Genomic DNA, 57,671 nt, shown 5'->3' with positions numbered 1-57,671 from the left:
GTCCTCGATGACGTGACGAAGCATCGTCCGTGCGGAAGTCTGGTCATCGACGATGACGATGTTCAAGGCGTTCTCTGCCTGCTTTCTCGACCATGCTGAAAGGTCAGCGGGCGAGGATACCCCGCCGCTGTGCACGCTGGCACCCTGCATCGGCTCGACTCCCGTCACAAGCCCCCCGATTCATGATCGTCGTCACAATGTGAAGCGGATTCTCCACATCGCGGCCTCCCCTGACGCCATCAAGCCATAGCCAGTGTCAAGGTTGTGCAACAACGATACGCCGAGTGCGGGGCGCGTCAATGGCGCCGTCTCAAACCGAGACGACGCGCACAAACGGACGCCAAAAACGACGGTTACTGCTCCGGACGCATGTACGGGAACAGCAGCACGTCGCGGATCGAGCTGCTGCCGGTCAGCAGCATCACCAGCCGATCGACGCCGATGCCAAGGCCGCCGGTCGGCGCCATTCCGTACTCCAGCGCACGGATGTAGTCGGCGTCGTAGTGCATGGCCTCGTCGTCGCCGCCTTCCTTCGCCGCCACCTGCGCCTGGAAGCGCTGGGCCTGGTCCTCCGGGTCGTTCAGTTCGGAGAAGCCGTTGGCCAGTTCCTTGCCGTTGACGAACAGTTCGAAGCGGTCGGTATAGCCGGGATCGTTGTCGTTGGCGCGGGCCAGCGGCGAGACCTCCACCGGGTGATCGGTGATGAAGGTCGGCTGGATCAGGGTGTGCTCGACGGTGGCTTCGAAGATCTCCAGCAGCAGCTTGCCCCAACCGTAGGACGGCTTGACGCGGATCTTCAGGCGCTCGCAATGACGCAGCAGCGCGTCACGGTCGGTGCAGTCGGCCGCGGAGATTTCCGGGTTGTGGTGACGCACCGCCTCGTCCATGCGCCAGCGGCGGAACGCCGGACCCAGGTCGATGTTGGCGCCGTCCCACTCCACCACGGTGGTGCCGTTCACCGACAGCGCCACGTCACGGATCACGCCCTCGGTAAGGTCCATGATCTCGTTGTACGTGGCATAGGCCTCGTACAGTTCCATCATGGTGAATTCCGGGTTGTGGCGGGTGCTGACGCCTTCGTTGCGGAAGTTGCGGTTGATTTCGTAGACGCGTTCCAGGCCACCGACGGTCAGGCGCTTGAGGTACAGCTCCGGCGCCACGCGCAGGTACAGGTCAAGGTCCAGCGCGTTGTGGTGGGTGGTGAAGGGCTTGGCCGCGGCGCCGCCGGGGATGTAATGCATCATCGGCGTTTCAACTTCGAGGAAGTCGCGGTTGTCCAGCCACGCACGCATCGCCCGGATGATCTTCGAGCGCTTGATGAAGACCGCACGCGACTCCGGGGTCACGATCAGGTCGACGTAACGCTGGCGGTAGCGCTGCTCGACGTCGGCCAGGCCATGCCACTTGTCCGGCAGCGGGCGCAACGACTTGGTCAGCAGGCGGATCGACTCGGCCTTGACCGACAGCTCGCCGGTCTTCGTGCGGGTGAGGCCACCTTCGACAGCGATGATGTCGCCCACGTCCCAGCCCTTGAAGGCGGTGTAGGCATCACCCAGCACGCTGCCCTGCAGGAACAGCTGGATGCGGCCCGATTCGTCCTGGATCTGGGCGAAGCTGGCCTTGCCCATGACCCGCTTGGCCATCAGGCGACCGGCCATCTTCACCTGGCGGCCGTTGCCTTCCAGGGTTTCGGCGGTCCACTGCTCCGCATCGGCGAACTCGTCCTGCAGCTGGCCGGCAAAGTCCTCGCGACGGAAGTCGTTCGGATACGCGATCCCCTGCCCGCGCAGCGCTTTGAGTTTCTCACGGCGCTCGGCGATCAACTTGTTTTCGTCGACGGGGGGGGTATCGGTAGCTTCGCTCATGGATCTGCGGGAATCGTGTAGTGAGGGGAGTGTTGCGCCCGGCGCAGCCGGTCGCCCAGCATACCAAAAGCGCCCTGCCCCGGCCTCGGGCCGCCCCTGCTCCGGTAGCCGCCAACCTTGGTTGGCGCCCACCGTGTCGACCAAGGTCGACACCTACCGGGCTCCCAGGAATGCCTGCCGCAGTCGGTCAACCTCGATCCACCGCCCTGGTAGCCGCCGACCTTGGTTGGCGCTCTACCGCGCCGGGCATGGGGAGGCATCCACGCATGGTCTGGATCTACTGTGTCGACCAAGGTCGACACCTACCGGGCTCGGGGGTCGACACCTACCGGGCTCGGGGGGGCGACACCTACCCGTTTCCCGGGAATGCCTGCCGCAGCTCATCCACCAGCACCCGCTGGTTCTCCGAATAGTCCACCGGCACCGACACCAGATGCACGCCGCCCGCGGTGAAGGCCGCTTCCAGGGTCGGAATGAACTGCTCGATCGCCGTCACCTCGTGCCCCTGGCAGCCATAGGCCTCGGCGTACTTGACGAAATCCGGATTGCCGAAGGTCATGCCGTAGTCGGCAAAACCATCCACCGCCTGCTTCCAGCGGATCATGCCGTAGGCGCCGTCGTTGAGGATCAGCACCACCAGATTCAGGCCCAACCGCCTTGCGGTCTCCAGCTCCTGGCTGTTCATCATGAAACCGCCATCGCCACACACCGCCAGCACGCGGCGCTGCGGGTACAGGATCGAGGCCATGATCGCCGACGGCAGCCCCGCGCCCATCGTTGCCAATGCGTTGTCCAGCAGCAGCGTATTGGCCACCTGGGTACGGTAGTTGCGCGCGAACCAGATCTTGTACATGCCGTTGTCCAGCGCCACGATGCCATCCGGCGGCATCACCTGGCGCACGTCATGCACCAGCCGCTGCGGCGTGAAACCAGCCTCTTCGGCGCGGTCGGCGATGTGCTCCAGGATCGTCGCGCGCAGCGGCAGCAGTGCAGCGGCGTTGTCCACCTTGCCCTCGATACGGTCGGCCAGCAGGGTCAGCGAGCGGCCGATATCGCCGATCACCTCCACCTGCGGGAAGTACACCTGCTCCACCGCAGCCTGCGAGTAGCCGATGTGGATGACCGTGCGGCCACCCGGGCGCATCACGAAGGGCGGCTTCTCCGTCACCTCGTGGCCAATGGTCACGATCACATCGGCCTGATCGATGGCCATGTGCACGTAGTCGCGCTCGCTCAGTGCCGCCGTGCCCATGTACAGGCCCGAGCCACCGGCCACCGCGCCCTTGCCCATCTGCGTGGTGACGAACGGGATGCCGGCCCGCAGCACGAAGGCCGACAGCGCCTCGCTGGACTGCGGTCGCGACGCCGCCGACGCGATCACCAGCAGCGGCCGCTTGGCCTGGCGGATGATCTGCGCCGCACGGTCCAGCGCCTCGGGACTGGCGATCGGCCGATCCACCGGGTGTGGCGGGATCAGTGCAACGTCCTCGACCTCCATCGCCGCGATGTCCTCGGGCAGTTCCAGCAGCACCGGCCCGGGGCGCTCCTCCAACGCCGTGCGGAAGGCCTCGCGGACGATGGTGGGGATGGTGCGCGCCGAAACGATCTGCCGTGCCGACTTGGTCAGCGGCTTCATCGTGCTGACGATGTCGACGATCTGGAAGCGCGCCTGCTTGCTGGCCACGATGCCCTTCTGCCCGGTGATCATGATGACCGGCCACGCGCCGAGCAGCGCATAGGCGGCACCGGTGGTGAAGTTCAGCGCGCCCGGGCCGAGCGTGGCCAGGCACACGCCGGGCTTGCCGGTCAGGCGGCCGTAGGTGGCGGCCATGAACACGGCAGCCTGTTCATGGCGGGTGATGACCAGCTCGATGCTGGAGTGGCGAAGCGACTCGACGACATCGAGGTTCTCTTCACCGGGAATGCCAAAAATGCGCTCGACGCCCTCGTTCTCGAGTGCGGCGACGAGCAGATCGGAACCCTTGGACATGGAATGACGTCCTTCTCGCAATGCGTGATGATGGAACGTTGCAGGGATGCTGACAGGAAGGTTGGATGGCCCGCGTCAACGGCGGTCGAACCACACCGTCTGCGCGTTGACGAATTCGCGGATGCCGAAGTGCGACAGCTCGCGGCCGAAGCCGCTCTTCTTCACGCCGCCGATCGGCACGCGCGGATCGGAGGCCGAGAAGCCGTTGACGAACACGCCACCGGTCTGCAGCCGGCGCGCCAGCTGCATCGCACGGGCGTGGTCGCCCGTCCACAGATTGCCGCTCAGGCCGAACTCGCTCTGGTTGGCCAGTTCCACCGCATGGTCGGCATCGCGCGCGCGGCTGATCGACGCCACCGGCCCGAAGGTCTCGGTGTCGAAGGCCTGCATGCCCGGCTCGACGCCGGCCAGCACGGTGGGGGCATAGAAGCTGCCGGGGCGATCGAGCTGCTTGCCGCCCACCAGCAACTGCGCACCGGCCTCGACCGAGGCGCGTACCTGTGCATCAAGCTGTTCCAGCAGGTCCTGCCGGGCCATCGGTCCGATCCGGTTGCCGGCCTCGCGGCCATCGCCGACGGTCAGCGCCTGTACGCGCTCGCAGAACAACGCCACGAAACGCTCGTACACGGCGTCTTCGACGATGATGCGCTTGCCGGCAATGCACACCTGCCCGGTGTTCTGGAAGCGCGAGGCAACAGCCGCATCGACCGCGGCATCGAGATCGGCGTCGGCCAGCACGATGAACGGATCCGAGCCACCCAACTCAAGCACCACCTTCTTCAGCGCTTGCCCGGCCTGCGCGGCGATGCTGCGCCCCGCGGCGACGCTCCCGGTGAGAGTCACGGCCGCGATGCGGTCATCGGCGATGGCGGCACTGGTGCCCTCGCGGCTGATGTTGGCGGCGATGAAGGTGCCGTCCGGCAGGCCCGCATCGCGCCACGCAGCGGCGAGCAGCCCGGCGGTGCCGACGATGTTCTCGGCCGGCTTCAGCAGAAAGCCGTTGCCGCCCATGAGGATCGGCACGGCCGCGCGCATCACCTGCCAGTACGGGAAATTCCACGGCATGATGCCCAGCACAACGCCCAGCGGCAGGTAGGAGACATAGGCCTTGTTGTCGGCCACCGGGGTGGGTTCATCGCGCAGGAACGCCGCACCGTTGTCGGCGTACCAATCGCACAGCACCGCGCACTTCTCGATCTCGGCCAGCGACTCGGCCTGGACCTTGCCCATTTCGGCAGTGGCCATCGCGGCCAGCGGTCCACGGTCGCGGCGCAGCACGGCAGCCATCGCACGCAGCACGCTGGCGCGTTGTTCCAGTGACTGCGCGCTCCAGGCTGCAAAACCGGCCTGGCCGCGGTCAAGGATGGCGTCCAGCTCGGCGTCGGTGGCGAAGGGGTGGCTGGCAATCTGCTGGCCGGTGGCCGGATCGCGGGAAATGGCAGCGGGGGCTGCGGGGGAAGCGGACATGCAGGTCTCCTGTTGTCTCGACAACGGGCGGCTGCCCGTTTCCTGACAACGAATGTGGACCCGATCGATGGCAGCAACAAGGCGTCTGCGTATCCTGTGACCTGTACTTACCTGCCTGAATGGGGTTGGGAGTTCCCGGCAGGGCTGCGCCCGGGTACGCGCCATCGCATGCGCGCTGCCGCTCCCACGCTTCGCTACGCGAACCGCGGGCCCCACTTACCAGCCCCCATACCCCCGCCGCTTCGCGGCCGCCCCCTGACTCAGGGGGCTCTTCTCCAGACCCAACCCGGCGCCTCCAGTAGATCCACGCCATGCGTGGATGAATTTCCATCGAGATCGACTATCTCGAATTGAAACCGAAAAGCATCCACGCATGGCGTGGATCAACGTGTCGACCAAGGTCGACACCTACCAACAGCCGCGGAGATCTGTCAGAGGTGGGGCGGTGTCGGAGTGCGGGGTGTCCGCGGCATGGATGCCGCGGCCAAGCCTACACGGACGTACTTGCGGCGTCCCCGCAATCCGACACCGCCCCGCCATCCCACGGAATGCCCGCTGTTGCTGTTGCTGTTGATGTTGATGTTGCCGGCCAGCGGCCGGCACTACAGCAGGTGCAGGGCTGCAAGCCCTGCCAAACAACCCCTTACCTTCGCGGCAGGTAGGTCACCAGTGACAGGTCATGCCGGCTCTCCGGCACCAGCGCCACGTACTGCAGGTCCAGCAGCCCGCGCGTGGGATGGTTCAGTTTCTTCGCACCCTCGTCGAAACGTCGCACGTCATGCTCCGGCCACCACTGGCGGAACTGCTCGCTGTGCGCGCCGATGTCCTCGGCCAGCGCCAGGAACGGCGCCTTGTCCGGCGCCTGCGCCATCGCCGCGCGGAAGCTGGCCAGCAGCCCGCGGGTCATTTCTTCCCAGTTGAGAATCAACGTTCTGTACGGCGGATACAGGAACATCAGCCGCAGCGTATTGCGCTCATGCGGCGCCAACTGACCGTAGTCGACAAACAGATCGGCGATGGCCGGGTTCCAGGCCAGTATGTCGAAACGGGTATTGCGCACGTAGGCCGGGATCGGCTGCATCGCCTCCACCAGCTGTCGCAGGCCATCGGTCACCGTCTCGTCGGGCGATTCCAGCGGCACGCCATAGCCGGACAGCGCGAACGCGTAGGCGCGCTCGTCGTCGCTCAACCGCAGTACCTGCGCCAGGCGCTCGAGCACCTCGGGCGAGGCGCGCACTTCGCGGCCCTGCTCGATCCAGGTGTACCAGCTGACGCTGACCCCGATCGCCAGCGCGACTTCCTCGCGCTTCAGGCCCGGCGTGCGTCGGCGACCGGCGGGCAGCCCCAGCGTTGCGGGGTCGACCCGGGCACGGCAGGCCTTGAGAAAGCCTCCCAGTTCCTTGCGTTCGGCTTCACTGCGCATCATCGCCCTGCCCTGCAGGTGTCAACGGCGTTGCGGGACGCCGAAGACGTCCCGCAACGCAGGGCCCGGGCAGCGGACGGTACCGCTGTCGCCCGGGCACGCATCAGGCATCGATGCGCTTGGAGCCGACCGCCAGACCGGCCTTCAGGCTGGCCTCGACGAACTCGTCCAGGTCACCGTCCAGCACCTTCTGCGTATCCGAACGCTCGATGCCGGTGCGCAGGTCCTTGATACGGCTCTGGTCGAGCACGTAGTTGCGGATCTGGCTGCCCCAGCCGATATCGGACTTGGTGGCTTCCACCGCGTCCTTCTCGGCATTGCGCTTCTGGATTTCCAGTTCGTACAGCTTGGCGGCCAGCATCTTCATCGCGTTGTCGCGGTTCTGGTGCTGGCTGCGGCCGGTCTGGCAGGCCACCACGATGTTGGTCGGGATATGGGTGATGCGCACCGCCGACTCGGTCTTGTTGACGTGCTGGCCACCGGCACCGGACGACCGGTACACGTCGGTGCGCAGGTCGGCCGGGTTGATGGTGATGTCGATGTTGTCGTCGATCTCCGGCGACACGAACACCGAAGTGAAGCTGGTGTGGCGGCGGTTGTCCGAGTCGAACGGCGACTTGCGCACCAGGCGGTGCACGCCGGTCTCGGTCTTCAGCCAGCCATAGGCGTAGTCGCCCTCAACGCGCAGGGTGGCCGACTTGATGCCGGCAACGTCGCCACCGGATACTTCCATCAGTTCGGTCTTCCAGCCACGCGATTCGCACCAGCGCAGGTACATGCGCAGCAGGATCTCGGCCCAGTCCTGGGCTTCGGTGCCACCAGCGCCAGCCTGGATGTCGACGAACGCTGCAGCATTGTCCATCTCGCCGGAGAACATGCGCTGGAACTCCAGCTTCTCCACGTGCGCCTGGTGCTTGTCCAGGTCGGCCACCACGGCCAGCGCGGTGTCCTCGTCCTGCTCGGACTCGGCCAGCTCCAGCAGCTCGGTGGCGTCGCTCAGGCCCTCCAGCACCGTGGCGATGCCGCCGACGGTCTTTTCCAGGCTCGAGCGCTCGCGCCCCAGGTTCTGGGCGTACTCGGCGTTGTTCCAGACGTCGGGGCTTTCCAGCTCCCGCGTTACTTCCTCAAGACGCTCTTTCTTGGCGTCGTAGTCAAAGATACCCCCGGAGCGACAACACGCGATCGGTCAGATCGGTGATGCGCTGGCGGACAGGATTCAGTTCGATCATGTCGGCGGTTGTGCATTCAAAAGATGACTGGCAATGATACCGCAGGCGTCCACCCGGCGGCGAGACACGCCCGTACCGGTCTGGACACGCAGCCACGCGATACCGGTAGACTTCCCCACCGCCGCGGCAACAGGGGGACGCGCGGCCCATTCCCATTCAAGGAGCACCAATTCAATGACGATCATGCGATCCACCCTGTGCCTGGCCGCCTGCCTGCTGGCCGCCAATGCGTCTGCCCTCGACCTGAAGGGCCTGACCAGCACCGGCCTGAAGGCCGGCAAGGCGCTGACCCTGTCCGACGCGGAAGTCTCGGCCGCTGCCGACCAGGCTTGCGCCTACATGGACAAGGAAAACCAGGTGGTGGCAGGCAACGATCCGTACGCCCAGCGCCTGGCCAAGATCACCCAGGGCCTGGCCAACGAGGACGGACTGAACCTGAATTTCAAGGTCTACCGCACCGACGACGTCAACGCCTGGGCGATGGCCAACGGCTGCGTCCGCGTCTACACCGGCCTGATGGACATGGCCAGCGATGACGAAGTGCGTGGCGTGATCGGCCACGAAATCGGCCACGTGAAGCTGGGTCACAGCAAGACCAAGATGCGCACCTCCCTGCTCGCCTCTGCCGGCCGCGAAGGCCTTGCCGCCTCCGGCAACGGCAACCTGACCCAGCTCAGCCAGGGCCAGCTCGGCGAACTGGCCGAAGGCTTCATCAATGCCCAGTTCTCGCAGAAGGAAGAGAGCGCGGCCGATGAGTACGGCTACCAGTTCATGAAGCGCCACAGCTACGACCCGGCCGCCCTGGCCAGCATGTTCCGCAAGCTGTCCAGCGACGGCGGCCTGATGTCCTCGCACCCGGGCTCGGAAGCCCGCGCAGCGCGCATTGACGCGATGATCAAGAAGGACAAGAAGTAAGCTGGCGGCGGGCGGACCGTATGGTCCGTCCGCTCACCCGCCCGCCAGCGCCTGGCGCAGCAGCGGCAGTTGTCGTCGACTGCAGGGTACCTTGGCCCCATCGGCCATGTGCAGCAAGGCCTCGCCCCCATCCAGCGGCTCGATCGAGCGCAGCTGGTCCCTGTTGACCAGCCAGCTGCGGTGGCTGCGCAGGAACAGGGCCGGGTCCAGCCGCGCCTCCAGCACCGCCATGGTGATCCGCAGCGGGTAGTCATGCCCGCGCACGCGCAGGTTCACATAGTTGCCGGCGGCCTGGGCATATTCCACGTCGCCGGTGGCGACCAGGAACTCCTTGCCCAGCTTGCGCACCAGGAAATGCTGCGGACGCTCGACCGGCTCGACCGGAGGGCCGTCGTCGGGCGCGGCCAGCAGGGTCGCTTCGCCCTGGCGGCGCCGGCCGAACCAGGCCAGCGCATGGACTGCCGAGACCAGCAGCGCATAGGTCTGGATGTCCTTGAAGAATTCGTAGAACCATTGCGCCGGCCAGCCACCAAAGGTGTAGCTGCTGCCAAGCACGGCATGTGCGGCCTTCCGCAGCAGGACCATCGCGCTCACGTGCAACAGCCACCACGCGACCGCGCCCAACAGGTACGGTGCCAAGCGCTGTCGCCAGGTATCGGTGTGCAGCGGCCAGCGTGAAGCCGCGCGGATCAGCACCACCAGCAGCAGCAGCGACACCAGCGCGCTGCTGAACTCGTCAATCGTGGCCGCCATCCATTGGGAGGGCAGACCATCGCGCGCCGCGATCATGGCCTTGGCCAGCACATTGGCCGTCGCCGTCCCCAGGAACAGTACGACCCAGAACACGGCTGCCTGCCGTCCTTGCCTGCTGCTGCCCACCGATTCGCCACGCACGCGCGGGCCCTGCTGGTTGTGCTCATCCATTGCTGGATTATCGCCAACCACAGCCCTGTTGACGCACGCCATTCGTCCCCTCGCCCCGCCATTGGGCCCTGCAGGGCATCCAGCCGCCCCCTCCTGCTGGCGACAACCCGCAAGGACTTCCACTCTGCGAGGACGCCAACACGGATACCGCCATGACTCGCCGCCACGACCTCGACTCCCTGCGCATCGGTGCCTTCGGCCTGTTGATCCTCTACCACGTGGCCATGGCCTACGTGGCCGGATGGGACTTCCACCTCAAGAGCGCGCACACGGCAGAGTGGCTGCAGTGGCCGATGATCGCGTTGAATCGTTGGCGCATGCCGCTGCTGTTCGCCATCTCCGGCGTTGCACTGGGCCTGGGCCTGCCCGGGCACGGCCGGTGGCGGTTCGCGTTGCGGCGCGGCTGGCGGCTGTTGTTGCCGCTGGTGTTCGGCATCGTCGCGGTCGTTTCGCTGCAGGCCTACTGTGAAGCGGTGGACAAGGGCGACGTCACGCCAGGGCTCGGCGCATTCCTGTGGCGCTACTGGCAGTTCCGGCCGTGGCCGGGTGCCAGCTTCACCGGTGCAGCGTATGGATTCACCTGGAACCACCTGTGGTACCTGGCCTATCTGATCCCCTACACGCTGTTGGCGATCCTGTTGGCCAGCGTAGTGCGGCCGCTGCGCCAGCGCCTGCCGGGCCTGCATCCGGGCGACCGTTGGGTGGCCACGCTGGGCCTGCTGCTGCCGGTGCTATGGCTGGCATGGGCGCTGCTGGTGATCCTGCCCGCCCACCCGCCAACCCACGCGCTGGTCGATGACCTGTATGTCCACGCCGAATCACTGCCCCTGTTCCTCGGCGGCTTCATCGCCGCGCAGTGGCAGCGCGGTTGGGATCTGCTGGTGCGTGGCCGGCGGTTGACCCTGATGCTGGCCGTTGCCGGGCTGACTGTCGAACTGGGCATCCGTGCACTGGCGCGGATGCCCGATGTTGGCGATCTGCCGCAGTGGGTGCTGTCGCTGCCGTGGGCGCAGACCGAGCGCGTTGGCCGAGCGCTGTACACCTGGTGCGCCCTGCTGACCCTCTTCGGCTGGGCGCAGGTCCTGCTGGCGCGGCCATGGCGTGGCCTGGGCTACTGCCGCGAAGCGGTGTTCAGCTGGTACATCCTGCACCAGACCGTGCTGATCGTGCTTCTGTACTGGTTGCGGCCGTTGCAGCTGGGCGCGTGGCTGGAGCCGACGCTGGTGATTGTCGGCACCGTCGCCGGCTGCCTGCTGATCCACGAACTGCTGGTGCGCCGTGTGCGCTGGCTGCGGCCGCTGTTCGGGCTGCGTGCCGATCGCAACGGCGCAGTGAGCGTCACGCAGGATCACAGCGCCGGCCGCCGGGCATGGCCCGGCGCTACCGCACCTCGAACTCGCCAACCAGCACCGTCTCGGCACGATCCTTCAGCCGCATCGTGATCATCCGGTCCTTCTGCTTCGGCGTGCCCCAATGGGTAGTCAGGCGCAGCATCAGCGTCGTCGCACCGGTTACCAGCTGCTGGCGGCTGCCGAAGTAGTTCGCCTCCACCTTGTACTTGCCCGGCTTGGCGTTGCGCAGCGAGAACTGTTCCGGACCATAGCCACCGGTGAAGTCCTGCGACATCTGCCCACCCTGGTAGGTCAGGCGGTTGCCGTAGTACGCACGCTCGCCGTTCGGGTCGGTCACCCACAAGTCCATGTCGCTGTTGTCGGCATCCCAGGCCAGCACCACGCGCAGGTCCAGCGGCATCGCCTGCAGCAGGCGCGGGTCGATGCCGGTGGTATCCAGGCGCGGCGTGCTACCGGCAACCAGGTTGGTCAGTTCATCCAGGGCGATCAGCGCGATGCCGTCGAAGCGACCATCCCAAGGCCGCACCACCACCTGGTACAGCGGCGCCAGCGCCTGCTGCGGCTTGCCCGCTGCGGCCAGCGCCAGGCCCAGATCACGGAAGCTCTGCGGTTCTTCCTGGCCCATCGCCAGCACCTGCTCGAACACCGGCACCGCCAGTGCCGGTGCATCGGCCTGCAGCAGGCGATAGCCGAGAACGCGCAGCAGATGGCGGTTGTCCAGCTCCATCTCGGCCAGGTTGGACAGCACGCGCAGGGCCAGATCGCGCTGCCCCTGTTCAAGCAACAGATCGGCCACGTCGAGGAAGAACGCACTGCTGTCGGCGTTCGCGGCGCGCTCGGCCAGATAGCGGTCGTACAGCTGCGACGACGGCCCCTGGCGCAGACGGCGAGCAACCGGTGAATCGGATTGCCACGCCGCCAGCCGGATGCCGAGCTGACCGTCGTTGGCAGCGGCCGGCGCATTGGACGCCGTGGGTTCGACGGTAACGGCATCCATCGCGGCCTCCAGGCCTGCAGGGGCCTGCCGCGGTGGCGACCGACGGGCGCGCGCGCTGCTGGACTCTGCCCGTTGCCCGGCGGCAACGGCCATCGGCGCTGGCGCGGGTGGAGGCGCTGCGAGCATCGCCACCGGCGCAGCCGCGTGCGCGTCCTGACCGACCACCTCCAGCGCCTTCGCCTGCACGCGCATGCCTTTGGGCCAACGGCGGCTCCACCATTGCTGCCGCTCCTTCCAGCGCGAAGCAATATCGTCCAGGCGCTGACGGTCGGCGGCGTCGCGGTCTGCAACCTGCCGTGCGAACCGCTGGTCGTACTGAGCGCGCAACGCGCCCGCTGGCCGGATTGCGTAGCGCAGGTAGTCGTCCAGGGTTTCCAGCACGATCAGCGAGGTGTCAGGGCCGACCAGGCTGAACTGCTGCGACAGGCGCTGCATCGCCTCGCGGTTGCCACGGCGGTCGGTCGCCAGCTGCTGCTGGCGTGCCTGAGCCCACAAGCCAGCCAGCAGCGCTCCATCGCTGCCCTTCTGCGTTGGCGGCAGCGCCTGCCACTGGCCGCCGCCGACGCGCACCCGCATTGGCACACCGTCCGCTGCCAACCGGGCGTGCAGCCACAGCCAGCCTTCGGTTTCGCTGCGGCGGTCGATCACCACGTCCTGTACCCCGCGCCCCGCATCAACCTGTACGTCCAGTGGCGAAGACAGCAGTTCGCGAGCCGACGCGTCAACGTCCGGCCCCAGGGCGACGAAGCGGCCGCTGTGCGATTCACTCCATCCGCGCAGGCGCGTGCTGTCCGTGCGGGCACCGGCGCTGCTGACCGCGAACAGGCGCTGGTCGGGCGCCAAGGCCGGCAGTGTTTCCGGTCCATAGGTCAGCAGGCCGTCGCTGACCAGCAGGTATTCCTTTACCGTCGGCTGCGACTGCCATTGCGCCAGCGCACTGGCACCGTCCGGGCGCACCGCCTGCAGCGCCGCGCGGAGCCCGCTCCAGTTTCCGCCGCGGATGCGGAATCGGCGGACCGGCTCGGCGCGGTCGCGCAGCACGGTCAGCGCGACAGTGCCATTGCCCATCGCGGCAAAGTAGCGGTCCAGCAGCGCGAACTCGCGAGCGCGATCGCGCAGGCCGGAGGACCCCGAACCGTCCCACAGCAGGCCGACCTCGCTGGGCAGCGTGCGGGGAGCGCTACTGATCGGCACCGGCAGCTGCGCCAGCAGATAGTGGCCGTCCTGCCACGGCGCCACCTGCACCTGCGGCTTGCGTTCGGCCGGCAGGGTCCATTGCAGCTGTGCCGGCAGCTGCGCGCCCCGGCCCTGCCACTGCAACTGCCCCGCCGTGATCTGGAACGGCGCGGTACCAGCAGTGACCGTGCCCGGCGCGTGCAATCTCAGCTCAATCGAGTCAGCTCCGGCGGCGAACTGCAGTGGCAGCGTCCAACGCCAGCCTTGGCCCGAGAAGGCCAGCGGCTCGCGCAGCACCAGCTGCACGCGGCGACTGCCACCGGCCGGCAGCGGGTAGATGCGCAGGCGGAACTGGTTGCCCGCCGTCTGCTCCAGCAGGCCGGGGTCGACGCCACGGCGGGCGATCTCCTCGAAGACCTGACGGCCGCGATCCTTCGGCACCGGCACCGCATCGCGCAGTTCGCCACCGATATCCAGGGCGAACCCGGTGATCTGCTGGCCTTCGGCCAATGGGAACTGCAGCTCACCCTCCAGCACGCGGCGGTTTGGATTGTGGAACTCCAGGGTGATGCGGGTCTGGGCGATGCCGGCTTGGACGTCGCCCTCGATGCTGGCCTGGCGCAGTGCGACGGGCTGCTCCGCGCCGGCAACCTGCAGCAACGGCACCGACCGGACGGGCCGGACGGCCTTGGTGGACTGCGCTTGGGCAACCCCGGCGACAGCGCAGAGCAGCAGGGCCAGTACGGATGAAATCACGCGGCGGACGAAGGGCATCGGACTGCTCCAGCGGGAGGTTGGACGGTTCAACGCGTGGCTGGGGCAAATGGGGTTGGATGGGGAGATGCCGTCGAAACAGGCACTCACCCAAGACTCTTTACAAGCCAATGGGAGGAGCGCCGAGCATGAGCGGAAACTCGCCTAACCCGAGACAATACCCAAACGCCTCAACTCTGCGATCCCACCTGCCCAGTCTTCACGTCGCTTCCTTGGTGCGGCCAAAGGCACCACAAGCAACACCTCCTCAGCAATCGACTCACCGAAGATGGCCAGTCTCGTGTGCGTCTCAGGGAACGCACTCGCGAACTGAGATCCCAGCATATCGACTCCGGAGAAGTCCTGCTTCCGGACTATCACCTGAGTCTCCGGGTCTCTCCGGATCAAAGCGAGAGGGACACCTTTGCAGGCAAAGTCGACGAACCTTGCCCGACTGATGTCCAGAGCCCAGTTCACGCCTGCATAGAACGCCGCGCGCCGTTCCGCAAATTCTGCGAGAACTCCGGCATCTGTGCAGAACGCGAAGGGCTCGATATTGACTCTGAGTTTCCCAATTTTTCCGGCAAGGCATACCCTCTTATAGAAGCAGGACCAGAGAAGGAGAATTGGATTCACATCCAACCCTTCGACCTGGACATCCTCGAACACTGTCGGCCCGATCTCAGAGTTGATCACCCTGCAGTTCGAGACTCTGACATCGCGGACGGAACTCATCCTTGAAGGGCGCTTGGACAACGACATTCCACAATTGTCAAAACTACTGTTCGCTATTCGCAGCGCCTCGAAGACGCTACCACCGCGATCAAACACCATCTTGAATTCTTGATCATCAATGTTTCGCATATCCAAGACCACCACAGAGACCAATGAAGACACTGCACATGAAGTAAATTAATGCACGCTCGTAGTGGCGCTTCAACGTCAGCACCGGATTGCGCAACGCGAGAGGTCGCCAACCGAGCTACCACGCTACCCAGGACGTATGAGCACAGCGCTACAGCCACACCATAGCAGGCAGGGCAAGGCCAGGAACTAGAAGGCAAGAACGTGTTTAACCTGAGTGACGCACGAGTTCCATCAGAAAGTCAAAGAATGATGGCGAAGAGAACTCGAACTCCCCGGCACTGTAGTCGTACCGCAGAATTGGATACTCTCCATCCCTCAATCCTTCACGTGTATCGAAGTAGAAGGCTTCGTCCGATTCCGGAACGAAAATCGGAATCAGGCCTTCTGGGGGAAAGCCGTTCTCCTCGACCAAGCGAGCGTTGTAGACAAGGTCGTCATCAGCCACGTCACGGTTCTCCGCATCTGCGAGACCGAAAACGGGATCTGGACCTACAAAAAGGTTGCCAAACTCACCAAGCCAAGCCTTGTAGGAAACGGGCAGAGCCAACCCAAGCTCCTTCTCTGCATCCTCCATAAGCTCCGGAGAAGCAGCACGGCCAGGAAACACCCTTACCCGCGCTGATCGAGCGATCACCTCATCGAGGCGCTCAAAACAGGAACCCCAATCAGGACACACCAGGCCTCCCGGACCAATCAAGCGAAACAGAGATTCACGGCGCCAGCAGCACCCGAGAAATCAATCATACCGGCACTTCGAGGCAGCTTCGCACTTGAGAAACCGCGGATCAGCCAATCTCCAATTGCCGATGCAGCGATACCATCGTCGATGGACGAGGCCTCGTCCTTTGCAACACAGACAACAAGCAGACCACTTTTTTTCTTGGCAGAGAATCTAGCCGACGATGAAATCCGTTCCGGGCAGTATCCCGTCAAACTGCCACTGATCCACAGTTCGACATCGATCGTTTCCAGACCATCAATTGACAGCTCTGCGAACGCGGACTTCAAACTAGCTCGCGCCTGGACGATTTCAGCTTGATACTTCACCCCCACCTCTGGCCCGCCCATCCTTCCACTCAACGTCACTTCCATCTGCACTCCATAGGTCCAATTGCGACAAAGCGCGATCAACAATCCTGTCAACTGCAGTCACCCTCGGAAGCTTCTCGCAATTCTTCAGCCACACCTGCGAAGAACATCAGAATGGACTGAGGAAGAGTGAGTTTACGCTTTATGGTTGCTCCGTCATCGGTCCCAATGAGCAGCTCAGCGCCGCTCATCACCAAGGAAGTGACGCGAGCTTGATATCGTGGGCTAGGAATGACGACATGAATGCCCTCATCTTTACGAACGATACGAAGCGATCTAGGCGCATCCCCCTCGAACACGCGAGTGATGTAGCACGTTTTGATCAGACCGCCCTCACAGGCCACATCAATTTTGTCATCGGTCTCGCCTGCCGCTAGACCTGAATCCTTCAGCGCATGCACAAGCTCAAAGATGAGACGGTCGAAGTCACACCCCGCAGACACCACGTACTCGACGGGCTCGCCCCTATCGGTCGACGTCAATCTCAGAGCGCCGACCGACTGATCAACCCCAATACCTGCAGCAGGAGCCAAAATGCGATCTCCCATTGGATTCTGATCGACAAAGAAGCTTGAACTGGCGCCCATGTAGTAGAGCGCGGGCTCAGCCCCAAGGCGCACCTCTGCCCATCGGGGATCGTATGAGAAGACAGACGAACAGGGAGAAATCAGCTTCTGCATGCGCCCTCCAACAAGGCCCATGCTCGATCTGATTTCTGCTTGTTTGTCCCCGCCCCTCGATAGATCGATCCGATCTCCCTACTCATTCTCTCAAACTCCGTAGACTGTATTTCAATATTTCCCTTGAACACGTTTCCAACCGTTTTTGGTATGACCGACGTCCCCCCGGTTTGAGTAGTGGGCGGGTTTAGAGTCCGGTGCTGATGTTATCGTTCTTCGCCGCCAACTGCGCGGCGTACTGGGCGGGGGTTAGCCCGCCAAGCGCTCGCTTGGGTCTTTCTTCGTTGTAGTCGCGCCGCCAGCTTTCGATGCTGGTGCGGGCATGAAGCAATGTCGGGAACCAGTGCTCGTTGAGGCATTCGTCGCGCAGCCGTCCGTTGAAGGACTCGACGTAAGCATTTTGGTTCGGTTTGCCCGGTTCGATCAGACGCAGGGCAACTCCCTTTTCGTGAGCCCAGGCCACCATCGCCTTACCGCAAAACTCCTTGCCGTTGTCTGTCCTGATCACTCGTGGCCACAGCCTCGTGGGTGGCGTCGTCGACGATGGTCAGGCACTTGATCACCCGGCCTTCGGCGGTACGGTCGAACACGAAGTCCATCGACCACACCTCATTGGCGGCGGACGGCCGCAGAAGGGACTGGCGCTCGCCTGCCGGCACCTTCTTACGCTTTCTGCGACGCACCTGCAGGCCCGCTTCCTGATACAAGCGCTCCACTCGCTTGTAGTTCACTACAAGTCCTTTCCGCCGCAGCTTCAGATGGATCATGCCCACCCCGTAGCGTCTGTGCCGGTGCGCCAGCGCAGCGATCTGCTCGCGCAGCTCAACGTTGAGGTCGGGCCGAGGCTCATACCGCAGTGCGCTCGCGCTCATCCGTACGACCGTGAGCGCTCGCCGCTCGCTCAGCCCCTTCTCGACCATGCTCCGCACCAGCAGCCTGCGCGCCGGCGCGGTCACCACTTTTTCGCAACGCATCCTTGATGACGTCGTTCTCGAAGACCTGTTCTGCCAGCAGTTTCTTCAGGCGTGTGTTCTCCGCCTCCAGGTCCTTGAGCCGCTTTGCGTCGGGCACGCTCATGCCACCGAACCTGCTGCGCCACAGGTAATACGAGGCCTCGCTGAAGCCATGCTGGCGGCAGAGGTCCTTGATGGGCATGCCGGCCTCAGCCTCGCGTAGGAAGCCGATGATTTGCTCTTCGGAAAAGCGCTTCTTCACGTCCAATCTCCTTGTTATTGAGGATTGGACTCCAAACCGCTTCGCTACTCAATCTTGGGGGGACGTCGCATCCATGATCGACGGTGCGATTGATCCCGGCCCTATGCTGAGCGTCTTGAGACCTCGCATTTCCTTGAGGATCTCTGGAAGCGCTTCGAGCTTGTCGCCGGGAGGTGACCAGAGATGAACCTGCTCGATCCGGGCGAGCCTCTCAGTGTTGAAAGGGGCGTTGAAGAACACCAGCTCAGCACCGGGAGTCGGGAATGCTGCTTCGTGTCTGCCATGCATCAGAACAACTTTGTTATTCATACTCTCTTCTTTGAATCAGCAGGCGTTTCTCGCCGCAGAAACAGCGGCCCTTGAAGCAGGCGTGCTCACTGTACCAGCCCCGCGGCTTGCTCCATGCCGCAGCGCATCCCCGGCGAATTCATCCACCCGGGTCACCCGGGCTGCGCGGATCTGATTCAGTGATCCGCCCTCCTTGGGCACGTTGTCTGCTGCATCCATAATTCCCTGTTCGTACCCCCGCAGCACGTGATTTGTCATGCGCGCATGGGTTCTACCCCGAAATCACGGACGGCTCTAAAAGAGCTGCAACCTTCTGATCCTGCCTGACGCCCCTTCGCCGCATCCTCGGGTTGTGGCGTCAATCGATGTAGTCAAACACACCCATTGGTGTCATTGACGTACAGCAGGATTACCTTCGCTTGCCCGGATGAATCCCGTCCGAGAAGGCCGCCTTGGTGAGGCCTGGCGCCGGGTCGATCGCCGCATGCCGTGGGCGACCGTCTTCAGTGGTCTCCACGGCGATCACGAAAGGGCGCTTATTCTCCGAGCCGCGCCCGGCTTTGCCACCGTTGCGACCAGCGCAGGAGCACCAAGTGATCATAAACGTGCCGATACAGCGCAGTGCCCTCTGCCAGCAGACGCCTGCGCCAGCATCGTTCACGTCAGCGCCGATACCTGTGACCAGTCGCAGTCGCGTCGCAGGCCGGCATCTACAGGCGGCGTAACTCACGGATGATGGTTGCCGGCGAGCGCCCGAGACATCGGACGATGCTGCGCATACTGGCACCATCTTGGCGCTCGATCATGATCACAGCACGTTTTTCTGCACTGAGGTGGTGATAGGTTCTTGTCGTTGACATGGCAACATCAGGATATGGGGGTATTGCGCTTGGAAGTTGAGCCTAATCTGTGCTGAAAGTTCATGCTAATCAGGTCACATCAAGCCTGCCGGACAATCTCCTCTAGAAAACCCACAAAACTGTTGGCAAACGGCTCATATGATCCGTCAGACCAATCCCGCCTGACAATGGGATACTCTCCGCCAACCAGTCCCTTGCTGGTATCGAAATAGAATGATTCATCCGTATCCGGCAGATGAATTGAGATATACCCGACCGGCAGCTCACCATCGTGGGAATCCAACCTGAAATTGTAGATCAGATCACTATCGGAAATGTCACGCACATCCCGAGGCGCAAGGGTCAGAACAGGATAAGCGCCGACCCTCAGATTCCCATACTTGAGCAACCACTCCTTGTACGAATCAGGCAATGGAATCCCCAGCTCAGCTTCGGCCTCCCGGATAAGGCCAGGTTCAACCTGGCGCCCAGGAAATACCTTGACTCGCGGGTGTTGTGCCACCAACCTTTCCAGATTATCGAACATGAATACACCTCATTGTCGACAGCCGGCGATTATTGATTGTGCTCTCGCCTTCCAATATGACTCCCTGAAGGTGTCAAATTGACGGGGGAGCTTACGCTACAGCACCCTGGAGTTCGCATGGGACCCGTGTTTCAGGGCGAATTCCTCCGGGGTTTTCCATCCTAGTGCACTGTGGGGACGTTCCTCGTTATAGGAGCGCCGCCACGCTTCGGTTTTGCTCCTTGCATCGGCCAGCGATCGGAACCAATGCTCGTTCAGACACTTCTGCCGCAGTCGGCCGTTGAAGCTTTCCACCATCGCGGATAGCAAGACCGCGAACTAATCGCCAGCAGTCCGTACAGAGCACGAGGTTAGACCTGGCGGGAGGGAAACAGATCAATAGGCCAGAGCTGCACCAGCTCTGAGACTTTCTACCGACAAACTCCACATCTTCGTCAGTCATACACACAAGCCTAAACCCGGCCTGCAAGTGCTTCCTCAAGGACTTCAGCGATGTATTCCGCAAACTGCGGCATGGACGAGGCACAATCTCTTCTGTGGCATTCAGGTACAACCTCTCCACTGAGATTGACGTAAGTACGCTTTGCGGGAAGTCCCCGATAGAAGACCAGCGATTTCAGATCCGGCAATGCATCCATCACGCCCTTCTGCAGAATAGGCCAACTGCCATCCTCGATACGAAGCGTCACGATATTGTGAACGGGCATCACTTCATCAAAATCAACAACCGAATCCGTCATTTCCGGGACGCCCAATTGCAGGTCAATGAACTGCGCCAGCCTCCATCGATCGGAAATATGAATGATCCGACCCACTCCATAGCCGCCCTTGGGCAGCGGAACGGCAAACACGTCACCAACCTCAACTTTGAACTTCTTTGGCATTCAATTACCCTCGGCATGCTGGCAAATTCACACTTGACCCTGGCGAGTCGGCACTGAGGGTATCGTAGTACGCACGAAATGCCTTGCCACGATCATCCGTACGATTGATATCAAACCCCACTTGCCGATTGCCCTCCGCGCCTGGACCGAATGGCTGGCCTCGTTGCGATGTCTTGATCGTGCCATGCGTGTCTATGTAGAACTGCTCTTTGCCTCGTGCCTCAGCATAGTTTGCAGCAGCATCCAGCTCGATACTTTCCAATGCACCATGCAAGCGGCCGCTGGTCTGATGTTCATTCATTCGCTCGAAATAGCGTGAGTGCTCGGTGAGTCCAACGTACTTCACTTGGCCGCTTTTTCGATCAACCAAAGCATAGATGGTGTAGCCCTGACCATCTGCACCGGTGTGGTCCAGTGCTGTCAATCCCAATGGATCGATCCAGCTGGTTGTGTTCGGCCCGAACGCATGAAGGTTTACGCCCGGTATCGTACCTAGTGGATCTCGGCTGGTGTAGCTGGCCGACGTCGCATCGAAGTACCGGAAACGGTTGTAGTGCAGTCCGGTTTCTTCGTCGAAGTACTGCCCTTGAAGACGAAGCGGGTTACATAGTGGCCCAGGCTCAGTCGCCTCCACTCCGCCTGATGCGTTGTAGCGCGCCGCCCAAAGGACCATGCCGTATCGATCAGTGATCCTTGTCGGCGCGCCGTTGGGTTCGTTGTGATAGAAATAGAGCTGCGACCACCCAGCATGCTGACCGGAGCCTGCAGTCCGCGCTGCGCTGCCGGTTTCCACGGACTGTTCGCTACCAGGATGCAGTGGGAGTTGCGCTGACCTTGGAGATCTTGCAGCAGATCCACCAAGCACCACAGCTCCCAATGCGCCACCTGAAAGGCCCCCAATTCGAAGTTCGCTGACAGGCTGGACAGAACGGCTCGTCTGAATGACAGGGCCCTCCACTACGGCAGGCGGTGACAGGCGGGGCGGAGCTGAGTCTGAAGATTCCCCGCCCACAGCACTATGCGGACCTATAGACATCAGGCCGGTCACATCGTGACCGCACTGACTGAACAGCGCCAACGGCACAAACGTCCCCGGGTAGTACACATACTCCCGCACCCGCTCATGCAACCGCTCCAGCCGCCGCTGCCGCCGCCTCATCTCCACCAGGCTGGCCACATTCCCCACCCACACCGGCGCCGCCTCTTCGGCATCGTTGGCCTGCTGCACTTCACCCAGCAGCGCATTGCCATCCCAGAAGAACCACGTCGTCTGCGTCGGGTTGCGCTTGAACACGCGCCGTCCCAGCGGGTCATAGCCATAGTACGTTGACAGTCCGTTGCGGCGGCTCTCCGCCAACCGATGGTTGGCATCCCAGATCAGCGCCAGGTCATCCGGCGCATCCCCATGGGGCGCGCCCTTGCGCACCAGATCGCCCGCCCGATCAAACACGTAGTGCACGCCCTGGTACGTTCCCTCGCGCGTCCAGGTGGTCAGGTCATCGTCGTCGCCGCCCACCACCTTGCGCGCCTGCACCTGCTTCACCTCGGTGCGCAGCCGGTCGCCCGCCGGGTCGTTGAAGTAGCGCTCCACCTTCCCCTTCGGGTCGATGTGCTGCAGCAGGCGCCCGATCGCGTCGTAGCGGTACTCGTCCACGCCTTGCGCGCTGTCGCTGCGCCGGGTCAGGTTGCCACTGCGGTCGTAGTCGTAGCGGGTCTCGAACAGCGGCGCAGCGTCCTTCAGTATCGACTGCGAGGTCAGCAGGTTTCGGCTGTCGTAGGTGAACTCGCGCTGCAACTGCGGGCTCAACTGCTCACGCGTGGTACGACCCAGCGCATCGCGCTCCATCGAGATCGGCGATTCGTCATTGATGGCCACCGATACGGTCTGGTCGCGCAGGTCATAGCCAAACGCTACGCGGTTGCCGGCCGAGGTCTCGCGCAGTACGCGGTTGCCGACTTCATCATAGGCGTAGCCCACGCGGAAGCCGTCCTGCAGTTCTTCCAGCAGCCGGCCAAGCGGGTCATAACGGCGCTTCACCGTACGCGCCGGATTGCGCAGCTCGACAATCTGTCCCTGCACGTCGTAGACGAAATGCTCCTGCACCTGTCGTCCAGGATGACGCACGTCGGGCAACGTCTTGCGGGTGATGCGCCCGAGCTTGTCGGTGCTGAAGGCGATGCGCTGCCCAAGCGGATCCACGGTGGCCGTCAGTCGTCCGGCCGCATCATAGGTGTAGCGCCGCGACTGGCCCCAGTAGTCGACCTCCTCGACGATGCGTCCCAGCGCATCGCGCACCAGCTGGTAGGTTTCGCCGCGCTGGTTGATGACCGCGACCAGCTGCTCTTCGGTGTCGTAGCGGTATTCCACGCTGTGGCCATCAGCCTGCAGGCGCTTGCCGATCTGGCCGATGCCCACGTACTGCAGCCGCGTCTGCGCGCCGGCCTCATCGGTATAGCGCACCAGCTGGTCTTCAGCATCGTACTCGCAGCGCACACCATTGCCGTCCGGGCCAGCAGTGGCCAGCAGTCGCCCCTTGGCGTCGTACTCGTAGCGGCTGGCCTGTCCCAACGGATCCACCTGGCACAGCAGATTGCCGAGCGGATCATGCTCAAAGCGGCTCTCATGGCCGAGGGCATCGATGACCGCTGCCACCAGCCCATGGCGGTCATAGCGCAGGCGTGTCACTGCCTGGCGGGCATTGGTCTGCGACTGCAACTGGCCCTGCTTGTCGTAGTCGAACCGGGTGATCGCACCCAACGGGTCGGTCTGGCTGACCAGCAGGCCTTGGCCATCGTACGCCTGCTGCCAGTCGACGCCATCCGGCGTACGCAGCGACACCATGTGGTCGTCCAGGTCGTACTCCATCTGGATCGAGGTGCCGTCGGCGCGGGTCAGGCAGACCAGGTTGCCATGCGCATCATAGGCAAACGCCGTTCGCAGTCCTTCCGGATCGGTCACCGCCACGGTCCGCCCGAAATCGTCGTACTCGAACAGCGTCACGCCATCGAGCGGATCGATCTCGCACAGCGGCAGCTGGTTCTCGTCGAACTTGACCACGCTCAGGTGCCCGAGCGAGTCGGTCACCCGGGTCTCGCGCAGCAGCTCGTCGTACTCGAAGTGATAATCGTAGAGACCACCATCGCCCCACGAATGCACCACCCTGCCCTGCGCGTCGAACGCGTAGTGGAAGGACAGGCCAACACGGTCAGTGTGCCGCACCAGGCGGTGCTGTTCGTAGGCAAAGGTGCGCGGCGCCCCGAGCGCATCCACCGCCGCCAACAGATCACCCTCGCCACTGTAGCGGTAGCTCACCAGCGGATGCACCAGGCCGGTGGCCGGGTCATGCAGCGCCATGCGGTCGATGCGACCGTGCCGCGCCTCCACGTCGATGAAGCGACCCTGCAGGTCACCGATGCCACTCTCGACGATGCGCACCAGATGGCCGTCGCGACGCTCGAACCGCCAGTGGTTGCCGTGCGCGTCCTCGATGCGCTCGATCGGCCAGGACTGTGGGTTCGGCAGCGCGCTCACGCCCGCAGGCAGTTCACCGCCGAACACATACCGCAGCCCGCTCTTGAACCGGACCTGCCACTGTCCCCGGCGTCGCAGCAGGCGCGCGCCGTCGACGAAATCGAGGATCGCTCCGGCCTCGCCATCGGCCGGCGGCAGCTCCGGGAAGAAGGCGGCCTGGTCCGGCCCGGACAGCCAGACGCTGCCGTCTTCCAGCAGCTCCAGACGGATGTCGGCCGGCGTCTGCCAGCCCGCGCCGCATTGGCCGGGTTCGCCCGCCCGCCGCGAACCGTAGCTGCGCTGCCAGACGAATGAAAGCCGCCCCGGAATATCGAAGTCCTGGTGGCTGACCACCACGCTGCCATCGCGGATATCCACCGGCTCGGCACGTAGCACCTTGCACTTCAGGAAGCCCGACGGCAGATGCCCCCATTTGCCGCGCCGCCAATTGGCAAAGGCATCCATCTTCTTGCGGAAGAACGCACTCTTGCGCAGCTTGCCCAGACCGGCGAACGCCGCGCGGAACGCCAGCGCGGTCCATGACACTGTCGGCGGCCCTCCCACCTTGACGCTGGTGGGAATGGCCACGTTGAGGCCGGTCGGCAGTGACATCGCCCGAAGTGGCTTCTTCGGCTTCTTCATCCGGAACGGGTTGATCATGCCGGCCAGATTGCAGTCCAGCACTGGCATGGCCAGCCGCGAGAACGGCTCGCCATCGGCCGACACGGTACGGCTGCCCATGAAGATTTCTTCGCCGTCGAACTGCGGGCCCATCGGCGCCGCCAGTGGCGGGCCCCACACCCCCAGCGGGATGTGGATGTCCAGGCCGCCGGTCCCGGCGGTGCCGCGATGCACACCGTTGACCTTGATGGTCGAGCCGATGAACGGAATGTAGTCGAACGGATCCAGCACCAGGCCGATGTGCGGGGTCGGCAACGGGCACGGCGGCACCGCGTACATGTGGATGTCGATGCCCAGCTGCGGATCGAAATGCTTGGCGGCGATGCTCACGGCAACACTCCCTGTTGCTTCACAAAGCGCGGAACAACGCGCGCAGGAACGCCTTTACTTCGTCACGGTATTCGGCGCTGATCCAGGTCACGACGATGATGCCCAGCACGATGGCCACCAGCATCAACACGGTCTTCTTCGACTTCATGCAACAGCCACTCCTGTAACGGCGGGCCCGGCTGGCGCCACCACGGGCGGCTGCAGCAGGCCACTGGGGTCGGGCAACGGCTGCATCGCCGGTGGCTCGCTCCACACCGGTATCTCATGATCGAGCGGGTGTTCGATGGCCGGCAGGCCGTTCCAGCCCGGGTCGAGAAAGTCGCGGCCGACGGCCACGATCTTGCGGAAGAATTCGTCGCCGCCCTGGATCAGGCGCTCGCGCTCCTGCTGGGCGCGGTGGAAACCACGCTCCAGCGTGGAATCGAGCTCGGCGTCGATGGCATCCAGCGCCGGACGCGGGGGACGCGGGCCGAGGGCGCGCCCCTGCGCGTCGGCTTTCTCCAGCAGGCCGGTGCTGGCCTGCAGGTAGTCGGTGGCGACCTGCTGCAGTTGTTCGCAGCGTCGTGCGTCCTGAAGCTGCAGCAGATCCCACAATGCCTGGGGCAGCGTCGTGGCCTTGCGGTCAGCCGGCGCCAGCGGCTTGGCGATGCGGATCGCTTCCAGCAGCTGCGTGCGCGCGGCCTCGCGCTGGCCCGCCTGCAGCTGGCACCAGCCGGCCATGCGCTGGCCCTCCAGCGCGAACATCGGGTGCGGAATGCTGGCTGCCGACGCCGAGGCCTGAAGGTAGGTCTGCGCGGCGCGCTGGGGCTGTTTGGCCGCCAACCAGCAGCCGGCCTCGCCGAACCAGCTCTGCATCACCAGTTCCGGCGCGGCCGGGTTTCCGCCCAGCCGTGCGCCCTCGGCCGCACTGCGGGCCTGCCGGTAGCTGTTGATCGCCTGGCCGTGATCGCCGTGCTTCAACCATGCACCGGCCACCATCATCTGCACCACCGACTGCTGGTCCTGCCAGCCGTGCCGCATCGCCAGTCCCTGTGCACGTTCGGCACGGGCAACAACCTGGGAGGGGCTGCCGCGTTCGAGCAGCAGCATCAGGTCGGCCAGCAGCTGCCGGTACAGCACTTCCGGGCCACGGCCGCCAGACTGCGCGGCGGTATCGCGGGCAATGCCGAACATGTCGATCGGCGCGGTGACGATCCGTGCGGCCTCGCCATGACGCTCCAGCAACGGCTGCCAGCGCGGATCTTCCTCGGTGTCGACCAGCACCAGGCGCAGGCGTGGGCCGGGGCCGGCGGCCAGCGCGGTATCCATCCAGCGCTCGAAACCTTCGCCGGGCACGCAGCGCTCGGGCTCCAGCACCGCCGCCAGCAGGCGCAGGTGCTCGCCGTGGTGATCGATGAAGCTCTCCAGCACCTCGACCACGCCTTGGGCGCTGTCCGGGTGCCCTTCATGCGGGCCGCGCCAGCCGAGCGGCACCTGCTGCGCGCGCAGTTCATCCTGGCTGGCGAGGTAGCGGTCCAGCAGGTCCTGCTTTACCTGGCGGCTGTAGCGGAAGCCTAGTTCATAGGCGCTGTCGATACGCAGGAAGTAGTCCGGCGTATCGCGGCCGGCATCGTGGCGCTGCATCTCGAAGAATGCGGCCAGCAGCCGGCTGGCCGCAGCCGGCAAGCGCCAGACCAGCAGGCGCCGGCTGCTGTCGGCGGTGGCTTCCAGCCAGGCATCGCGCAATGCATTCAGGCCGCGCAGCATGGGGGTATCCTGCATCGTGTTTCTCCCGTGCGGCTCAGCAGTTGAGCTTGATCTCGCTGCCATTGACCGAGACACCACCGGCATCGATCACCACCTCCGAACCACCGGCGGTGATCTTGATGGCGCTGTCGGTGATCTCGATGACCGAGCCACCGACCTTGGTGGACAGCTTGACCGCCGACTCCAGGCTCATCGCGCCGTCCGAGCCCTGGCTGTGTGTACCGGTCACGTCCTGGCTGAAATTGCCAGTGACATCGATCACCCGCTCGCCGACATTGCTGTCGTCCACCTTGCCCTGCACCTTGCGCTTGTCCTGGCCGGTGATGGTCACTTCGCGCGCGGCCTGCAGCGTTTCGGTGACCAGGCCACCCACGGTGCGGCTGGAGGTGGAGGTGATGGTCTCGGTCCACGTGCCGGTGCGCTGACTGGTGAAGTTGCCGGTCAGGGTGGTCTTGAAGTCGCCGGTGATGGTTTCGGTATAGCCGGCCGCGGAGATCGTCTTGGTCTCCCCTGCTTCGTACTTCTCGGTCACCGCGCCGGTCACATTGGTGGTGCGGGTGCCGGTGACGCCGAGCGTGTCGGTGCCGGTGACCGTGATGCCACGGTTGCCGCCGACGCTGATGTCCTGGTTGGCGCCGACGTCCATTCGATGGTTGACCGACACCGATGTGGACTTGTTGTTCTTGACGCTGGCGTTCTGGTCGTTGAGCACGGTGGTGACCATGTCACGCTGCGCGCGCATGTTCAGCAGCTCGCCGCCAGCGCCGTCGTGCATGGTGATCTCGTTCCAGCCAGCGCCCTTGACCGTCTTCGACTTCAGGCCGCTGACCTCCATGCCGAACGGCGGCATGTTGTCTTCGTTGTAGACGCGGCCGGTGATGATCGGGCGGTCCGGGTCACCATCGAGGAAATCGACGATCACTTCCTGGCCGACGCGCGGCGGCGACACGCCGCCCATGTCGGCGCCTGCCCACGGACTCGCGCTGCGGATCCAGCACGAGGCATTCTCGCGGCGATCGAGCTGGCGGTCCCAATGGAACTGCACTTTCACCCGGCCGTAGCGGTCGGCATGCAGCTCTTCCCCCGGCGGACCGACCACGGTGGCGGTCTGCGGGCCCGGCATGCGCGGCCACGGCGTGCGTCGCAGTGGGCGGTACGGAATGCGTCGGCGCAGCACTTCGGCCTGCACCTCCACGCTGGGGGCTTCAGCGCTGCCGAAATCGGCAGCGAAATTGTTGTGCCCTTCGCGCTGCACGCTGACCACGAAGAAGCTGCGATCAGTATCATCACGGCCGATGAAATCCGGGTGCCGCTCCAGTTCGAAGCAGGAGCCCGCGTCGAGCTCACCGGCATTGCCGGCGCATTCAAACAACTTGGTCGGCCAGGCCACCTCTTCATTGCGCACCGCCGCCAAGGCCTGGCCGATGCGACTGTTGGTGAAGCGGGCCGCGCCATCGTAACGGTACTGCTCCAGCGGCGGCAGCAGGCCCAGCGGCACCTGGTTGCCTTGGTTGCCATCCAACGCCTGGCTGGGCTGCTTGAAGTCGAAGCTGCGCAGGGTCTGCACGCTGGGCCCGACCCGGCGGCGTGCGCCCCAGCGGTGCAACCCGGTGCTGGCCAGCGTGCCCTGGTCGGACACGAAGGCGATCGGCCGTGGTTCACCGTGCACGGTACTCAGCGTCGAATCATCGCTGATCACCATCGTGTGGCCTTCGTCATCGTGCACGAAGCTGTAGTACAGCCCGGCGTCCTCCAGCAGACGGCTGACGAAGGCGAAATCCGATTCGTTGTACTGCACGCAGTACGGCAACGGCGGCAGCTTGCCGGCGTTGAGGTCGTAGCGGAACTTCGCCAGCTGCGCGTAGCTGCCGAACACCTCCTCGATGATCTGCAGCACGCTCCGGTCCTGGAAGATGCGGCAGTTGCAGGTGTAGTCGAGGAAGGCGAACCAGGGCGCCAGCTCGGCGCGATAGGCGCTGAACTGGGCCTGCTGCCCGGTACTGGCGAACTCGCGCACGTAGCCGTGCACGCTGCGGTTGCCGAACTCATCGCCCAGCTGCAGGCGCAGCGGCTGGCCGACCAGTTGCTTCAGTTCCAGCCGTGGCTGGATCGAGAGCAGGTCGATGCGGTAGGTGAACGGGTTCGACACCGCCTCGTTGCCATCGAAGCGCTTGACCAGGAACGTGTCCGGATCCAAAGCGGTTTCGACGCGGATCAGGCGTCGGTCCTGGTGCAGGCGCTGCAGGGCGGCGCCAGGGAGCAGTGATTCGGCGTACATCGGGCGTTCCGTCGTCCCATGTTGGTCGTGGGCCGACTTTGCCATTGCCGTGTGACATGCGCCAGCTTTTTGACGCACCTGCCCATGGATAAGGAGATGAATTCATTAAGAAAATTGAATATAGTGCAAATCCTGTCACAGATTGGCCGGTTTTGCGCCGGGCTGTTCAGGCGCGCGGCAGCAGGGCACCCTGTGCCTCCGCTCTCGAAGGACCTGTAGGCGCCCGTCGTATCTGCTGACCCTGCTGGCCGCGTCAATGCCAGCCGGTGCCGCCACCGCGGCGGCCTTTCCGTTCACCCATCACGACTGGACACTGGCCTCTGACAGCACCCGCACCTGCCGCGCAGCCGGCTACAGCAGGATGAAGGGGACACAGCGCCACTGTCCGTGCTGCTGACCCGCGCGGCCGGGCCCGGCTAACGCGTCGAGGCGGAACTGATTCTGGGCCAGTACGGCGAGGAAATGACGCTACCTCCGGCCTGTGCCGGCCGCTGATCCCCGGCGGTGCATGGGAGATGCCCATCGTCAGCAGGATCCAGCGCTGGGAGCGATGACTGCCTCGCGCCTGCGACTGCGCGAGGCGATCGCTCAGGCCGGCAGGCGGTGCTCGACGATCAGCTGGATCGCCGCGCCACCACGGTAGTCATCGCAGGCCAGGCGATAGGCCAGATGAACATGCTTGCCTGGCGCATTACCGTGCCAGCCACCGAAGTGGATCGCATTGATTGTGCCCGGCACGCCGGGCAGGCGCAGTTCCAGCTTCAGATGCCGCTCCTTCAGCACGCGCCAGTTGGCCACTTCGAAATGGCCGTCGAACAGCGGCTCGGGAAAGCCCTGCCCCCATGGCCCGGCCAGGCGCAGCGCATCGGCATGGCGATGATCGAGTTCGTCCGCGGCCAGTTCGCCGTCGCTGAGCACCTGCTGCTGCAGTGCAGCCGGGTCGAGCATTTCCAGCACGGTGGCAACGAAGGTGGCTTCGAAGGCGGCCAGATGATCCAGTCGCATGCTCAACCCGGCAGCCATCGCGTGACCGCCGAAGCGTTCGATCAAGCCGGGATGGCGCGCATCGACCAGCGCCAGCGCATCACGGATATGCAGGCCGGCGATCGAACGCGCCGAGCCGCGCAGGGTGTCGGCGCCCGGCTCGGACGGGGCGAACGCGATCACCGGCCGATGCAGGCGATCCTTCATCTTCGACGCAACCAGGCCAACCACGCCGGGGTGCCAGTCAGCATCGAACAGACAGGCCGCCACCGGGCGCTGCCCTGCGGTGTCGAGCACCACCCGCGACAGCGCGTGTTCGGCGTCATCGGTCATCGACTGCTGGACCGCACGCCGCTCGGCGTTGATCTGTTCCAGCGTCTGCGCGATGTCGCGGGCCTGCCGCGGATCTTCGGTGAGCAGCAGGGCGATACCCAATGCCATGTCTTCCAACCGACCGGCCGCGTTCAAGCGCGGGCCGAGCCCGAAGCCGATGTCGGTGGCGGTCAGGCGTGCGGCGTCGCGACCACTGGCTTCGATCAGCGCCTTCAGGCCGACGCAGCCCTGGCCATTGCGCAGCCGGCGCAATCCCGCGCTGACCAGAGCGCGGTTGTTGGCATCGAGCACCACCAGGTCGGCCACTGTGCCCACCGCCACCAGGTCCAGCAGCGTGGTCAGGTCCGGTCCTTTGCCATCGGCAAATACCCCCGCTTCGCGCATCCGCCGGCGCAGCGCCATCAGCACGTAGAAGATCACGCCGACGCCGGCCAGCGCCTTGCTGGGGAAGGCGTCGCCGTCCAGGTTCGGGTCCACGATGACATCGGCCGGTGGCAGCTGCGGGCCGGGCAGATGGTGATCGGTCACCAGCACCTGCCAGCCACGCGCCTTGGCCGCGGTCACGCCGGCATGGCAGGCAATGCCGTGATCGACGGTGACCAGCAGATCCGGCTGCAGCGCAGCCAGCTCGTCCACCAGTGACGGCGACAGACCATAGCCGTGCACCATGCGGTTGGGGACTGCGTGGAACACGTGCTGCGCGCCGAGCATGCGCAGACCGCGCACACCGACCGCACAGGCGGTGGCGCCGTCGCAGTCGAAATCACCGACTACCAGGATGCGCTTGTCGGCGGCGATGGCTTCGATCAGCAGGCCCACCGCATCATCGATGCCGGTCAGCAGCTCGGGCGCGTGGAGGCTGCCCAGTTTCGGCAGCGCCAGCTCTGGCGTTCCCGCGCCGCGGCTGGCATAGAGTCGCGCCAGCAATGGCAGCGTGCCCTCTGGCCAGCTGCCGGGCACGACCGCATCGCGGCGGCGGATCAGCGGTGTATCAGAGGGCGGCAGCGCAGCATCGGCGGCAAGGGACATCGGCATCGCCGGGTTGCGGAAGACCGGGCAATGATAGCGCGGGGGCGAGCGCCCGACCGCAGCCCATTGGTTTTCACGGCAACATCTTCCATGCTTGGCGGTCTTTGAAATGGATGTCAGCGCATGCATCGCACCCTCCTGCCGGCCTTGCTGGCAACCTCGCTCGCCAGCGCAGCAGCCCAGGCGGCCGCTCCCACACCGCAGCCCGGTGTGCAGTTCCAGCACAACGACTGGTCGTTGGCCTGCGACAACACCCGTACCTGCCGTGCCGCCGGCTACAGTCCCGAACAGCCGGGCAACCTGCTCAGCTTGATGCTCGAACGCGCCGCCGGACCGGGCACCCACGTGGTGGCGCGGCTGCGCAACGGCGAAGGCGACAGCCCGGCGCCGCAGGGCGCGCTGCGCCTGCGCCTGAACGGCAAGGACCTGGGACCTGTGCAGGACACCGGCGCCGAGGAAAAGATCCTGCTGAAACAAGCACAGACCGACGCGCTGGTGGCCGCCCTCCCCCGTCAGGCACGCATCGAGATCGTTGATGGCAAAGGCAAGGCGTGGCCGCTGTCGGACAGTGGTGCGGCCGCGGTACTGTTGAAGATGGACGAAGCACAAGGTCGGCTGGGTACACCGGGTGCACTGGTGCGGCGCGGCGACAAGGCCGAGAGCGGCGTACTGCCCGCCCTGCCGGTGCCGGTGATCGTGCGCGGAAAGCTGCTGGCGACACGAAATGGCGACGCGGCACTGGCGACGGCTCCCGGCCTGCGTAAGGCCCTGATCGCCAGCCTTCCGAAGCCCGACGAATGCACGCGCCTGAGCGAAGACGGCAACGATGAGATCGAGGTCGAACGGCTGGACGGGCAGCACTTGCTGGTGAGCACGACGTGCTTCATGGGGGCCTACAACTTCAGCAGCGGCTACTGGATCGTGCAGGACAAGGCCCCTTACCAGGCGCGTTTCGTGACCTCCGACGCTGAAGATTTCGAGCGCCAGGAGGCAACCCTGTCAGGTCGCTTCCGTGGTCGCGGCATCGGCGACTGCTTCTCTGGCCACGACTGGGTGTGGGATGGCCAACGCTTCGTCAACAGCAGCGACTTCACTACCGGACAATGCCGCGGCGTGGCCGGTGGGCACTGGACGCTGCCGACGCTTGTCAGCACGGTCCGCTGACCCGGAAACCTGCAACATGGCTACGCTTCGATTTCCTCTGCTGGCGCTGGCGTCACTGACGCTGGCGCCTGTCAGCTTCGCCGGCACGCCCGCGCAGGTCACGTTCCTTGAACAGAACGGGCACCTGGCATGCGACAACACCGGCACCTGCCGGATGGTGGCGTTCGGCCCACCGGCCGCGTTGATGCTGGGCGTGCTCATCGAGCGTGCCGCTGGACCAGACACCCCCGTGACGGCGCGATTGTCGCTGGCTGATGGCAGTGACGGCGCGCCCCGCAGCCCGCGGGTGCATCCAGAGGGCCGGCTGCGGCTGCATGTGGATGGCGCGGACCTGGGTGATCTCGGCCCGGTGGATGCGCTTGAGGCCGGCCTGGTTCTGGCACCACCACATGCGCAGGCGCTGCTGGATGCACTGGGGCGCGGACGGCCGGTCAGGATGACCGACACGGCCGGCCAGGCATGGCCATTGGCAGAGAGCGGTAATGCCGCACTGCTGCTGAAGATGGACGAGGTACAGGGCCGCTTGCACACCCCCGGGGCGTTGGTGGGCAAGGGTTTGCGGCCGGAATCGCAGGTGCCGGTCGCACGGGTGGCACCTCGCCTGGTGCCGCCACCACTGCTGGTTGAAGCCCACGACGAGGATGCCGCGCTGGCCGAACGTGACGATCTGCTGCAAGCGCTGCTGCCGCGCGCCGAGGCCGGCGCGGGTTGCGCTGCGGCCTCTTCCGGCCACGTACGCATCGAAAGGATCGATGCAACGCATGTGCTGGCGATGTTGAACTGCACGACCGGCCGCTACATCCGGCCAGCCGGCAGCTGGGTGATCCGCGACCGACCGCCCTTCACGCCCGTGCCGATCACCGCATCCACGCTGTTTCCGCTCTACCCGCATGCCGTGTTCCTTGAAGAAGGCCTTGCAAGCCCTACCGACCGCTGCGGGACAGACCGGCATTGGGCCTGGGATGGAACCCGCCTGGTGCTGGCGGCAACCTTCGTCGGCTGGCACTGCCTGGGCGCCGGTCAGCGCCACTGGCTACTGCCGACCTACGTTACGGAATCGCGCTAGCATCCGCCGGGCATGGCTCGGCGCCACCACCACCTCAGGCGTCGTGCAGCTGCCGAGGCTTCTTCCAGAACTGCCAGCGCTGGCCGCGATCCAGCTGGAACTGCAGGCCGTCCTCGAAATCCAGCACCAGCCGCTGCAGCTCGCCACGCTTGAGCGCGGCAAGCAGCGGCTGGATCGCGTCGTTGCCCAGCTGCTGCAGCGAGCGCAGCTGGCGCAGGTCGACCAGTGCATCGACCGACTGCTCACCATCCACCGCGACACCTGCGGCCTGGGCCAGGCCCTGCAGCAGCGCATCGCGGCTGCGAACCTGCGCGTGCGGCGTAGCCACCGATACGGGCATCACGCCACCACCCCAGAACCACAGCGAATTGATCGGCTGCTGGCCCTGCGCGGCGCGCTGCTGGTTCCACGAGTGGGTGTGCAGCAGCACCTGCGCTTCGGTCATCAGTGCGCGCCAGCGACGGCCCGCCTCGCCCGGCGGCAGGTGCGCGAACAGGTCATCACCCAGCACCTCGTCGGGGCTGTCGAACTCCGGCAGTTCTGTACCGATGGGCAGGCGCAGGTACCAGCGTGACGGATCGGGCGCATCCAGCACGAAACCTGCATCCGCAAACAGCGGCTGCAGCACGGGCAGCAACGCCAGCGTATCGGCCAGGCCGGGCCGCAGCGTTTCGCCGTGGCCCATCATCCGCGCGCCATGCATGTCCGGCACCATGCAGGCCGGATCGGCACGCAGCCAGCAGGCGCCGGCGGCATCGCCGACGTCACGCTGGCGGGTCAACGCAGCGACCGGCCAGTGCGGCGCGGCCACCGTGAAGTGGCGCAGCAGCTGCGCGCGTTCGCCGGCATCGCCCTGCGAAGTGGTGGCGCGGCCCAGGGCGCGCGCCACGTCATCCGGCAGTGCAGCCACCGCAAAGCGGCTGCGTGCCGGCAACAGCAGGGTCGCCGTCGCCACGGATCAGTCCTGGTAGCTGACGCTGACGATCTCGTACTCGCGCTGGCCGGCCGGCGCATCGATCACGATCGAGTCACCTTCCAGCTTGCCGATCATCGCGCGGGCGACCGGCGAGGAAATGGCGATCAGGCCCTGCTTGATGTCCGCTTCCAGGTCGCCAACGATCTGGTACTTCTTCTCTTCGTCGGTTTCCACGTCGGCCAGGGTCACGCTGGCGCCGAACACCACCTTGGAGCCTGCATTGAGCTTGCTCACGTCGATGATCTCGGCGTGCGACAGCTCGCCTTCCAGCTGCTTGATGCGGCCTTCGATGAAGCCCTGTTCCTCGCGCGCGGCGTGGTACTCGGCGTTCTCCTTCAGGTCGCCGTGCTCGCGCGCTTCGGCGATCGCGGCGATCACCTTCGGACGCTTGACCGACTTCAGGTGATCCAGTTCGTCGCGCAGACGCTGCGCGCCCTTCATCGTAATGGGTGCTCTCATGCGTTCAACTCCTTGTGCAGTTCCTGCAGCGACCAGACCGGGCCGGTACCGCGGAATTCCAGTGAATCCACCAGCGCCTTGGCACCGGCAATGGTGGTCGAATAGGTGACACGGTGCTGCAGTGCCTCGCGACGGATCGAGAACGAGTCGTTGATCGCGGCACGGCCTTCGGTCGTGTTGACGATATAGACGATCTCGCCGTTCTTGATCGAATCGACGATGTGCGGGCGACCCTCGACCACCTTGTTGATGATCTCGCAGTCCATGCCGTGCTGCTGCAGCCACGCTGCGGTGCCACGGGTGGCAACCAGGCTGTAGCCACGCGCCAGCAGGGCCTTGGCCACCGGCAGCACGCGCTTCTTGTCCGGGTCGCGCACCGACACGAATGCCTTGCCCACTGGCGGCGCCTTGATGCCACCGGCTTCCTGCGCGCGCGCGAAGGCGGCGTTGAAGCTGCGGCCCACGCCCATCACCTCACCGGTGGAGCGCATCTCCGGCCCGAGGATCGGGTCGACGCCCTGGAACTTGGCGAACGGGAAGATCGCTTCCTTCACCGAGTAGTAGTCCGGCACGATTTCCTTGGTGGCGCCCTGCTCTTCCAGGGTCTTGCCGGCCATGCAGCGGGCCGCGATCTTGGCCAGCGGCATGCCGGTGGCCTTGGACACGAACGGCACGGTGCGCGAGGCACGCGGGTTCACTTCCAGCAGGAAGATGGTGTCGTTGCCTTCCTCATCGGTCTGGATCGCGAACTGGGTGTTCATCAGGCCCACCACGTTCAGGGCCTTGGCCAGCTCGACCACCTGGCGACGCAGCTCGGCCTGGGTTTCAGCCGACAGCGAGTAAGGCGGCAGCGAGCAGGAGGAATCGCCCGAGTGCACGCCAGCCTCTTCGATGTGCTCCATCACGCCACCGATCAGGACGTTGCCCTGGGCGTCGGCGATGATGTCCACGTCGCACTCGACGGCGTTGTCGAGGAAGCGGTCCAGCAGCACCGGCGAATCGTTGGACACCTTCACCGCGTCACGCACATAGCGGGCCAGGTCGGATTCGCCATAGACGATTTCCATCGCGCGGCCACCCAGCACGTAGCTCGGGCGCACCACCAGCGGGTAGCCGATCTCACGCGCCAGCAGCAGGGCTTCCTGGTCGTTGCGGGCAATGCGGTTCGGCGGCTGCTTCAGGCCCAGGTTGTCCACCAGCTGCTGGAAGCGCTCGCGGTCTTCGGCCAGGTCGATCGAGTCCGGGCTGGTGCCGATCACCGGCACGCCGTTGGCTTCCAGCGCGCGTGCCAGCTTCAGCGGGGTCTGGCCGCCGTACTGCACGATCACGCCCTTGGGCTGCTCCAGCTCGACGATTTCCAGCACGTCTTCCAGGGTCAGCGGTTCGAAGTACAGGCGGTCGGAGGTGTCGTAGTCGGTCGACACGGTTTCCGGGTTGCAGTTGACCATGATGGTTTCATAGCCATCCTCGCGCAGCGCCAGTGCCGCGTGCACGCAGCAGTAATCGAACTCGATGCCCTGGCCGATGCGGTTGGGGCCACCGCCGAGGATCATGATCTTGTCGCGGTTGCTCGGCGCGGCTTCACACTCGTCCTCGTAGGTCGAGTACAGGTAGGCAGTGCTGGTGGAGAACTCGGCGGCACAGGAGTCCACGCGCTTGTACACCGGGCGCACCTTGTGCGCGCGACGCAGCGCACGCACCGCGGCTTCGTTGGTGCCGGTCAGCTGGGCCAGGCGGGCGTCGGAGAAGCCGGCGCGCTTGAGCTTGCGCAGGCGCGCCGCATCCAGGGCGTCGATGCCATCGGCCGCGACCTGGGTCTCGGCGGCGATGATTTCTTCGATCTGGTCCAGGAACCACGGATCGATGTAGGACAGCTTGAAGATGTCCTCCACGCTCATGCCGGCGCGGAACGCGTCGGCGACGAAGAACAGGCGCTCCGGACCCGGCGCCTTCAGCTCGCGGCGCAGGGTCTGCAGGTCGTCTTCGCTGGCCAGGTCCAGGCCGGTCGGGTCGAAGCCGACCTTGCCGGTTTCCAGGCCACGCAGGGCCTTCTGCATCGATTCCTGGAAGGTGCGGCCCATCGCCATCACCTCGCCCACCGACTTCATCTGGGTGGTCAGGCGTGCATCGGCGGCCGGGAACTTCTCGAAAGCAAAGCGCGGAATCTTGGTGACGACGTAGTCGATGGACGGCTCGAACGAGGCCGGGGTCAGGCCGCCGGTGATCTCGTTCTTCAGTTCGTCCAGGGTGTAGCCCACGGCCAGCTTGGCGGCGACCTTGGCGATCGGGAAGCCGGTGGCCTTGGACGCCAGCGCCGAGGAACGCGACACGCGCGGGTTCATCTCGATCACCACCACGCGGCCGGTGTCCGGGTTGATGCCGAACTGCACGTTCGAACCACCGGTATCCACGCCGATCTTGCGCAGCACGGCGATGGAGGCATCGCGCAGGCGCTGGTATTCCTTGTCGGTCAGGGTCTGCGCCGGGGCCACGGTGATCGAGTCACCGGTGTGCACACCCATCGGGTCCAGGTTCTCGATCGAGCAGACGATGATGCAGTTGTCCGCGGTATCGCGGACCACTTCCATCTCGAATTCCTTCCAGCCCAGCACCGACTCTTCAACCAGCACTTCGGTGGTCGGCGACAGTTCCAGGCCGCGGTTGACGATCTCGATCAGCTCTTCGCGGTTGTAGGCGATGCCGCCGCCACTGCCGCCCAGGGTGAAGCTGGGGCGGATGATGGTCGGATAGCCGACGCGGGTCTGGATCTCCAGCGCTTCGTCCAGGGTGTGGGCAACGGCAGCGGTCGGGCACTCCAGGCCGATCTCGCTCATCGCCACGCGGAACAGTTCGCGGTCTTCGGCCATGCGGATCGCATCGCGCTTGGCGCCGATCAGCTCGACGTTGTACTTCTCCAGCACGCCGTGGTCGGCCAGGTCCAGCGCGCAGTTCAGCGCGGTCTGGCCACCCATGGTCGGCAGCAGCGCGTCGGGCTTTTCCTTGGCGATGATCTTCTCGACGGTCTGCCAGTTGATCGGCTCGATGTAGACGGCGTCGGCCATCTCCGGGTCGGTCATGATCGTGGCCGGATTGCTGTTGACCAGCACCACGCGATAGCCCTCGTCACGCAGGGCCTTGCAGGCCTGGGCGCCGGAGTAATCGAACTCACAGGCCTGGCCGATGACGATCGGGCCGGCACCGATGATGAGGATGGTCTTGAGGTCAGTGCGCTTGGGCATTTTCTTCTCTAGGTCAGTACAGCGTGACAAGGGGGAGTGATCGCACGCTGTCGATCAGGAAATCTCTTCGGGTTTCAGCGCAATCCCGCACTGGTCCTGCAACGGCTTGGCCAACTGCGCGTCCAGATCCTCTGGAATCGCCGGCCCACTTTCGAACGACGCCACCATGCGACGGTACGTCGGGCTGGCCATGAAGGCGGCAAGCTGTGCGCGGTCGGCACCCGCCAGACCGGCGCCAGCCTTGGCCTCGGTGTTGTCCGGGGTGGAATTGGCGAACGTGGTCGAAAGGGCCCGGCCCGCGGGCGTGGCAAGGAAGCGCGACCATTCGGCGATCACTACATCGCCATCGCTGCCCAGACCCTGGATGATCGAACGGCGGAACTGCGCATCCAGCAGATCGCGCACGGGTGCCTGCACGCATGCCTGCTCGGCATCCGGCAACGCCTTCAACGCCGGCGTGCTGTCGATCACCAGGCTGGCCATGGTGGCGCCAAGCGAGCCCATGCCCAGCGTCTTCACTACCGCAGCCACGTCGACGTCGGACGCCGGCGCAGCCTGTGCAGCACCCGCGGCGCAGCACAGCGACAGCAGCAGAGCGGCGCTGCGCATCAAGCCTTGGCCTCGGCCATCAGGGTCACGAAACGATCGAACAGCGGACCGACGTCATGCGGGCCCGGCGAGGCTTCCGGGTGGCCCTGGAACGAGAACGCCGGCACGTCGGTGCGGGCGATGCCCTGGTTGGTGCCGTCGAACAGCGAACGGTGGGTCACCCGCAGGGTGGCCGGCAGGGTCGCTTCATCCACCGCGAAGCCGTGGTTCTGCGAGGTGATCATCACCCGGCCGCTGTCCAGGTCCTGCACCGGATGGTTCGCGCCGTGGTGGCCATGGCCCATCTTGATCGTCTTCGCGCCCGAGGCCAGGCCCAGCAGCTGATGGCCCAGGCAGATGCCGAAGGTCGGGATCTTCACGTCGATGAAGGTCTTGATCGCGGCGATCGCGTAGTCGCACGGTTCCGGGTCACCCGGGCCGTTGGACAGGAACACGCCGTCCGGCTTCAGCGCCAGCACTTCAGCGGCCGGGGTCTGCGCCGGCACCACGGTGACCTCGCAGCCGCGCTCGGCCAGCATGCGCAGGATGTTGGTCTTCACGCCGAAGTCGTACGCCACGACCTTGTACTTGGCCGGCACGCTGACGAAGGCGTTGGCGTCCAGGTCCAGCTGGCCCTCGGTCCAGACGTAGGTCTTGTCGGTAGTCACGACCTTGGCCAGATCCATGCCCTTCAGGCCCGGGAACTTGCGGGCCGCTTCCAGCGCCTTTTCCACATCGATGCCGTCGCCGGCCATCAGCGCGCCATTCTGGGCGCCCTTCTCGCGCAGGATGCGGGTCAGCTTGCGGGTGTCGATGCCAGCGATGGCGACCACGCCCCGCTGGATCAGCCAGTCCTGCAGCGACACCTGGCTGCGCCAGCTGCTCGGGCGGCGCGGCACGTCGCGCACGATCAGGCCGGCCGACCACACCTTGGACGCTTCATCGTCCTGGTCGGTCATGCCGGTGTTGCCAATGTGCGGATAGGTCAGCGTGACCATCTGCCGGGCGTAGGACGGGTCGGTCAACACTTCCTGGTAGCCGGTCATGGCGGTGTTGAACACCACTTCACCGACGGACAGGCCGGGCGCGCCTACGGATTCGCCCTCGAATACGGTGCCGTCTTCGAGGACGAGGATTGCGGCTTGGGTCACGGAATTCTCACTTTGGCTACCGAGGGGGTGCCGAAGTCACGCCTGCGCTTCACGGAAATCCGGTTGCAAAAAAGCGCGGACGTACGGTCTGGGACCGGTCCGGCTTTCGTGATTCGGCGAGTGCGAATTGTAGCGGTGCCGGGGCGCTCGCGCCAGCGGTTATCGCCATTCATGAACAGGCGATTGCGCATTCATTTCAATCCGGGGCCGTATGCAGGCCCCCAAGGGTAGCGCCGGGCCATGCCCGGCGGATCTGCCACCGACGCCGGGCACGGCCCGGCGCTACCGTTTACAGGGGGCCGTCCAGCAGATCCCTTACCCGGTAGCTGCCTGCCGCCCGGCCCTGCAGCTGGCGAGCGGCAAACAGCGCCCCGCGGGCAAAGATGTCGCGGTTGGTGGCCCGGTGCACCAGCTCGATGCGCTCGCCCAGGCCGGTGAACTGCACCAGATGCTCGCCGACGATGTCTCCGGCGCGCAGGCTGGCGTACTGCGGCTCGGCCCCGCCCCGCTGCGCCGCGGCCCCCAGGGTCAACGCCGTACCCGAGGGAGCGTCCTTCTTCTGCGTATGGTGCGATTCGACGATGTCGCAGTTCCAGCCGGCCAGCGCCTGCGCTGCACGTTCCACCAGCTCATCGAGCACCGCCACGCCCAGGCTGAAGTTCGACGCCCACACCAGCGGGATCTTCGCCGCCGCTGCTTCCAGTGCCTGGCGCTGCACACTGGAAATACCGGTGGTGCCCGATACCAGTCCCGCACCGCGCTCCACGCACAGTGCCAGCAGCGCATCGAAGCCCTCGGGCAGGCTGAAGTCGATCGCCACATCGAACACCGGCGCCCCCGGCAACTCGCTGGCCGCGAAGAACGGCACGCCGTCGATCACCCGCTGCGCCGGCGCGCGGCCGGTCACCGCAGCGACGATCTGCAGGGAATCAGGATGTTCGGCGGCCAGTCGCAACAGGGCCTGGCCCATGCGCCCGGAGGCGCCGTGAATAAGCAATCGCAGGGGAGTCTGGTTCATGCACGCAGGCTAGCGGCAGCACGCATGGTCCGGCAAGCACTGTCGTTGCTACGCTGCGTGCCCCTTCAAGCGCTGGCCCGCACCTCATGCACCTTTGCAAACCGCCCGCGCCAAGCGCTGACGCCATCATGCCACCTGCGCGGATGCAGGGCTGAAACGGTGCGCATTTCCGAAGTCGCCCGCCGTACCGGCGCCAGCGCCAAGGCCATCCGCCTGTACGAGGCACGCGGCCTGCTGCCGCCAGTGCCGCGCCTGAACCGCTATCGCGACTACAGCGAGCAGGACGTGGCCTGGGTGCAGCTGATCCGGCAGGCACTGGGGCTGGGCATCGGATTGGCCGCCATCACCCGCCTGCAGCGCGGCGACGGCCAGCTGGACTGGCCAGCCGTGCTCGCCCTGTTGGAACGCCAGCGCACTGCGATTGCCGCCGAGCGCGAGCGGCTTGCCCGCGTCGAGGTCGAACTGCAGCAGGTGGGTGACGAGCTGCGGCAATGGCTGCAGCAGGGCGATGGTCCCTGCGTGCTGGCTCCCGCTGGCTGCCCTGGCGGGGTTTGACTCTGCCCTTGGGGCATAGCGCAACGTCGGATGCTTTCCAGCCCCCGAGACTGCCGTGCCCCGCTCCATCCTGATCCTGCTTGGCCATCCCGACCGCGACAGCCTGTGCGGCGCCCTCGCCCAGCGCTACGCGACCGCCGCCCGCAACGCCGGCCACCACGTGCGCATGATCGCCTTGGGCGACCTTCAGTTCGACCCGGTGCTGCGCCACGGTTATCGCCAGATCCAGCCGTTGGAAACCGACCTGCAGGATGCAGCAGACGCGATCCAGGCCTGCGACCATCTGGTGCTGGTCTACCCGACGTGGTGGGGCGCGATGCCGGCACTGCTGAAGGGCTTCTTCGATCGCGTGCTGCTGCCGGGCTTCGCCTTCCGCTACCGTCGCGATTCGGTGTGGTGGGACCGGCTGCTGGCGGGGCGCAGCGCGCGGGTCATCACCACGCTGGATACGCCGCCCTGGTACTACCGCTGGATCTACCGCGATCCGGGCATCACCCAGATCCGCGCCACCATCCTTGAGTTCTGCGGCATCCGCCCGGTGCGGGTCAGCCGGCTGGGCCCGGTGCGCAGCAGCACGCCCGCACAGCGGGAGCGCTGGTTGGCGCGGGTGGCGGAGCTGGGCAGGCAGGCGCGGTAGATCCACGCCGCGCGTGGAGGAATTCTCAGCCGACGTCCCAGGTGTCGCATCTGCCCATTGTTGGCAAGAGACCGCCACGCGAAGCTGTGCGCAGCTTTCCCGATCCAGAAGATCCCAGTGAACATCAGATCCGCGACCATTTTCGGCAGATGCGCAAAGCAGGCAGGCTTCGCCGGCACTACAGCAACCCGCTACCGGCAATTGGGTGACGTCTTACTCGTCCTGAATCACCAAGGGTCCCGCTTGGGCCGAGGCTTCTACGTGAATCTCGGCTTGTATTTCCCAGACCTCCTAGCGCAACCGCCTTCTCCCGATGAAGTGGAAAATGCATTCAAGCACCGCGCGATCACTCCGCACCCCCACGTAAGCTGGCGGATAGAGAATACGCCCGACCTCCGTCGACCGTTCACGCAGGAAGATCTCGACGCTTTGCTCAAGGCGGAGGATGCAATTGGGATAGAAGACCTACTGAACGAAGCCTTGGCCGACACGCTGGACTTCGTTACCTCCCAAGTGACCCGTGAATCGGTGAGGCGCCTTTATCAGCAGCGCAGATTTTCCGCCATCATCCTCAAGGACGTCTAGCGGACCGGAGTTCGCTCTCACCCAGCCGGGCTCAGTGCTGCTTCGGCGGCGTCGGTCCGCAGCTGTCGCAGCCGCCGCACGCCCCGCCACCGCCAGTGGCCGGCGGCGCGATCTTCCGGCCCAGCGCCTGCAGCCAGGCCGCACGGCCCGGCCTCAGCAGCGCCAGTGCCAGCGCGCCGCGCAGCTTGCGCACGGTGCCGGGCGCTTGCTTCTTCAACACCACCCACGCACTGACCAGCACGGCCAGCGCGATGATCAGGTACTGCACCAGCAGGCCGGCGTCCATCAGCCGCCTCCCAGCGCCACGGTCACCTGGTAGGTGATCAGCGCGGCCACGTACGCCGCGGCGAACAGGTAGAACGCCGCAAAGCCCATCTGCTTCCACGAGTTGGTCTCGCGCTTGATGGTGGCCAGCGTCGAAATGCACATCGGCGCGTAGATGAACCACACCAGCAGGGCCAGGCCGGTAGCCAGCGACCAGCCATCAGCCACCACCGGCGACAGTGCGGAGATCGCCGCATCGTCATCGGCGGCCGACAGCGCGTACACCGTCGCCAGCGAGGACACCGCAACTTCGCGCGCAGCGAGGCCCGGGATCAGCGCGATGCAGATCTGCCAGTTGAAGCCCAGCGGCGCGAAGATCGCGGTCATCGCGTGGCCGATCTGGCCGGCGTAGCTGTAGTCGATGGCCGGCATCGTCGCGTCGGCGGGCGCGCCCGGGAACGACAGCAGGAACCACAGCAGGATGGTCAGCGCCAGGATGATGCCGCCGACACGCTTGAGGAAGATCATGCCGCGCTCGTACAGGCCGACGGCGAGGTCGCGCGGATGCGGAATGCGGTATGACGGCAGCTCCAGCATCAGCGGGTGCTCGCTCTTGTCGCGGCGCCACTTCTTCATCACCCACGACATCACCAGCGCGCTGAGGATGCCGGCCACGTACAGGCCGAACAGCACCAGGCCCTGCTGGTTGAAGATGCCGATCCTGCCGGCCGGTATGAACGCACCGATCAGCAGCGCATACACCGGCAGCCTTGCCGAGCAGGTCATCAACGGTGCCACCAGGATCGTGGCCAGGCGGTCACGCGGGTCCTGGATGCTGCGGGTGGCCATGATGCCCGGCACCGCGCAGGCAAAGCTGGACAGCAGCGGGATGAACGACCGCCCCGACAGGCCGGCCGCCGCCATCATGCGGTCCAGCAGGAACGCGGCGCGTGGCAGGTAACCGGACTCTTCCAGCGCCAGGATGAAGGCGAACAGGATCAGGATCTGCGGCAGGAACACCACCACGCCGCCCAGGCCGGCGATGATGCCGTCGGTCAGCAGGCTGGTCAGCGGACCTGCCGGCAGCACGCTGGCGGCCAGCTCACCCAGCCAGGCAAAGCCGGCCTCGATGCCATCCATCAGCGGCGTGGCCCAGGCGAACACCGCCTGGAAGATCAGGAACATCACCACCACCAGCGTGATCAGGCCGAACACCGGATGCAGCAGCCAGCGGTCCAGCGTGTCGTCGATCTTCGCCGTCCGTGCCGGCATGCGTACGGCTGCGGCCAGGATCGCGCGCACCTGCGCGTGGTAGTCCGCGCCACTCTCAACGCCGGCCAGCGGCGCATCCAGGTGCGGCACCATCGTATCCAGGCGTTCCACCAGTGCACGCGCGCCCTGCTTGCGTACCGCCACGGTTTCCACCACCGGCACACCGATCTCGCGCTCCAGCGCGGCCACATCGATCTGGATGCCGCGGCGCTGCGCGGCGTCGACCATGTTCAGGGCGACGATCATCGGCTTGCCCAGCTCGCGCAGTTCCAGGGCGAAGCGCAGGTGCAGGCGCAGGTTGGTGGCGTCGATCACGCACAGAAGGACGTCCGGCGCGGCCTCACCCGGGTAGAACCCCCGGCACAGGTCGCGGGTGATCGCCTCGTCCAGGCTGGCCGGCTGCAGGCTGTAGGCGCCCGGCAGGTCGAGCACGGCGAACTCGCGGCCGGACGGCGCACGCAGGCGGCCTTCCTTGCGCTCAACGGTGACGCCGGTGTAATTGGCGACCTTCTGCCGGCTGCCGGTCAGCTGGTTGAACAGCGCGGTCTTGCCACTGTTGGGGTTGCCGACCAGCGCGATGCGCAGCGGGGCGGCGGTTGCGGTGGCGCTCATGCACGTCCCTCCTGGCTGGCCGGGTCGATGACCACGCGCCGGGCCTCACTGATACGCAGCGCGAAACGGGTGAACCCGACCTGCACCAGCAGCGGCTCGCCACCAACCGGGCCTCGCGCCACCAGGCGCACTTCCTCGCCCTTGACGAAGCCCAGCTCGCGCAGGCGCCGGGCGATGGCATCGTTGGCATGCAGGTCCTGCACGGAATCGACCACGGCCGAGGCGTGCAGGGGCAGTTCGGACAGCGTCATCTAGCGTGTTCTCTGCTGGATGTAAATGGTTCTCGATTCTAACATTCCCGCGTCGCGTCATGGCCCATGACCAATGGCCCGCTATGATCCATACAGGTATGGAGCAACCCCCGGAATCCCATGAACGATGCTTTGCAGATCGAGCGCAACGGCGCTGTCCTGACCCTCTGGCTGAACCGGCCGGAGCTGCACAACGCCTTTGACGCCGGCCTGATCGCCCGGCTGACCGCAGCCCTGGAAGCGGCCGGCCACGATGACACCGTGCGCACGGTGGTGGTGGCCGGCCACGGTGCCTCCTTCTCCGCCGGTGCCGACATGCAGTGGATGCGCGGCATGGCCTCTGCCAGCGAGGCGGACAACCGTGACGACGCCCTGGCCCTGGCCCGCCTGATGCGCACCCTGGACGAGCTGCCCAAGCCCACCCTCGCCCGCGTCCACGGCGCTGCCTTCGGTGGTGGCGTCGGCCTGGTGGCCTGCTGCGATATCGCCATCGCTACCACCGCCGCCCGTTTCGGCCTCACCGAAAGCCGCCTGGGCCTGCTGCCGGCAGTGATCTCGCCCTATGTGATCGAGGCCATCGGCAGTCGCCAGTCCCGCCGCTGGTTCGCCACCGGCGAGCACTTCGACGCCGACACCGCCCTGCGCATCGGCCTGATCCACCAGCTGGTGGAGCCCGAACGCCTGGACGAGGCGGTGCAGCGACAGCTGGCCCTGCTCGACAAGGCCGGACCGATCGCCTCGGCTTCGGCCAAACTGCTGGTCCGGCAGGTTCGCGACGCTCATGATCGCGACAGCCTGGACCGTGACAATGCCGCCCTGATCGCCCGCCTGCGGGTATCGGCCGAAGGCCAGGAGGGCCTGGGTGCCTTCCTCGACAAACGCGCGCCGCACTGGGTCACGGAGGCCTGACATGCTGGACCATATCGGCTTGAACAGCAGCAACCTGCCGCGCAGCAGGGCCTTCTTCCTGCAGGCGCTGGCACCGTTGCAGATCGGCGTGGTGATGGAGGTCAGCGCCGAACAGACCGGCGCCCACGACCACGTGGGTTTCGGCAACCACGGCAAGCCGTTCTTCTGGCTGGGCAATGCAACGCCGCTCAGCCAGGGCGTGCACGTGGCCTTTGTCTGCGCCGAGCGCGCCCAGGTTGATGCCTTCCACGCCGCCGCGCTGGCCGCAGGGGCACGCGACAATGGTGCGCCCGGCCTGCGTCCCTGGTACCACCCGGACTATTACGCCGCCTTCGTGATCGACCCCGACGGCAACAACATCGAGGCGGTCTGCCACCTGCCCGGGTAGACCCCTGCGTGGCCACCAGGCGCAGGCGTGGCCGCTTGTGCGACCCGCCTGCGTATCTCATCTGGCAGCCTGGCGAAGACCGGGCCGCCCCCCGTTTCCCAGGAACCGCCGTGACCCCAACCGATCCCATCCGCCCTGCCCTTCCCGTCCCGCCCGCCGCAGGGGTGCCCCGGTGAGCGATTTCGTCCGTATCGTCGAGGTTGGCCCGCGCGATGGGCTGCAGAACGAAAAGCAGGCCGTGGCCACCACCGACAAGATCGCCCTGATCGATCGCCTGTCGGCCACCGGCCTGCGTACGATCGAGGCGACCAGCTTCGTCAGCCCGCGCTGGGTCCCGCAGTTGGCCGATGCTGCCGAGGTCTATGCTGGCATCCAGCGCCGCGCGGGCATCGCCTATCCGGTGCTGGTGCCGAACGAACAGGGCTACGACCGTGCGCGCGCCGTCGGCGTGCAGGAAATCGCGGTGTTCACCGCTGCATCGGAAGCCTTCAACCGCACCAACACCAACGCCGGCATCGATGAATCGCTGGCCCGCTTCGAGCCGATCCTGCGTCGTGCGGCGGCGGATGGCGTGCGCGTGCGCGGCTACGTGTCCACCGTGCTCGGCTGCCCCTACCAGGGCGAAGTGTTGCTGGCCGATGTGGTGCGCGTGGCCCGCGCCCTGCACCAGATGGGGTGCTATGAGATTTCGCTGGGCGACACCATCGGCGTCGGCACGCCGCGCAAGGCCCGCGCCATGCTGCAGGCGGTGACTGCCGAGATCCCGATGAGCGCACTGGCCGTGCACTTCCACGATACCTACGGCCAGGCCATCGCCAACATCGCCGCCTGCCTGGAAGAAGGCGTGCGCGTGGTCGACAGTGCGGTGTCCGGTGCCGGCGGCTGCCCGTACGCGAAGGGCGCCAGCGGCAACGTGGCCAGCGAGGACGTGGTGTACCTGCTGCAGGGCCTGGGCCTGGAGTGCGGGGTCGACCTGCCGTCGCTGGCCGAGACCGGCCGCTGGCTGGCCGGACTGCTCGGCCGCGCGACCGCCAGCCGCGTCGGGCAGGCGCTGGCAGCGACATGAACGACAGCGGCCCGCGCGACCGTCCGGCCATCGGCGATACACCCGCCGCAACCGACGTCGCGCTGGCCGCTCTGGACGCGGCGCTGGCTGCTTCGCCGCCGCCGGCCCAGGCCAGGCTGCTGCGCCAGGCACGGCAGGCGTTGGCCGATGCGCAGCAGCGCGAACTGGATACCCAGGCACGCTATGCCGCGTTGTTCGACGCCGTGCCCGACCCGGTCAGCATCCTCAGCGCCGAAGGCGTGGTGCTGGACGTCAACCGCGCCGGCATCGTCGCCTACGACCGCCCGCGCGAGGACATCGTCGGCCAGCCGATCGAACTGCTCAATCCCGACCTGCCCAGCGACCATCTGCAACCGGTGTGGGAAGCGCTGAACCGCGGCGACACCTACGTCATCGAAGTAACCAACATGCGCGGTGATGGCAGCCGCTTTCCGGTGGAGGTGCACTCGGCCGGCTTCCAGGACCGCGGCCAACCCTGCATCGTCGCCGTCGCCCGCGACTTGAGCGGGCGCTGGCGCGCCGAGTCGCGCTATCGCCTGTTGATGGAATCGATCGACAAGGGCGTGATCCTGTTCGACCGCGACCTGCGCGTGCTGTCGGCCAACCCGGCCGCACATCGCATCCTCGGCCTCACCGGTGGCGGCGTGGGCTTGAACGCGATGCTCGATCCCGAAGCGTGGATCATCGTCGACGAACATGGCCACCCGTTGACCCAGTCACAGTGGCCGACCAGCCGCTGCTTCCAGGCCGGGCGGGTGATCCGCAGCACCATCATCGGCCTGTACCACCGCCCGCGCGGACGCATGCTGTGGTTGTCCACCACCAACGTGCCGGTGTTCGGCAACGGCTGCGACCGGGCGGACCATGTCTATGCAATGTTCAGTGACATCACCGAACTGAAGCGCAACAACACCCTGTTCGCGCGCGCGCAGTCGCTGGCCCATATCGGCGGCTGGGAGTGGGATCGCGGCCTGCAGCGCCTGTACCTCACCGATGAAGCGCGGCGCATCGTCGGCCAGCCGGCCGACCTGGAGGACATGCCCGACCTGCTGGACTGCCTGCGCAGCGACGACCGCGCCGCCCTGCAGCAGGCGCTGGCCGACACCATCGAACACCGCAGCAGCTTCGGCCTGGAGCTGCAGGGCCAGCGCCGCGATGGCCACTCGTTCTGGATACGGATGATCGGCGAGGTCCCGGCCGGCGATGTCGATGCCGCCCGCATCACCGGCACCGTGCAGGACATCACCGAGCGCAAGCAGGCCGAGGAAACCCTGCGCGTGCAGGCCCGCACCGACCCGCTGACCGGAATCATGAACCGCGATGCGGTGCTGAGCGACCTCGGCGTGCGCATGCACAGCCCCGGCCACGACCGTGTGGCGGTGCTGTATATCGACCTGGACCGCTTCAAGGTGGTCAACGACCTGCTCGGCCACAACGCCGGTGATGAACTGCTGATCGAAGCGACCCGGCGCATCGCCACCGCGATCGGCACCGAAGGCCTGCTTGCACGCTTTGGCGGCGACGAATTCCTGGTGATCTGCGACCTGCGCGACCAGCCGGACCAGGCCGAACAGCTGGCCGAGCGCATCACGGCGGCGTTCTCGGCACCGTTCCAGCTGGGCAGCGACGAGTTCCCGGTGACCGCCAGCATCGGCATCGCCCGCGCACCGCGCGATGGCGACCGGCCGCAGCAGCTGATCCAGAACGCCGACACGGCGATGTACGAGTGCAAGCGCCGCACCCGCAACGGTTGGCAGGTGTTTTCCCCGGAACTGGCACAACGCCAGCATGACCGCCTGCAGATCGAAAGCCGGCTGCACAAGGCCCTCGATGGCGACGAGTTCCACCTGGTGTACCAGCCACAGGTCAACCTGCGCAGCGGCGCCACCATCGCCTGCGAGGCGCTGATGCGCTGGCACAATACCCAGCTGGGACCGATGCGCCCGGACCTGTTCATCCGCCACGCCGAGCACACCGGCGACATCGTGCGCATCGGCCAATGGGCGCTGCGCGAAGCGTGCCGGCAGGTGCGGCAGTGGCAGGACGACGGGCTCGGGCTGGTGCGGGTGGCGGTCAACGTGTCCTGGCGGCAATTCGTCGGCGAGGATCTCGCCCGCTGGGTGCGGCAGGTGCTGGATGAGTTCGGCCTGCCCGGCAGCGTGCTGGAGCTGGAGTTCACCGAGCGGGTGCTGATCGAGGATGCGCCGGACACCCTGCGCACCTTCGCCCGCCTGCGCGAAATGGGGGTGATGCTGACCATCGACGACTTCGGCGAAGGCTACAGCGCCCTGAACTACCTGCGGCGCCTGCCCATCCATGGGCTGAAGCTGAGCCAGCTGTTTGTCGAAGGCATTCCCCGCAACCGTTCGGATGTGGCGGTGTGCGAGGCGGTCTGCGCGATCGCGCGCAGCCTGGGGCTGGGCGTGGTCGCCGAAGGCGTGGAGACCGAGCCACAACGGCAGTGCCTGCTCGACCTGGGGGTGACCGTCGGCCAGGGTTTCCTGTTCGCCCATGGCCTCCCCGCCGCCGACTTCGAGCGTCGCCTGCGCCGCGCCCGCGAACTGGGCTGAGGCCGGCGGCGCAGTGCACAACAGCGGCTGCCGTCGGTTCCGTTAGAATCGGCGGTTCTTGAACCTGCAGGACCGTGCAATGCAGCTGTCTTCCGTACGTGCCGTGATCACTGGCGGCGTCTCCGGCCTCGGCCTGGCCGTGGCCCAGCACCTGGTTGCCGAGGGCGGCAAGGTCGCCCTGTTCGACCTCAACGACGCCAAGGGCGCGGCCGCTGTTGCCGGCCTGGGGCAGGACAACGCCCGCTATTTCAACGTCAACGTCAGTGATGAAGCGTCCGTGTCGGCGGCCATCGACCAGGCCTGCGATTTCCTCGGCGGCCTGAATGTCGCCATGAACTGCGCCGGCATCCTCGGCGCTGGCCGCGTGCTGGGCAAGGAAGGCCCGATGCCGCTGGCCGGGTTCCAGGGCACGGTGATGGTCAACCTGGTCGGCAGCTTCAATGTCGCCAAGGCCGCAGCCAACCGCATGCAGCACAACGAGGCCGGCGTGGACGGCGAGCGCGGCGTCATCATCAATACCGCCAGCGTTGCTGCCTACGAAGGCCAGATCGGCCAGGCCGCCTACTCCGCCTCCAAGGGCGGCGTGGTGGCGATGACCCTGCCGATGGCCCGCGAGCTGTCGCGCTTCGGCATCCGCGTCAACACCATCGCGCCGGGCGTGTTCTGGACACCAATGGTCGATGGCATGCCCGAAGCCGTGCAGGAATCGCTGGCCGCATCGATCCCGTTCCCGTCGCGCCTGGGCAAGCCGGAAGACTTCGCCAGCCTGGTCGGCCACATCCTGGGCAACACCTACATCAACGGCGAGACCATCCGCCTGGACGGCGCCACCCGGCTCGCTCCGAAGTGATTCCCCCCGGGCGCCGGGACGGCGCCCTCCCCCAACGACCAACATCATCATGAAAGCCAACGACATCAAGAAGGGCAACGTCGTCGAGTTCAACAACGGCGTCTACCAGATCCGCGACATCGAGCGCAGCTCGCCGCAGGGTCGCGGCGGCAACGTCCGCTTCCGCTTCATCATGTACAGCGTGCCGGGCGGCAACAAGCTCGACGCCAGCTTCGATGCCGACGACAACCTGGTCGAAGTCGAACTGCTGCGCCGCCAGTCCACCTACTCGTACAAGGACGGCGATGCATTCGTGTTCCTGGACGACGAGGACTACACCCCCTACACCCTGGACGCGGACGTGATCGGCGATGACGCCGGCTACATCACCGACGGCCTGACCGGCATCTACGTGCAGGTGATCGACGAGCAGCCGGTGGCCATCCAGCTGCCGGCCTCGGTGGTGCTGGAAGTGATCGAGACGCCGCCGGAACTGAAGGGCGGCACCGCCACCAAGCGCCCGAAGCCGGCCAAACTCAACACCGGCATCGAGATCATGGTGCCGGAGTACATCGTCAACGGTGAGCGTGTGCTGGTGAACACCGCCACCGGCGAATTTGCCGGCCGCGCCGATTAACCGCGCTGCGCTGATCGCCTGCCTGTCCCTGCTCGTGGCGTGCTCGCCGCAGGCAGCGGACAGCACCGGTGACGTCGCCGCGGACGCGGTGACGCAGCCCGCCGCAGCGGACACCCCTGCCGCTGCGGTTGCACCGGCTGCAGATGAAGCAGATGCTGCGGCGACGCTGGCAGGTAGCCCCGAGGAGGAGCAACAGGCGCGGGCTGCGGCCGGTTGCAGCGTCCCCAACGACGTCGCTTTCCTGCAGGACATCCGCATCTACTGCGACATGCCCGCCGATGTGCAGGCCTTCATCGCACGGGAGAACAGCTGCCAGCATTTTGCCGGCGAAGAACCCTACGACGACGCCCGCCGTCGCGAGCTGGAGGCCGCAACTGCCAGGTTCTGCGACGATCGAAAGAAGATCTTTGCCGGCCTGGTGGCCCGCCATCGCGATGACTGCGCGATCCGGCAGGCGTTGATCGGCGTGAACCTGCGCTACGACCTGTCTCCGGATCTGGGTCTGAAGCCCTGCGAGGGCTGACGGAAAAAAAGGGGACGGAGGGGATTACATCGTTCATGGCACAAACGACGTCATCCCCTCCGTCCCCTTTTTCTTATTTGCCGCCGAAGTTGCCGCAGCCGTGGTACTGGCGCGTGCCCACGGCCAGCATCGCCTTGGCCTCGAATGTCTCGCCACTCATGTCGTCCTGGCAGGTGGTGCGCTGGAAGCTCAGCTTGATGTCGGTGCCATCCGCCGCCTTGCCCACCCAGCCATCCGCACCCTCGGTCGGTTTGGCGACGGTGAAGCGGCGCTCGCCGTAATCCACATCCACCTGCAGGCCCGGCGTATCGCCGTCGACGACGGCCAGCCAGCCCGGCTCGTTGCCGGTGGCACGGAACGCCGCGTTACCGGCACTGCCATCGCCCTCGGTTGCCTCCACCGCGGTGCATTCGCGGTCCGCCTCGCCCTTCAGGCTGAGCAGCGCGTCGTCATTGCCGCGGGTCCAGAAGCTGTTGCCCTTGCCGTCGGCATACTTTGCACCGGAGGCTGCACGTTCGGAGGACATCGCGAAACTGCGCCCGCCAATCACAACCGTCGCTGCCTCCTCTCCGTTGAAGGTCGCGCGCGCATCAAGGTCGCCGCAGCGATAGAGGGTTTGGTTGCCGGCGCCATCGCCGCCGCCATCAGCAGCGGCGGCCACCGGCGCCGGCGTTGCGGCCGCATCGCCTGCATTGCTGGCGGCCGGCGTCTGTGCCGGTTGACAGGCACTCAACACCAGGCCCAGGGAAGCCGCCATCAGGCTGGGAAGTACACGCATGGCTCGACTCCTTGTCGACACTTCAGGAACCGGGAAACGTACCACCTGCATGCAGAAGGGGGCCTGAAAGCTGCATGACCCTGTTCAGCCTGCCAGCACCGCCATCGACAGCAGCTGCGCGCCGCTGACACCGGAAGCGCTTGTCCAGACGCGCAGCAGGCGCAGGCGCTGCACGTGTTCGCGTCCCCGCCAATGCACATGCAGCTGAACATCACTGGACAACAACGCCAGCCGACCACACAGCAGCGTCTCCACCGCATGGGCCTGCAGCGCATGAATCTGCAGATGCCCTTGCTGCCAGTCCCTCAACCAGGGCAGGTCGAGCACCCGCCCGCCCTGCCCGTCCATCATGAACAACACCGGTGACAGCAGCGCAGTGGCTGCGCCATGGTCGCCGTCCAGCAGCGCATCGCGCAGCTGCTGCTCCAACACGCGCAGCTGCGCCTCGTACAGGCCCTCAGGGTTCCTGCTTTCCATCCACCTGCCTTCCATCTACGCTCCCTCCCGGCGCCGGCCGGCGTCGGCGCAGGCGCTGCCCAAGCCACTGCTGCGCCCCCTGCACCACCACATAGAACACCGGCACGAAGAACACGGCCAACACGGTCGCACTGACCATGCCGCCGAACACACCGGTACCGATGGCCTGTTGCGTTTCCTTTGAAGCCCCCTGCGCCAGCATCAGCGGCACCACGCCCAGCGCGAACGCCAGCGAGGTCATCACGATCGGTCGCAATCGCAGGCGTGCTGCTTCGATGGTCGCCTCGACCAGACCGCGTCCCTGCTGTTGCAGTTGGCGGGCGAACTCGACGATCAGGATCGCGTTCTTCGCCGAAAGTCCGATCACCGTGATCATGCCGACCTTGAAGAACACGTCATTGGGCATCCCGCGCAGCAACACCGCAGCAACAGCGCCGAGCAGGCCCAACGGCACCACCAGCATCACCGCCAGCGGGATCGACCAGCTCTCGTACAGTGCCGCCAGCACCAGGAACACCACCAGCATCGACAGCAGCAGCAACCACGGCGCCTGCGCGCCGGACTCACGCTCCTGCAGCGACTGGCTGGTCCACTGCAGGGCGAAGCCCGGTGGCAGCTGCTGGGCAAGGCGCTCCATCTCGACCATCGCCTGGCCGGTGGACACCCCGCCTGCGGGTGCGCCGGACAGGTTCAATGCCGGGAACCCCAGGTAACGTTGCAGCTGCAGCGGCGCCTCGGTCCAGTGCGGGGTGACCAGCTCGGAGAGCGCCACCATGCCGCCCTGGCTGTTGCGGACATACAGCTTCAACACGTCCTCCAGCTGCATCCGGTACGGCGCATCGGCCTGCATGATCACCTGCTGCATGCGCCCGCGATTGGGAAAATCGTTGACGTACTGCGAGCCCATTGCCGCCGACAACGTGGCACTGATGTCGGTGAACGCCACGCCCATCGCTTCGGCCTTGGCGCGATCGATGTCCAGCCGGACATTGCTGCCCGCCGGCAGTCCATCGGCATTCACTTCGGCCAGCAACGGACTTGCCTCTGCCAGTTTCAGCAGCTGCTGCAGGGCAGCGCGCAGCTCGGCCTGGCCCTGTCCGGTACGCGCCTGCAGCGCCAGCGAGAAGCCGGAGGAACGGCCAAGGCTGTCGATGGCCGGCGGCATCACGCTCATCACCTCGCCTTCCGGGACCGTTGCCATGGCCTGCTGCGCCGCCTTCACCTCGTCCGATGCGGTGCTGCCGCCGCGTTCACCCCAGTCCTTCAACATGGTGTAGGTCAGCGCCGCACTGGGGCCGGAACCGGAAAAGCTGTAGCCGAGGATGGCCTGGTTGGACGCGATCGCCGGCCGCGACGCGACATGCTGTTCGTAGGCTTCGACCACCGCCAGCGTACGCTCGGCGGTTGCTTCGGCCGGCAGCTGGATGGAAGTCATGAAATAGCCCTGGTCCTCTTCCGGCAGGAACGCACCCGGCAACCAATGCAGGCCGATCAGCAGCGCCACCAGCAAGGCCGCGAACAGGCCCATCACCCGGCCACTGCGCCGCAGTACGGCCGCCACGCCCTGCTGGTAACGCCCGGTCATCCGCTCGAAGCCGCGGTTGAACGCACCGAACACGCCGCCGCGGCCATGGTGACCACGTGTGCCCTGCCGCAGCAGCGTCGCGCAGAGCGCCGGGGTCAGGCTCAGCGCCAGCAGTGCCGAGAACAGGATGGACACCGACATCGCCACGCTGAACTGGCGGTAGATCGCACCAACCGAACCACTGGCCAGCGCCATCGGGATGAACACCGCCGTCAGCACCAGGGTGATGCCGATCACCGCACCGGTCAGCTCACGCATCGCCTTGATCGTGGCCTCGCGCGGCGGCAGTCCCTCTTCGGCCATGATCCGCTCCACGCCCTCGACCACCACGATCGCGTCGTCAACAATGACGCCGATCGCCAGCACCATGCCGAACATGGTCAATACGTTGATCGAGAAACCCAGCGCCAGCATCACCGCGAAGGTGCCCAGCAGCGCGATCGGCGCGACCAGGGCGGGGATCAGCGTGTAGCGCCAGTTCTGCAGGAACAGGTACATCACTGCAAACACCAGCAGCATCGCCTCGATCAGGGTCTGCAGCACCTTCTGGATCGATACTTTCACGAAGGGCGCGGTATCGAACGGAATGCTGGATTCGACACCGTGCGGCAGCAGCGGCTGAAGGTCGGCCATGCGTTCGCGCACCGCCGTGGCGGTACGCACCGCATTCGCACCGGGGCGCAGCTGCACGCCGGCGGCCGTCGCCGGATAGCCATCTTCGCGCGTGCCCCAAGCGTAGCTCTGCGCGCCCAGTTCGACCCGGGCGACATCGCCAAGCAGCACGCGCGAACCATCGGCACCGGCGCGCAGCACGATCGCCGCGAACTGCCCGGGCGTGGACAGCTGGCCTTCGGCACTCAAGGGCACGGTGATGCGCTGGCCGGGAACACCGGGCGAATCGCCGATGCGGCCCGGCGAGATCTCCAGGTTCTGCTGCTCGATCGCGCTGGCGACATCGCCCATGGTCAGGCCGTAGCCGGTCAGGCGGGTCGGGTCCAGCCAGATCCGCATCGCCTGTTCGGCGCCGAACAGCTGCACGCGGCCGACGCCGTCGATGCGCCGCAGCTCCTCGATGATGTTGCGCGCCATGAAATCGCCCAGCGCCGCTTCGCTGACACTGCCATCGGGTGAGCGCAGGCCCACCAGCATCAGGAACCCGGAGTCGGCCGCCTCCACGAACAGGCCATTCTGGCGCACGCTGCGCGGCAGGCGCGGCTCGATCGCCTTGATCCGGTTCTGCACGTCCACCTGCGCCAGCTCAGGGTCGGTGCCTGGCTTGAAGGTGGCGGTGATCGACGCTTCACCGGAGGTGTCCACCGACGATTCGAAGTACAGCAGATGCTTGACGCTGGACAGCTCGCGCTCGATCAGGCCGACCACCGCATCATTCAATGTCTGCGGGCTGGCGCCGGGATAGCTGGCATAGATGCTGACGCTGGGCGGTGCGACCGCCGGGTAGCGCTCGACCGCCAGCCGCGGAATGGCCAGCACGCCGGACAGGATGACGAAGATCGCCAGCACCCAGGCAAATACCGGGCGATCGATGAAGAAGCGAGCCATGTCGTAGGTTCCTGGAAGGGCTCAGCCCTGGCGTTCGGATGTCGGCGGTGCGCTGGCACTGGCGACCGGCGCCTGCCAGTCGCGCGGATCGACCAGCACGCCTTCCTGCAGGCGCTCCTGGCCTTCCACCACCACCTTCTCGCCGGCCTTCAGGCCGTGCCGCACCAGCCATTGCCGGTTGACGCTGCCGTCCACCTCCAGCGTGCGGATCACCGCCTTGCCATCGGCGGCGATGACCCAGGCATAGGCCTGGCCACCGGCGCTGCGCAGCACTGCCTGCTGCGGCAGCAGCAACGCGCTGGCCGGCGCACCACGCGGCACCCGGGCACGTACGTACATGCCCGGCAACAACTGCCGCTCCGGGTTGTCGACCAGGATGCGCAGGATCACGTCGCCGGTGCGGGCATCGACATTGACACCGGAGAACAGCAGCCGGCCGCGCTCGGGCAGCGGCGTACCCGCCGCGGCGATGATCGTCACCGGCAACTCGCCGTCCACCGCGCTGCGCTGCAGGGACTGCAGCTGCGAAGCAGGCTGGCGCACGTCCACGTAGACCTGGTCGATCTGCTGCACCACCGCCATCGGTTCGGCGTCGGCGACGCCGACCAGTGCACCTTCGGTCACCAGTGCCTGATCGATGCGGCCATCGATCGGTGCACTGACCGTGGCGTAGCGCAGGTCAAGCTGGCGCCGCGCAAGGATCGCGCGCGCCTCGTTGACCGCTGCCCGGGCCTGCTCATGCTCGGCACTGGCATCGTCGCGGTGCTGCTGGCTGACCGCCTGCGCGGCCGCCAATGCCTGCAGCCGCTGTGACTGCACGCGGCTGCGACCCAGCGCCGCCTCGGTGCGCTGCAGGGCCGCCAGCGCCGAATCGACGTCGGCGCGGAACGCCGCCGGGTCGATCTGGAACAGCGGTTGACCTGCATGTACTTCCGCCCCCTGCTCGAACATCCGGCGCTGCACGATGCCGCCGACCTGCGCACGGATCTGCGCGGTGCGCACCGCCGCCACCCGGCCAGGCAGCTCATCATCGCGCTGCACCACCTGCGGGCCAACGGTGACCACGCTGACACGCGGCGCGGCTTCGACGGCGGGTTCGGGGCGGGAACAGGCCGTCATG

At 65.9% G+C, this 57,671-nt stretch carries 47 protein-coding genes and 3 pseudogenes (2 of these 50 running past the window's edge); 14 read left to right on the top strand and 36 right to left on the bottom strand.

Annotated elements, in window-relative coordinates; genetic code table 11:
• The 7 genes from LMF57_RS09400 to LMF57_RS09370 form a co-directional block, all read right to left on the bottom strand.
• A protein-coding gene (locus LMF57_RS09400; protein WP_117310328.1) for a two-component system response regulator crosses the window boundary here: on the bottom strand, positions 1 to 150 show its 5' end (the start). 996 nt of this gene lie to the left of the window's left edge; only the first 150 of its 1,146 coding nucleotides appear in the window; its start codon is at positions 148 to 150; its stop codon lies off the left edge, out of view.
• A 203-nt stretch (positions 151 to 353) separates the two neighbouring features.
• Positions 354 to 1,865, bottom strand: a complete 1,512-nt coding sequence (gene lysS, locus LMF57_RS09395; protein WP_117310327.1) for a lysine--tRNA ligase — start codon at positions 1,863 to 1,865, stop codon at positions 354 to 356.
• Positions 1,866 to 2,214: 349 nt separating this feature from the next.
• Complete coding sequence (locus LMF57_RS09390) at positions 2,215 to 3,855, bottom strand: acetolactate synthase large subunit (protein ID WP_117310326.1); 1,641 nt, start codon at positions 3,853 to 3,855, stop codon at positions 2,215 to 2,217.
• 75 nt (positions 3,856 to 3,930) lie between these two features.
• Positions 3,931 to 5,322, bottom strand: a complete 1,392-nt coding sequence (locus LMF57_RS09385; RefSeq protein WP_117310325.1) for an NAD-dependent succinate-semialdehyde dehydrogenase — start codon at positions 5,320 to 5,322, stop codon at positions 3,931 to 3,933.
• A gap of 643 nt (positions 5,323 to 5,965) precedes the next feature.
• Positions 5,966 to 6,748, bottom strand: a complete 783-nt coding sequence (locus LMF57_RS09380) for a helix-turn-helix transcriptional regulator (RefSeq protein ID WP_025874707.1) — start codon at positions 6,746 to 6,748, stop codon at positions 5,966 to 5,968.
• Positions 6,749 to 6,848: 100 nt separating this feature from the next.
• A protein-coding gene (gene prfB / locus LMF57_RS09375) for a peptide chain release factor 2 (RefSeq protein ID WP_117310323.1) occupies positions 6,849 to 7,974 on the bottom strand; the annotation gives its coding sequence in 2 pieces (ribosomal slippage) (positions 6,849 to 7,898 and positions 7,900 to 7,974; 1,125 coding nt in all).
• A complete protein-coding gene (locus LMF57_RS09370) occupies positions 7,971 to 8,159 on the bottom strand; it encodes a hypothetical protein (RefSeq protein WP_162887644.1) in 189 nt (62 codons plus the stop codon). The genes prfB and LMF57_RS09370 overlap by 4 nt, the downstream gene beginning before the upstream one ends.
• Here LMF57_RS09370 and LMF57_RS09365 point away from each other — a divergent pair.
• On the top strand, positions 8,149 to 8,889 hold the full coding sequence (locus LMF57_RS09365) for a M48 family metallopeptidase (RefSeq protein ID WP_229291279.1): 741 nt from the start codon (positions 8,149 to 8,151) through the stop codon (positions 8,887 to 8,889). The genes LMF57_RS09370 and LMF57_RS09365 overlap by 11 nt on opposite strands.
• Positions 8,890 to 8,922: 33 nt before the next feature.
• On the opposite strand, the gene LMF57_RS09360 is transcribed toward LMF57_RS09365, so the two are convergent.
• Positions 8,923 to 9,813 (bottom strand): LytTR family DNA-binding domain-containing protein, encoded by an 891-nt coding sequence (locus LMF57_RS09360; RefSeq protein ID WP_117310321.1) that lies wholly within the window; start codon positions 9,811 to 9,813, stop codon positions 8,923 to 8,925.
• Between the two features lie 152 nt (positions 9,814 to 9,965).
• Here LMF57_RS09360 and LMF57_RS09355 point away from each other — a divergent pair.
• A pseudogene (locus tag LMF57_RS09355) lies at positions 9,966 to 11,126 on the top strand (acyltransferase family protein); the annotation flags it as partial.
• A 67-nt stretch (positions 11,127 to 11,193) separates the two neighbouring features.
• On the opposite strand, the gene LMF57_RS09350 reads toward LMF57_RS09355, so the two are convergent.
• The 15 genes and pseudogenes from LMF57_RS09350 to recJ all read right to left on the bottom strand — a co-directional run bounded on the left by LMF57_RS09350 (position 11,194) and on the right by recJ (position 31,392).
• Entirely contained in the window at positions 11,194 to 14,112 is a 2,919-nt protein-coding gene (locus tag LMF57_RS09350) for a VIT domain-containing protein (RefSeq protein ID WP_117310319.1), read from the bottom strand.
• A gap of 144 nt (positions 14,113 to 14,256) precedes the next feature.
• Positions 14,257 to 14,853 carry a hypothetical protein gene (locus tag LMF57_RS09345; RefSeq protein ID WP_229291278.1) on the bottom strand — a complete coding sequence of 199 codons (597 nt, stop codon included), beginning with the start codon at positions 14,851 to 14,853 and terminating at the stop codon, positions 14,257 to 14,259.
• A 310-nt stretch (positions 14,854 to 15,163) separates the two neighbouring features.
• Positions 15,164 to 15,634, bottom strand: coding sequence for an SMI1/KNR4 family protein (locus LMF57_RS09340; RefSeq protein ID WP_162887643.1), 471 nt, complete (start codon positions 15,632 to 15,634; stop codon positions 15,164 to 15,166).
• 17 nt (positions 15,635 to 15,651) lie between these two features.
• Positions 15,652 to 16,050, bottom strand: coding sequence for an Imm12 family immunity protein (locus tag LMF57_RS09335; RefSeq protein WP_117310317.1), 399 nt, complete (start codon positions 16,048 to 16,050; stop codon positions 15,652 to 15,654).
• Between the two features lie 47 nt (positions 16,051 to 16,097).
• On the bottom strand, positions 16,098 to 16,727 hold the full coding sequence (locus tag LMF57_RS09330) for a hypothetical protein (protein ID WP_162887642.1): 630 nt from the start codon (positions 16,725 to 16,727) through the stop codon (positions 16,098 to 16,100).
• 187 nt (positions 16,728 to 16,914) lie between these two features.
• A pseudogene (locus tag LMF57_RS09325) lies at positions 16,915 to 17,942 on the bottom strand (IS3 family transposase).
• Positions 17,943 to 17,990: 48 nt separating this feature from the next.
• Entirely contained in the window at positions 17,991 to 18,251 is a 261-nt protein-coding gene (locus LMF57_RS09320) for a hypothetical protein (RefSeq protein ID WP_162887641.1), read from the bottom strand.
• Between the two features lie 918 nt (positions 18,252 to 19,169).
• On the bottom strand, positions 19,170 to 19,616 hold the full coding sequence (locus tag LMF57_RS09315) for an SMI1/KNR4 family protein (RefSeq protein ID WP_117310312.1): 447 nt from the start codon (positions 19,614 to 19,616) through the stop codon (positions 19,170 to 19,172).
• Between the two features lie 96 nt (positions 19,617 to 19,712).
• A pseudogene (locus LMF57_RS09310) lies at positions 19,713 to 19,919 on the bottom strand (transposase); the annotation flags it as partial.
• A gap of 149 nt (positions 19,920 to 20,068) precedes the next feature.
• Complete coding sequence (locus tag LMF57_RS09305) at positions 20,069 to 20,500, bottom strand: Imm26 family immunity protein (protein ID WP_117310311.1); 432 nt, start codon at positions 20,498 to 20,500, stop codon at positions 20,069 to 20,071.
• A gap of 4 nt (positions 20,501 to 20,504) precedes the next feature.
• Entirely contained in the window at positions 20,505 to 25,022 is a 4,518-nt protein-coding gene (locus LMF57_RS09300; protein WP_229291277.1) for an RHS repeat-associated core domain-containing protein, read from the bottom strand.
• Between the two features lie 19 nt (positions 25,023 to 25,041).
• Positions 25,042 to 25,170, bottom strand: a complete 129-nt coding sequence (locus LMF57_RS20160; RefSeq protein ID WP_267491786.1) for a hypothetical protein — start codon at positions 25,168 to 25,170, stop codon at positions 25,042 to 25,044.
• Positions 25,167 to 26,783, bottom strand: a complete 1,617-nt coding sequence (locus LMF57_RS09295; protein WP_229291276.1) for a hypothetical protein — start codon at positions 26,781 to 26,783, stop codon at positions 25,167 to 25,169. Before LMF57_RS09295 ends, LMF57_RS20160 begins: the two co-directional genes overlap by 4 nt.
• Before the next feature lie 19 nt (positions 26,784 to 26,802).
• Positions 26,803 to 29,046 carry a type VI secretion system tip protein TssI/VgrG gene (gene tssI, locus LMF57_RS09290; RefSeq protein WP_229291275.1) on the bottom strand — a complete coding sequence of 748 codons (2,244 nt, stop codon included), beginning with the start codon at positions 29,044 to 29,046 and terminating at the stop codon, positions 26,803 to 26,805.
• A gap of 588 nt (positions 29,047 to 29,634) precedes the next feature.
• Positions 29,635 to 31,392: a single-stranded-DNA-specific exonuclease RecJ gene (gene recJ / locus LMF57_RS09285; RefSeq protein ID WP_229291274.1), complete on the bottom strand. Its 1,758-nt coding sequence runs from the start codon at positions 31,390 to 31,392 to the stop codon at positions 29,635 to 29,637.
• A 123-nt stretch (positions 31,393 to 31,515) separates the two neighbouring features.
• On the opposite strand from recJ, the gene LMF57_RS09280 reads away from it, so the two are divergent.
• Both LMF57_RS09280 and LMF57_RS09275 read left to right on the top strand, forming a co-directional pair.
• Complete coding sequence (locus LMF57_RS09280; protein WP_229291273.1) at positions 31,516 to 32,556, top strand: DUF1176 domain-containing protein; 1,041 nt, start codon at positions 31,516 to 31,518, stop codon at positions 32,554 to 32,556.
• 16 nt (positions 32,557 to 32,572) lie between these two features.
• A complete protein-coding gene (locus LMF57_RS09275) occupies positions 32,573 to 33,622 on the top strand; it encodes a DUF1176 domain-containing protein (RefSeq protein ID WP_229291272.1) in 1,050 nt (349 codons plus the stop codon).
• A gap of 34 nt (positions 33,623 to 33,656) precedes the next feature.
• On the opposite strand, the gene LMF57_RS09270 is transcribed toward LMF57_RS09275, so the two are convergent.
• The 6 genes from LMF57_RS09270 to dapB all read right to left on the bottom strand — a co-directional run bounded on the left by LMF57_RS09270 (position 33,657) and on the right by dapB (position 41,053).
• Positions 33,657 to 34,577, bottom strand: a complete 921-nt coding sequence (locus LMF57_RS09270; protein WP_229291271.1) for a phosphoglycerate mutase — start codon at positions 34,575 to 34,577, stop codon at positions 33,657 to 33,659.
• A gap of 3 nt (positions 34,578 to 34,580) precedes the next feature.
• Positions 34,581 to 35,057, bottom strand: coding sequence for a transcription elongation factor GreA (gene greA / locus LMF57_RS09265; protein WP_049464691.1), 477 nt, complete (start codon positions 35,055 to 35,057; stop codon positions 34,581 to 34,583).
• On the bottom strand, positions 35,054 to 38,296 hold the full coding sequence (gene carB, locus LMF57_RS09260; RefSeq protein ID WP_059064103.1) for a carbamoyl-phosphate synthase large subunit: 3,243 nt from the start codon (positions 38,294 to 38,296) through the stop codon (positions 35,054 to 35,056). The genes greA and carB overlap by 4 nt, the downstream gene beginning before the upstream one ends.
• Before the next feature lie 54 nt (positions 38,297 to 38,350).
• The gene (locus LMF57_RS09255) at positions 38,351 to 38,905 is read right to left on the bottom strand and encodes a hypothetical protein (RefSeq protein ID WP_229291270.1); all 555 of its coding nucleotides are present in this window, start codon (positions 38,903 to 38,905) and stop codon (positions 38,351 to 38,353) included.
• Positions 38,905 to 40,035: a glutamine-hydrolyzing carbamoyl-phosphate synthase small subunit gene (gene carA, locus LMF57_RS09250; RefSeq protein ID WP_117310304.1), complete on the bottom strand. Its 1,131-nt coding sequence runs from the start codon at positions 40,033 to 40,035 to the stop codon at positions 38,905 to 38,907. The genes LMF57_RS09255 and carA overlap by 1 nt, the downstream gene beginning before the upstream one ends.
• A gap of 289 nt (positions 40,036 to 40,324) precedes the next feature.
• On the bottom strand, positions 40,325 to 41,053 hold the full coding sequence (dapB, locus tag LMF57_RS09245; RefSeq protein WP_080277594.1) for a 4-hydroxy-tetrahydrodipicolinate reductase: 729 nt from the start codon (positions 41,051 to 41,053) through the stop codon (positions 40,325 to 40,327).
• A gap of 159 nt (positions 41,054 to 41,212) precedes the next feature.
• Between dapB and LMF57_RS09240 the strand changes: the two genes are divergently transcribed.
• From LMF57_RS09240 to LMF57_RS09230, 3 genes are all read left to right on the top strand, one after another.
• Positions 41,213 to 41,608 (top strand): MerR family transcriptional regulator, encoded by a 396-nt coding sequence (locus LMF57_RS09240; protein WP_088100897.1) that lies wholly within the window; start codon positions 41,213 to 41,215, stop codon positions 41,606 to 41,608.
• Positions 41,609 to 41,663: 55 nt separating this feature from the next.
• Complete coding sequence (locus tag LMF57_RS09235; RefSeq protein WP_117310302.1) at positions 41,664 to 42,245, top strand: NAD(P)H-dependent oxidoreductase; 582 nt, start codon at positions 41,664 to 41,666, stop codon at positions 42,243 to 42,245.
• 117 nt (positions 42,246 to 42,362) lie between these two features.
• Complete coding sequence (locus LMF57_RS09230) at positions 42,363 to 42,830, top strand: DUF4304 domain-containing protein (RefSeq protein ID WP_229291269.1); 468 nt, start codon at positions 42,363 to 42,365, stop codon at positions 42,828 to 42,830.
• Positions 42,831 to 42,861: 31 nt separating this feature from the next.
• On the opposite strand, the gene LMF57_RS09225 is transcribed toward LMF57_RS09230, so the two are convergent.
• From LMF57_RS09225 to LMF57_RS09215, 3 genes are read right to left on the bottom strand one after another with little or no spacing between them, the layout of a single operon-like run.
• Positions 42,862 to 43,116 (bottom strand): DUF6587 family protein, encoded by a 255-nt coding sequence (locus LMF57_RS09225; protein ID WP_117310301.1) that lies wholly within the window; start codon positions 43,114 to 43,116, stop codon positions 42,862 to 42,864.
• A complete protein-coding gene (gene feoB / locus LMF57_RS09220; protein ID WP_117310300.1) occupies positions 43,116 to 44,978 on the bottom strand; it encodes a ferrous iron transport protein B in 1,863 nt (620 codons plus the stop codon). The genes LMF57_RS09225 and feoB overlap by 1 nt, the downstream gene beginning before the upstream one ends.
• Complete coding sequence (locus LMF57_RS09215; RefSeq protein ID WP_025874743.1) at positions 44,975 to 45,229, bottom strand: FeoA family protein; 255 nt, start codon at positions 45,227 to 45,229, stop codon at positions 44,975 to 44,977. Before LMF57_RS09215 ends, feoB begins: the two co-directional genes overlap by 4 nt.
• A gap of 120 nt (positions 45,230 to 45,349) precedes the next feature.
• On the opposite strand from LMF57_RS09215, the gene LMF57_RS09210 reads away from it, so the two are divergent.
• From LMF57_RS09210 to LMF57_RS09180, 7 genes are all read left to right on the top strand, one after another.
• Complete coding sequence (locus tag LMF57_RS09210; RefSeq protein WP_117310299.1) at positions 45,350 to 46,138, top strand: enoyl-CoA hydratase-related protein; 789 nt, start codon at positions 45,350 to 45,352, stop codon at positions 46,136 to 46,138.
• A gap of 1 nt (position 46,139) precedes the next feature.
• Positions 46,140 to 46,526 carry a VOC family protein gene (locus LMF57_RS09205; protein ID WP_117310298.1) on the top strand — a complete coding sequence of 129 codons (387 nt, stop codon included), beginning with the start codon at positions 46,140 to 46,142 and terminating at the stop codon, positions 46,524 to 46,526.
• A 172-nt stretch (positions 46,527 to 46,698) separates the two neighbouring features.
• A complete protein-coding gene (locus LMF57_RS09200) occupies positions 46,699 to 47,592 on the top strand; it encodes a hydroxymethylglutaryl-CoA lyase (protein WP_229291268.1) in 894 nt (297 codons plus the stop codon).
• Positions 47,589 to 50,162, top strand: coding sequence for an EAL domain-containing protein (locus LMF57_RS09195; RefSeq protein ID WP_229291267.1), 2,574 nt, complete (start codon positions 47,589 to 47,591; stop codon positions 50,160 to 50,162). The genes LMF57_RS09200 and LMF57_RS09195 overlap by 4 nt, the downstream gene beginning before the upstream one ends.
• 79 nt (positions 50,163 to 50,241) lie before the next feature.
• Positions 50,242 to 51,012, top strand: coding sequence for an SDR family NAD(P)-dependent oxidoreductase (locus LMF57_RS09190; protein ID WP_032975499.1), 771 nt, complete (start codon positions 50,242 to 50,244; stop codon positions 51,010 to 51,012).
• A 49-nt stretch (positions 51,013 to 51,061) separates the two neighbouring features.
• On the top strand, positions 51,062 to 51,628 hold the full coding sequence (gene yeiP / locus LMF57_RS09185; RefSeq protein WP_006363947.1) for an elongation factor P-like protein YeiP: 567 nt from the start codon (positions 51,062 to 51,064) through the stop codon (positions 51,626 to 51,628).
• Positions 51,609 to 52,151, top strand: coding sequence for a hypothetical protein (locus LMF57_RS09180; RefSeq protein ID WP_229291266.1), 543 nt, complete (start codon positions 51,609 to 51,611; stop codon positions 52,149 to 52,151). Before yeiP ends, LMF57_RS09180 begins: the two co-directional genes overlap by 20 nt.
• A 73-nt stretch (positions 52,152 to 52,224) precedes the next feature.
• Here the strand turns inward: LMF57_RS09180 and LMF57_RS09175 are convergent, their stop codons facing one another.
• From LMF57_RS09175 to LMF57_RS09160, 4 genes are all read right to left on the bottom strand, one after another.
• Positions 52,225 to 52,929 carry an MliC family protein gene (locus LMF57_RS09175; RefSeq protein WP_117310295.1) on the bottom strand — a complete coding sequence of 235 codons (705 nt, stop codon included), beginning with the start codon at positions 52,927 to 52,929 and terminating at the stop codon, positions 52,225 to 52,227.
• A gap of 84 nt (positions 52,930 to 53,013) precedes the next feature.
• Positions 53,014 to 53,406: a nuclear transport factor 2 family protein gene (locus LMF57_RS09170; RefSeq protein WP_117310294.1), complete on the bottom strand. Its 393-nt coding sequence runs from the start codon at positions 53,404 to 53,406 to the stop codon at positions 53,014 to 53,016.
• Positions 53,387 to 56,551, bottom strand: coding sequence for a multidrug efflux RND transporter permease subunit (locus tag LMF57_RS09165; RefSeq protein WP_117310293.1), 3,165 nt, complete (start codon positions 56,549 to 56,551; stop codon positions 53,387 to 53,389). Before LMF57_RS09165 ends, LMF57_RS09170 begins: the two co-directional genes overlap by 20 nt.
• Positions 56,552 to 56,572: 21 nt before the next feature.
• Positions 56,573 to 57,671 carry the 3' portion of an efflux RND transporter periplasmic adaptor subunit gene (locus tag LMF57_RS09160; RefSeq protein ID WP_117310292.1) on the bottom strand. It continues 50 nt past the right edge of the window, so 1,099 of the gene's 1,149 nt are visible here — the last part of the coding sequence; the start codon falls outside the window, past its right edge; the stop codon is at positions 56,573 to 56,575.

Origin of the sequence: Stenotrophomonas sp. SI-NJAU-1 (assembly GCF_020883215.1) — a bacterium.
Taxonomy (GTDB): Bacteria; Pseudomonadota; Gammaproteobacteria; order Xanthomonadales; family Xanthomonadaceae; genus Stenotrophomonas; species Stenotrophomonas indicatrix.
This window is presented reverse-complemented; position numbering and strand designations above follow the sequence as displayed.

Bases quoted from the DNA above. Each gene is read 5' to 3' on its own strand.
- LMF57_RS09380 (WP_025874707.1), bottom strand. From the start codon at position 6,748: ATGATGCGCAGTGAAGCCGAACGCAAGGAACTGGGAGGCTTTCTCAAG.
- LMF57_RS09390 (WP_117310326.1), bottom strand. From the start codon at position 3,855: ATGTCCAAGGGTTCCGATCTGCTCGTCGCCGCACTCGAGAACGAGGGC.
- feoB (WP_117310300.1), bottom strand. From the start codon at position 44,978: ATGAGCGCCACCGCAACCGCCGCCCCGCTGCGCATCGCGCTGGTCGGC.
- LMF57_RS09320 (WP_162887641.1), bottom strand. From the start codon at position 18,251: ATGAATAACAAAGTTGTTCTGATGCATGGCAGACACGAAGCAGCATTC.
- lysS (WP_117310327.1), bottom strand. From the start codon at position 1,865: ATGAGCGAAGCTACCGATACCCCCCCCGTCGACGAAAACAAGTTGATC.
- LMF57_RS09345 (WP_229291278.1), bottom strand. From the start codon at position 14,853: ATGTCGTTGTCCAAGCGCCCTTCAAGGATGAGTTCCGTCCGCGATGTC.
- LMF57_RS09385 (WP_117310325.1), bottom strand. From the start codon at position 5,322: ATGTCCGCTTCCCCCGCAGCCCCCGCTGCCATTTCCCGCGATCCGGCC.
- LMF57_RS09275 (WP_229291272.1), top strand. From the start codon at position 32,573: ATGGCTACGCTTCGATTTCCTCTGCTGGCGCTGGCGTCACTGACGCTG.
- greA (WP_049464691.1), bottom strand. From the start codon at position 35,057: ATGAGAGCACCCATTACGATGAAGGGCGCGCAGCGTCTGCGCGACGAA.
- LMF57_RS09165 (WP_117310293.1), bottom strand. From the start codon at position 56,551: ATGGCTCGCTTCTTCATCGATCGCCCGGTATTTGCCTGGGTGCTGGCG.
- LMF57_RS09370 (WP_162887644.1), bottom strand. From the start codon at position 8,159: ATGATCGTCATTGAATTGGTGCTCCTTGAATGGGAATGGGCCGCGCGT.
- LMF57_RS09280 (WP_229291273.1), top strand. From the start codon at position 31,516: ATGCATCGCACCCTCCTGCCGGCCTTGCTGGCAACCTCGCTCGCCAGC.
- LMF57_RS20160 (WP_267491786.1), bottom strand. From the start codon at position 25,170: ATGAAGTCGAAGAAGACCGTGTTGATGCTGGTGGCCATCGTGCTGGGC.
- LMF57_RS09210 (WP_117310299.1), top strand. From the start codon at position 45,350: ATGAACGATGCTTTGCAGATCGAGCGCAACGGCGCTGTCCTGACCCTC.
- LMF57_RS09215 (WP_025874743.1), bottom strand. From the start codon at position 45,229: ATGACGCTGTCCGAACTGCCCCTGCACGCCTCGGCCGTGGTCGATTCC.
- tssI (WP_229291275.1), bottom strand. From the start codon at position 29,046: ATGTACGCCGAATCACTGCTCCCTGGCGCCGCCCTGCAGCGCCTGCAC.
- LMF57_RS09330 (WP_162887642.1), bottom strand. From the start codon at position 16,727: ATGCAGAAGCTGATTTCTCCCTGTTCGTCTGTCTTCTCATACGATCCC.
- LMF57_RS09195 (WP_229291267.1), top strand. From the start codon at position 47,589: ATGAACGACAGCGGCCCGCGCGACCGTCCGGCCATCGGCGATACACCC.
- LMF57_RS09190 (WP_032975499.1), top strand. From the start codon at position 50,242: ATGCAGCTGTCTTCCGTACGTGCCGTGATCACTGGCGGCGTCTCCGGC.
- LMF57_RS09305 (WP_117310311.1), bottom strand. From the start codon at position 20,500: ATGCCAAAGAAGTTCAAAGTTGAGGTTGGTGACGTGTTTGCCGTTCCG.
- LMF57_RS09365 (WP_229291279.1), top strand. From the start codon at position 8,149: ATGACGATCATGCGATCCACCCTGTGCCTGGCCGCCTGCCTGCTGGCC.
- dapB (WP_080277594.1), bottom strand. From the start codon at position 41,053: ATGAACCAGACTCCCCTGCGATTGCTTATTCACGGCGCCTCCGGGCGC.
- LMF57_RS09170 (WP_117310294.1), bottom strand. From the start codon at position 53,406: ATGGAAAGCAGGAACCCTGAGGGCCTGTACGAGGCGCAGCTGCGCGTG.
- carB (WP_059064103.1), bottom strand. From the start codon at position 38,296: ATGCCCAAGCGCACTGACCTCAAGACCATCCTCATCATCGGTGCCGGC.
- LMF57_RS09175 (WP_117310295.1), bottom strand. From the start codon at position 52,929: ATGCGTGTACTTCCCAGCCTGATGGCGGCTTCCCTGGGCCTGGTGTTG.
- yeiP (WP_006363947.1), top strand. From the start codon at position 51,062: ATGAAAGCCAACGACATCAAGAAGGGCAACGTCGTCGAGTTCAACAAC.
- LMF57_RS09225 (WP_117310301.1), bottom strand. From the start codon at position 43,116: ATGGACGCCGGCCTGCTGGTGCAGTACCTGATCATCGCGCTGGCCGTG.
- LMF57_RS09255 (WP_229291270.1), bottom strand. From the start codon at position 38,905: ATGCGCAGCGCCGCTCTGCTGCTGTCGCTGTGCTGCGCCGCGGGTGCT.
- LMF57_RS09335 (WP_117310317.1), bottom strand. From the start codon at position 16,050: ATGGAAGTGACGTTGAGTGGAAGGATGGGCGGGCCAGAGGTGGGGGTG.
- LMF57_RS09205 (WP_117310298.1), top strand. From the start codon at position 46,140: ATGCTGGACCATATCGGCTTGAACAGCAGCAACCTGCCGCGCAGCAGG.
- LMF57_RS09315 (WP_117310312.1), bottom strand. From the start codon at position 19,616: ATGTTCGATAATCTGGAAAGGTTGGTGGCACAACACCCGCGAGTCAAG.
- LMF57_RS09350 (WP_117310319.1), bottom strand. From the start codon at position 14,112: ATGCCCTTCGTCCGCCGCGTGATTTCATCCGTACTGGCCCTGCTGCTC.
- recJ (WP_229291274.1), bottom strand. From the start codon at position 31,392: ATGTCCCTTGCCGCCGATGCTGCGCTGCCGCCCTCTGATACACCGCTG.
- LMF57_RS09360 (WP_117310321.1), bottom strand. From the start codon at position 9,813: ATGGATGAGCACAACCAGCAGGGCCCGCGCGTGCGTGGCGAATCGGTG.
- LMF57_RS09295 (WP_229291276.1), bottom strand. From the start codon at position 26,783: ATGCAGGATACCCCCATGCTGCGCGGCCTGAATGCATTGCGCGATGCC.